The sequence below is a fragment of the Roseospirillum parvum genome (assembly GCF_900100455.1).
Taxonomy (GTDB): domain Bacteria; phylum Pseudomonadota; class Alphaproteobacteria; order Rhodospirillales; family Rhodospirillaceae; genus Roseospirillum; species Roseospirillum parvum.
On the sequence record NZ_FNCV01000008.1, the window covers coordinates 55,641 to 110,532 of the forward strand.

General features: G+C 69.3%; 58 protein-coding genes (2 of these 58 only partly in view). 20 read left to right on the top strand and 38 right to left on the bottom strand.

Features of this window, described 5'->3' with window-relative positions:
- From nth to BLR95_RS12200, 13 genes are all read right to left on the bottom strand, one after another.
- Positions 1-306 carry the beginning of an endonuclease III gene (nth, locus tag BLR95_RS12140; RefSeq protein ID WP_092620474.1) on the bottom strand. Its footprint begins 327 nt before the window's first position, so 306 of the gene's 633 nt are visible here — the first part of the coding sequence; its start codon is at positions 304-306; the stop codon falls past the left edge of the window.
- Positions 303-1,070: a tRNA (guanine(46)-N(7))-methyltransferase TrmB gene (gene trmB / locus BLR95_RS12145; RefSeq protein WP_092620477.1), complete on the bottom strand. Its 768-nt coding sequence runs from the start codon at positions 1,068-1,070 to the stop codon at positions 303-305. The genes nth and trmB overlap by 4 nt, the downstream gene beginning before the upstream one ends.
- A 328-nt stretch (positions 1,071-1,398) precedes the next feature.
- Complete coding sequence (metK, locus tag BLR95_RS12150; RefSeq protein ID WP_092620480.1) at positions 1,399-2,571, bottom strand: methionine adenosyltransferase; 1,173 nt, start codon at positions 2,569-2,571, stop codon at positions 1,399-1,401.
- A 210-nt stretch (positions 2,572-2,781) separates the two neighbouring features.
- Complete coding sequence (locus tag BLR95_RS12155; protein ID WP_092620483.1) at positions 2,782-3,273, bottom strand: helix-turn-helix domain-containing protein; 492 nt, start codon at positions 3,271-3,273, stop codon at positions 2,782-2,784.
- A 107-nt stretch (positions 3,274-3,380) separates the two neighbouring features.
- A complete protein-coding gene (gene lnt / locus BLR95_RS12160; RefSeq protein ID WP_092620486.1) occupies positions 3,381-5,000 on the bottom strand; it encodes an apolipoprotein N-acyltransferase in 1,620 nt (539 codons plus the stop codon).
- Entirely contained in the window at positions 4,997-5,998 is a 1,002-nt protein-coding gene (locus BLR95_RS12165) for a hemolysin family protein (RefSeq protein ID WP_092620489.1), read from the bottom strand. The genes lnt and BLR95_RS12165 overlap by 4 nt, the downstream gene beginning before the upstream one ends.
- Positions 5,995-6,612 carry an rRNA maturation RNase YbeY gene (gene ybeY / locus BLR95_RS12170; protein WP_092620492.1) on the bottom strand — a complete coding sequence of 206 codons (618 nt, stop codon included), beginning with the start codon at positions 6,610-6,612 and terminating at the stop codon, positions 5,995-5,997. Before ybeY ends, BLR95_RS12165 begins: the two co-directional genes overlap by 4 nt.
- Positions 6,609-7,637, bottom strand: coding sequence for a PhoH family protein (locus tag BLR95_RS12175; protein ID WP_245689493.1), 1,029 nt, complete (start codon positions 7,635-7,637; stop codon positions 6,609-6,611). The genes ybeY and BLR95_RS12175 overlap by 4 nt, the downstream gene beginning before the upstream one ends.
- Positions 7,634-9,034 (bottom strand): tRNA (N6-isopentenyl adenosine(37)-C2)-methylthiotransferase MiaB, encoded by a 1,401-nt coding sequence (gene miaB / locus BLR95_RS12180; protein ID WP_281241299.1) that lies wholly within the window; start codon positions 9,032-9,034, stop codon positions 7,634-7,636. Before miaB ends, BLR95_RS12175 begins: the two co-directional genes overlap by 4 nt.
- A 111-nt stretch (positions 9,035-9,145) precedes the next feature.
- Positions 9,146-10,099 carry a lysophospholipid acyltransferase family protein gene (locus BLR95_RS12185; RefSeq protein WP_092620498.1) on the bottom strand — a complete coding sequence of 318 codons (954 nt, stop codon included), beginning with the start codon at positions 10,097-10,099 and terminating at the stop codon, positions 9,146-9,148.
- 119 nt (positions 10,100-10,218) lie between these two features.
- Positions 10,219-11,055, bottom strand: a complete 837-nt coding sequence (locus BLR95_RS12190; RefSeq protein ID WP_092620501.1) for a GNAT family N-acetyltransferase — start codon at positions 11,053-11,055, stop codon at positions 10,219-10,221.
- Between the two features lie 170 nt (positions 11,056-11,225).
- Positions 11,226-11,687 (bottom strand): Fur family transcriptional regulator, encoded by a 462-nt coding sequence (locus tag BLR95_RS12195; protein ID WP_092620504.1) that lies wholly within the window; start codon positions 11,685-11,687, stop codon positions 11,226-11,228.
- 250 nt (positions 11,688-11,937) lie between these two features.
- The gene (locus BLR95_RS12200; protein ID WP_092620507.1) at positions 11,938-12,357 is read right to left on the bottom strand and encodes a Ros/MucR family transcriptional regulator; all 420 of its coding nucleotides are present in this window, start codon (positions 12,355-12,357) and stop codon (positions 11,938-11,940) included.
- Between the two features lie 94 nt (positions 12,358-12,451).
- Between BLR95_RS12200 and BLR95_RS12205 the strand changes: the two genes are divergently transcribed.
- Complete coding sequence (locus BLR95_RS12205; protein ID WP_092620510.1) at positions 12,452-12,727, top strand: sulfurtransferase TusA family protein; 276 nt, start codon at positions 12,452-12,454, stop codon at positions 12,725-12,727.
- Positions 12,728-12,753: 26 nt separating this feature from the next.
- Here BLR95_RS12205 and BLR95_RS12210 read toward each other — a convergent pair whose 3' ends face one another.
- Genes BLR95_RS12210 through BLR95_RS12220 form a run of 3 tightly spaced genes read right to left on the bottom strand, consistent with a single transcriptional unit; the run spans position 12,754 to position 14,493 of the window.
- Positions 12,754-13,224: a GNAT family N-acetyltransferase gene (locus BLR95_RS12210; protein WP_218119549.1), complete on the bottom strand. Its 471-nt coding sequence runs from the start codon at positions 13,222-13,224 to the stop codon at positions 12,754-12,756.
- Positions 13,221-13,910: a tRNA (adenosine(37)-N6)-threonylcarbamoyltransferase complex dimerization subunit type 1 TsaB gene (gene tsaB / locus BLR95_RS12215; RefSeq protein WP_176787827.1), complete on the bottom strand. Its 690-nt coding sequence runs from the start codon at positions 13,908-13,910 to the stop codon at positions 13,221-13,223. The genes BLR95_RS12210 and tsaB overlap by 4 nt, the downstream gene beginning before the upstream one ends.
- Entirely contained in the window at positions 13,903-14,493 is a 591-nt protein-coding gene (locus tag BLR95_RS12220) for a malonic semialdehyde reductase (protein WP_092620516.1), read from the bottom strand. Before BLR95_RS12220 ends, tsaB begins: the two co-directional genes overlap by 8 nt.
- Positions 14,494-14,901: 408 nt before the next feature.
- Here BLR95_RS12220 and BLR95_RS12225 point away from each other — a divergent pair, with 408 nt between their 5' ends.
- From BLR95_RS12225 to BLR95_RS12240, 4 genes are all read left to right on the top strand, one after another.
- Positions 14,902-15,843: a polysaccharide deacetylase family protein gene (locus tag BLR95_RS12225; RefSeq protein WP_143130994.1), complete on the top strand. Its 942-nt coding sequence runs from the start codon at positions 14,902-14,904 to the stop codon at positions 15,841-15,843.
- A gap of 149 nt (positions 15,844-15,992) precedes the next feature.
- Positions 15,993-16,466, top strand: a complete 474-nt coding sequence (locus tag BLR95_RS12230) for a tellurite resistance TerB family protein (protein ID WP_176787829.1) — start codon at positions 15,993-15,995, stop codon at positions 16,464-16,466.
- 195 nt (positions 16,467-16,661) lie between these two features.
- A complete protein-coding gene (locus BLR95_RS12235) occupies positions 16,662-17,300 on the top strand; it encodes a biliverdin-producing heme oxygenase (protein ID WP_092620525.1) in 639 nt (212 codons plus the stop codon).
- A gap of 142 nt (positions 17,301-17,442) precedes the next feature.
- On the top strand, positions 17,443-20,271 hold the full coding sequence (locus BLR95_RS12240) for an ATP-binding protein (protein WP_176787837.1): 2,829 nt from the start codon (positions 17,443-17,445) through the stop codon (positions 20,269-20,271).
- Here the strand turns inward: BLR95_RS12240 and BLR95_RS12245 are convergent.
- Entirely contained in the window at positions 20,252-20,863 is a 612-nt protein-coding gene (locus BLR95_RS12245) for a PAS domain-containing protein (RefSeq protein WP_143130995.1), read from the bottom strand. The genes BLR95_RS12240 and BLR95_RS12245 overlap by 20 nt on opposite strands.
- Positions 20,864-21,013: 150 nt before the next feature.
- Between BLR95_RS12245 and BLR95_RS12250 the strand changes: the two genes are divergently transcribed.
- The gene (locus BLR95_RS12250) at positions 21,014-21,400 is read left to right on the top strand and encodes an RNA-binding S4 domain-containing protein (protein WP_092620534.1); all 387 of its coding nucleotides are present in this window, start codon (positions 21,014-21,016) and stop codon (positions 21,398-21,400) included.
- Between the two features lie 16 nt (positions 21,401-21,416).
- Here the strand turns inward: BLR95_RS12250 and hemJ are convergent, their stop codons facing one another.
- Genes hemJ through hemE form a run of 3 tightly spaced genes read right to left on the bottom strand, consistent with a single transcriptional unit; the run spans position 21,417 to position 24,054 of the window.
- Entirely contained in the window at positions 21,417-21,872 is a 456-nt protein-coding gene (gene hemJ / locus BLR95_RS12255) for a protoporphyrinogen oxidase HemJ (protein WP_092620537.1), read from the bottom strand.
- 25 nt (positions 21,873-21,897) lie between these two features.
- Positions 21,898-22,977, bottom strand: coding sequence for a ferrochelatase (gene hemH, locus BLR95_RS12260; protein WP_092620540.1), 1,080 nt, complete (start codon positions 22,975-22,977; stop codon positions 21,898-21,900).
- A gap of 18 nt (positions 22,978-22,995) precedes the next feature.
- Positions 22,996-24,054, bottom strand: a complete 1,059-nt coding sequence (hemE, locus tag BLR95_RS12265; RefSeq protein ID WP_092620543.1) for a uroporphyrinogen decarboxylase — start codon at positions 24,052-24,054, stop codon at positions 22,996-22,998.
- Positions 24,055-24,475: 421 nt separating this feature from the next.
- On the opposite strand from hemE, the gene BLR95_RS12270 reads away from it, so the two are divergent.
- Positions 24,476-25,297: a pyruvate, water dikinase regulatory protein gene (locus BLR95_RS12270; protein ID WP_092620546.1), complete on the top strand. Its 822-nt coding sequence runs from the start codon at positions 24,476-24,478 to the stop codon at positions 25,295-25,297.
- Positions 25,294-25,887, top strand: a complete 594-nt coding sequence (locus tag BLR95_RS12275; protein ID WP_092620549.1) for a Maf family protein — start codon at positions 25,294-25,296, stop codon at positions 25,885-25,887. The genes BLR95_RS12270 and BLR95_RS12275 overlap by 4 nt, the downstream gene beginning before the upstream one ends.
- On the opposite strand, the gene BLR95_RS12280 is transcribed toward BLR95_RS12275, so the two are convergent.
- The 10 genes from BLR95_RS12280 to BLR95_RS12320 all read right to left on the bottom strand — a co-directional run bounded on the left by BLR95_RS12280 (position 25,875) and on the right by BLR95_RS12320 (position 35,169).
- Complete coding sequence (locus BLR95_RS12280) at positions 25,875-26,438, bottom strand: Smr/MutS family protein (RefSeq protein WP_092620552.1); 564 nt, start codon at positions 26,436-26,438, stop codon at positions 25,875-25,877. The two genes, BLR95_RS12275 and BLR95_RS12280, sit on opposite strands and share 13 nt — an antisense overlap.
- Positions 26,439-26,446: 8 nt before the next feature.
- Complete coding sequence (locus tag BLR95_RS12285) at positions 26,447-27,106, bottom strand: LutC/YkgG family protein (protein WP_245689496.1); 660 nt, start codon at positions 27,104-27,106, stop codon at positions 26,447-26,449.
- Positions 27,090-27,698, bottom strand: coding sequence for a hypothetical protein (locus tag BLR95_RS16135; protein ID WP_245689497.1), 609 nt, complete (start codon positions 27,696-27,698; stop codon positions 27,090-27,092). The genes BLR95_RS12285 and BLR95_RS16135 overlap by 17 nt, the downstream gene beginning before the upstream one ends.
- Before the next feature lie 123 nt (positions 27,699-27,821).
- Positions 27,822-29,243 carry a lactate utilization protein B gene (locus tag BLR95_RS12290; RefSeq protein ID WP_092620558.1) on the bottom strand — a complete coding sequence of 474 codons (1,422 nt, stop codon included), beginning with the start codon at positions 29,241-29,243 and terminating at the stop codon, positions 27,822-27,824.
- On the bottom strand, positions 29,240-30,022 hold the full coding sequence (locus tag BLR95_RS12295) for a (Fe-S)-binding protein (protein ID WP_092620561.1): 783 nt from the start codon (positions 30,020-30,022) through the stop codon (positions 29,240-29,242). The genes BLR95_RS12290 and BLR95_RS12295 overlap by 4 nt, the downstream gene beginning before the upstream one ends.
- Positions 30,023-30,891: 869 nt before the next feature.
- Complete coding sequence (gene hemW, locus BLR95_RS12300; protein WP_092620564.1) at positions 30,892-32,022, bottom strand: radical SAM family heme chaperone HemW; 1,131 nt, start codon at positions 32,020-32,022, stop codon at positions 30,892-30,894.
- A gap of 5 nt (positions 32,023-32,027) precedes the next feature.
- Positions 32,028-32,645: an RdgB/HAM1 family non-canonical purine NTP pyrophosphatase gene (gene rdgB, locus BLR95_RS12305; RefSeq protein WP_092620567.1), complete on the bottom strand. Its 618-nt coding sequence runs from the start codon at positions 32,643-32,645 to the stop codon at positions 32,028-32,030.
- A gap of 29 nt (positions 32,646-32,674) precedes the next feature.
- Entirely contained in the window at positions 32,675-33,994 is a 1,320-nt protein-coding gene (gene hslU, locus BLR95_RS12310) for an ATP-dependent protease ATPase subunit HslU (RefSeq protein WP_092620570.1), read from the bottom strand.
- Positions 33,991-34,563, bottom strand: coding sequence for an ATP-dependent protease subunit HslV (gene hslV / locus BLR95_RS12315; protein WP_092620573.1), 573 nt, complete (start codon positions 34,561-34,563; stop codon positions 33,991-33,993). The genes hslU and hslV overlap by 4 nt, the downstream gene beginning before the upstream one ends.
- Positions 34,564-34,815: 252 nt before the next feature.
- Complete coding sequence (locus BLR95_RS12320) at positions 34,816-35,169, bottom strand: helix-turn-helix domain-containing protein (RefSeq protein WP_342719986.1); 354 nt, start codon at positions 35,167-35,169, stop codon at positions 34,816-34,818.
- 334 nt (positions 35,170-35,503) lie between these two features.
- Here BLR95_RS12320 and hisB point away from each other — a divergent pair, with 334 nt between their 5' ends.
- From hisB to BLR95_RS12350, 6 genes are all read left to right on the top strand, one after another.
- A complete protein-coding gene (hisB, locus tag BLR95_RS12325; RefSeq protein ID WP_092620579.1) occupies positions 35,504-36,091 on the top strand; it encodes an imidazoleglycerol-phosphate dehydratase HisB in 588 nt (195 codons plus the stop codon).
- Positions 36,092-36,213: 122 nt separating this feature from the next.
- Positions 36,214-36,861 (top strand): imidazole glycerol phosphate synthase subunit HisH, encoded by a 648-nt coding sequence (hisH, locus tag BLR95_RS12330; protein ID WP_092620582.1) that lies wholly within the window; start codon positions 36,214-36,216, stop codon positions 36,859-36,861.
- Between the two features lie 51 nt (positions 36,862-36,912).
- A complete protein-coding gene (gene hisA / locus BLR95_RS12335; protein WP_092620585.1) occupies positions 36,913-37,653 on the top strand; it encodes a 1-(5-phosphoribosyl)-5-[(5-phosphoribosylamino)methylideneamino]imidazole-4-carboxamide isomerase in 741 nt (246 codons plus the stop codon).
- 6 nt (positions 37,654-37,659) lie between these two features.
- Positions 37,660-38,448, top strand: coding sequence for an imidazole glycerol phosphate synthase subunit HisF (gene hisF / locus BLR95_RS12340; RefSeq protein ID WP_092620588.1), 789 nt, complete (start codon positions 37,660-37,662; stop codon positions 38,446-38,448).
- Positions 38,445-38,789 carry a phosphoribosyl-ATP diphosphatase gene (locus BLR95_RS12345; protein ID WP_092620591.1) on the top strand — a complete coding sequence of 115 codons (345 nt, stop codon included), beginning with the start codon at positions 38,445-38,447 and terminating at the stop codon, positions 38,787-38,789. The genes hisF and BLR95_RS12345 overlap by 4 nt, the downstream gene beginning before the upstream one ends.
- A 33-nt stretch (positions 38,790-38,822) precedes the next feature.
- On the top strand, positions 38,823-39,200 hold the full coding sequence (locus BLR95_RS12350) for a histidine triad nucleotide-binding protein (protein ID WP_092620594.1): 378 nt from the start codon (positions 38,823-38,825) through the stop codon (positions 39,198-39,200).
- A gap of 207 nt (positions 39,201-39,407) precedes the next feature.
- Here BLR95_RS12350 and BLR95_RS12355 read toward each other — a convergent pair whose 3' ends face one another.
- The 5 genes from BLR95_RS12355 to hrcA all read right to left on the bottom strand — a co-directional run bounded on the left by BLR95_RS12355 (position 39,408) and on the right by hrcA (position 45,382).
- Positions 39,408-39,995, bottom strand: a complete 588-nt coding sequence (locus BLR95_RS12355) for a hypothetical protein (RefSeq protein ID WP_092620597.1) — start codon at positions 39,993-39,995, stop codon at positions 39,408-39,410.
- Between the two features lie 103 nt (positions 39,996-40,098).
- The gene (locus tag BLR95_RS12360) at positions 40,099-41,619 is read right to left on the bottom strand and encodes a YifB family Mg chelatase-like AAA ATPase (RefSeq protein WP_092620600.1); all 1,521 of its coding nucleotides are present in this window, start codon (positions 41,617-41,619) and stop codon (positions 40,099-40,101) included.
- 633 nt (positions 41,620-42,252) lie between these two features.
- Positions 42,253-43,506, bottom strand: a complete 1,254-nt coding sequence (locus tag BLR95_RS12365) for a PQQ-dependent sugar dehydrogenase (RefSeq protein WP_092620603.1) — start codon at positions 43,504-43,506, stop codon at positions 42,253-42,255.
- 59 nt (positions 43,507-43,565) lie between these two features.
- The gene (gene grpE, locus BLR95_RS12370; RefSeq protein ID WP_092620606.1) at positions 43,566-44,279 is read right to left on the bottom strand and encodes a nucleotide exchange factor GrpE; all 714 of its coding nucleotides are present in this window, start codon (positions 44,277-44,279) and stop codon (positions 43,566-43,568) included.
- 41 nt (positions 44,280-44,320) lie between these two features.
- Positions 44,321-45,382, bottom strand: coding sequence for a heat-inducible transcriptional repressor HrcA (gene hrcA, locus BLR95_RS12375; protein WP_092620609.1), 1,062 nt, complete (start codon positions 45,380-45,382; stop codon positions 44,321-44,323).
- Between the two features lie 154 nt (positions 45,383-45,536).
- Between hrcA and rph the strand changes: the two genes are divergently transcribed.
- Both rph and rho read left to right on the top strand, forming a co-directional pair.
- The gene (gene rph, locus BLR95_RS12380; protein ID WP_092620612.1) at positions 45,537-46,262 is read left to right on the top strand and encodes a ribonuclease PH; all 726 of its coding nucleotides are present in this window, start codon (positions 45,537-45,539) and stop codon (positions 46,260-46,262) included.
- Positions 46,263-46,634: 372 nt separating this feature from the next.
- Positions 46,635-47,891 (top strand): transcription termination factor Rho, encoded by a 1,257-nt coding sequence (gene rho, locus BLR95_RS12385; protein WP_092620615.1) that lies wholly within the window; start codon positions 46,635-46,637, stop codon positions 47,889-47,891.
- Positions 47,892-48,032: 141 nt separating this feature from the next.
- Here rho and BLR95_RS12390 read toward each other — a convergent pair whose 3' ends face one another.
- From BLR95_RS12390 to BLR95_RS12400, 3 genes are read right to left on the bottom strand one after another with little or no spacing between them, the layout of a single operon-like run.
- Positions 48,033-49,010, bottom strand: a complete 978-nt coding sequence (locus BLR95_RS12390) for a quinone oxidoreductase family protein (RefSeq protein ID WP_092620618.1) — start codon at positions 49,008-49,010, stop codon at positions 48,033-48,035.
- A 30-nt stretch (positions 49,011-49,040) separates the two neighbouring features.
- Positions 49,041-49,511, bottom strand: a complete 471-nt coding sequence (locus tag BLR95_RS12395; RefSeq protein ID WP_092620620.1) for a methylated-DNA--[protein]-cysteine S-methyltransferase — start codon at positions 49,509-49,511, stop codon at positions 49,041-49,043.
- A gap of 30 nt (positions 49,512-49,541) precedes the next feature.
- Positions 49,542-51,572, bottom strand: a complete 2,031-nt coding sequence (locus BLR95_RS12400; RefSeq protein ID WP_092620623.1) for a thioredoxin domain-containing protein — start codon at positions 51,570-51,572, stop codon at positions 49,542-49,544.
- 160 nt (positions 51,573-51,732) lie between these two features.
- On the opposite strand from BLR95_RS12400, the gene BLR95_RS12405 reads away from it, so the two are divergent.
- The 4 genes in view from BLR95_RS12405 to mnmG are tightly spaced (at most 14 nt apart) and all read left to right on the top strand, a layout consistent with a single transcriptional unit that may run on beyond the window.
- Positions 51,733-51,993 carry a DUF6489 family protein gene (locus BLR95_RS12405; RefSeq protein WP_092620626.1) on the top strand — a complete coding sequence of 87 codons (261 nt, stop codon included), beginning with the start codon at positions 51,733-51,735 and terminating at the stop codon, positions 51,991-51,993.
- Between the two features lie 7 nt (positions 51,994-52,000).
- On the top strand, positions 52,001-52,354 hold the full coding sequence (locus BLR95_RS12410) for a (2Fe-2S) ferredoxin domain-containing protein (RefSeq protein WP_092620629.1): 354 nt from the start codon (positions 52,001-52,003) through the stop codon (positions 52,352-52,354).
- On the top strand, positions 52,351-53,691 hold the full coding sequence (mnmE, locus tag BLR95_RS12415) for a tRNA uridine-5-carboxymethylaminomethyl(34) synthesis GTPase MnmE (RefSeq protein ID WP_092620632.1): 1,341 nt from the start codon (positions 52,351-52,353) through the stop codon (positions 53,689-53,691). Before BLR95_RS12410 ends, mnmE begins: the two co-directional genes overlap by 4 nt.
- A gap of 14 nt (positions 53,692-53,705) precedes the next feature.
- A protein-coding gene (mnmG, locus tag BLR95_RS12420) for a tRNA uridine-5-carboxymethylaminomethyl(34) synthesis enzyme MnmG (RefSeq protein ID WP_092620635.1) crosses the window boundary here: on the top strand, positions 53,706-54,892 show its 5' portion. It continues 676 nt past the right edge of the window; the window shows 1,187 of its 1,863 coding nt (coding positions 1-1,187); the start codon lies at positions 53,706-53,708; the stop codon falls past the right edge of the window.

The following is a 54,892-nucleotide window of genomic DNA, read 5'->3' on the forward strand; positions in this document are numbered from 1 at the left end:
GCCGCCGTGGTCGCGAACCAGTTGTTCCGACAACGCAATGACATTGCGCGCCTTGCTGTTGAACAGGCCGATGGTCTTGATGTGCTCTTTCAGGCCGTCCTCGCCCAGCTCCAGCATGGCCTGGGGCGTGGTGACCTGCTCGAACAGCGCCCTGGTCGCCTTGTTCACCCCCTTGTCGGTGGCCTGGGCCGAGAGCACCACGGCAACCAGCAGGGTGAAGGCGTTGACATGCTCAAGCTCGCTCTTGGGCTCGGGATTGGCGGCGGCGAGGCGGGCGAAGAAGCTTTCGATCTGGACGGGGGTCATGGCGCGGCGGGCTCCGGGCGGCGACGGAAGACCAGATAGCGCGGCACCCGGCCCTCGGCCAGGGCCTTTTCCTCGTAGCGGGTTCGGGCGTGGTCGGCCGGCGGGGCGCGCCAGTCGCCGGGCACCCGGGCCGTCCACTGCCACTCGGCATGCTCGGTGCCATGGCGCAGGGCCCAGCGGACATAGGTCGGATCGTCGCTGAACACCCGAAGCTCGCCGCCCGGCGCGGTGATCCGGGCCAGCGCCGACAGGGTGCGCGGCGAGATCAGCCGGCGCTTGGCGTGGCGGGTCTTGGGCCAGGGATCGGGGAAGAGCACGAAGACCCGCTCCAGGCAGCCCTCGGGCAGGGCGGCCAGCAGCGGCCGGGCGTCGTCGGGCAGGAGGCGCACGTTGCCCAGCCCCTTGTCCTCGATGAGGGCACACAGGCTGCCCAGACCGTTGAGAAAGGGCTCGCAGCCGATCAGCCCCACCCCGGGGTTGGCCTCGGCCTGGGCCGCCAGATGCTCGCCGCCGCCAAAGCCGATTTCCAGCCACAGAGCGGCCGGCCGGGCGTCGAACAGGGCCCAGGGATCAAGCCCGCCCGCCTCGGGCACCTGGAAGGACAGACGCGGCAGCACCACCTCGAGCGCCCGCTGCCGCCCCGGCTTCAGATGCTTGCCCCTGCGCCGACCATGAAAGCGACCGTCCCGCCCGTCATCCGGCTCGGCCGCCAAGGCCAGCAACGGATCGCGAACCAGACGCCCCTCATCCACCCGCCGTGCCATGGGCCACCAACCTCGCGAACTGGCGAAAAACAAAACAAAGGGGCGCTGCCCCTTTGTATCCCCGCCGGGGGGACGGGGTCCCCCCGGACCCCGCCAATTCGTTGGTGCGAAACGCCAAGTCTTCGTGGAACGCCCATGTGGTGTTTGGTTGCAGGCCAGCTTCGCTGGCCTGCGAAAACAACATACGGGCATTTGGCGAAACCGGCGGGGCTTGGCACCAATGAAAGGAGGGGGTCCGGGGGATCGCCTTCGATCCCCCGGTGGGGGCTTGGGGGCAAAGCCCCCAACTCAGCGGTGCCGCACGCGCCGGCGCCGCCAGGGTTGGCCGTCAAGCGCCGAAGCGGGTTTTCAGTTTCTCGGTCAGGTCGGTGCGTTCCCACGAGAAGCCGCCGTCGGCTTCCGGCTCGCGGCCGAAGTGGCCGTAGGCGGCGGTGCGGGCGTAGATCGGGCGCGACAGGCCGAGGTGTTCGCGAATGCCGCGCGGCGACAGGTCGACCAGTTCGCACAGCACCTGGGACAACTGGTTCAGGTCGACCTGATTGGTGCCGTCGCAGTTGAGGTACACCGACAGCGGCTTGGAGACGCCGATGGCGTAGGAAAGCTGGATGGTGCAGCGGCTGGCCAGCCCGGCGGCGACCACGTTCTTGGCCAGATAGCGGGCGGCATAGGCGGCCGAGCGGTCGACCTTGGTCGGATCCTTGCCGGAGAAGGCGCCACCGCCGTGGGGCGCCGCGCCGCCGTAGGTGTCGACGATGATCTTGCGCCCGGTCAGGCCGCAGTCGCCGTCCGGGCCGCCGATCACGAAGCGGCCGGTGGGGTTGACGTAGAACTCCTCCTCCGGCGGCATCCAGCCGGCGGGCAGGACCTTTTCCACGTAGGGGCGGACGATCTCGCGCACCTCGGCCTGCGACAGACTGGCGTCGTGCTGGGTGGAGACGACGACGCTGGTCGCCCGCACCGGCTTGCCGCCTTCGTATTTCAGGGTGACCTGGCTCTTCGAGTCCGGGCCGAAGCCGGGCTGGACGCCGGACTTGCGGTCCTCGGCCATGGCTTTCAGGATCTGGTGCGAATACTGGATCGGGGCCGGCATCAGCTGCGGGGTTTCATCGCAGGCGAAGCCGAACATGATGCCCTGGTCGCCGGCGCCTTCGTCCTTGTTGTCGGCGCTGTCCACGCCCTGGGCGATGTCGGCCGACTGGCTGTGGATGTGCGAGGTGATCTCGGCGTCGCGCCAGTGGAAGCCGTGCTGTTCGTAGCCGATGTCCTTGATGGCCTCGCGGGCGGCCTTCTTGAAGGCCTCGTGATCGAGGGTGTCGGGGCCGCGCACCTCGCCGGCGAGGACCACGAAGTTGGTGGTGGCCAGGGTTTCCACGGCGACGCGCGACAGCGGGTCGGCGGCCAGGAAGAGGTCGACCACGGTGTCCGAGACCCGGTCACAGACCTTGTCGGGATGGCCTTCGGAGACGGACTCGCTGGTGAACAGGTAATCGGACAGGCTCAAGGGACTTCCTCCACCGCTGGGCCGCACCGCCGATGGATCACGGCGGCGGGGCATGTTCTGTTGTGCTCCGAAGAGGCCCGAACGGCGGGACTGAAGCGCAAGAACCGGCGCGCAGACAGGGCGACCTTCCGGACCCGGAGGTGGGAAGGCCGCACTATATCCAAGGGCGTGGGTATTTCAAGTCCGCGACAGCGGACCCGACCGGGAGGCTCAGCCGTCGCCGTTGGCGGCGTCGCTCAGGGTCCGCGTCAGGTCGTACAGGCGGCGGCGCACCCGGGGTTCCGGAATGCGGCGGTAGGCGCGCACCAACTCCAGGGTTTCGCGCTGGGTGGTGGAGTCCTCGTCCTCGCCGGTTTCGGGATCGGCGCTGTCCGGGCGCACGTGGCGCGGGCTGAGGTCGGCCACGTCGGGGTCCATGTCCTCGAAGAAATAGGCCACCGGCACGTCGAGCACGCGGCTCAGGTCCCACAGCCGGCTGGCCCCGATGCGGTTGGCCCCCCGTTCGTATTTCTGCACCTGCTGGAAGGTCAGGCCCAGCGCGGCGCCCAGGCGCTCCTGGCTCATGCCGAGCAGGGTGCGGCGCAACCGCAGGCGGGCACCCACATGCACATCCACCGGGTTGGGCTGGCCGGAGGGCAACCGGCCCCGGGGTGAACGGGCATTTTCGGTACGGTCGGGCTGGGAATTCGCGGCGTGCGCCATGGAGGGAGGTCCCTCTTCAACGGTTATTTGAAGATCAAATACTAGTGCCCCGGGGAGGATAGCGTCAATCAAAAGCTTAAAGGCTTGAAAATTTTATAGTTTATTATTCACTCATGGGCCGTTTTCTTGGACTTGCTGCGAAGTGCCACAACGACAACGATAATCCCCAACGCCAAACCTCCCATCACCGGATTGCGCCACCCGGCCAGGACGGGGGTGGCGGCGGGGCGCGGCAGGTCGGCGTCGAGCACCCCGCGCTCGAACAGGTCGAGTCGGCCGCGCACCCGGCCATGGGAGTCGATCACCGCCGAGATGCCGGTGTTGGCCACCCGGACCACCGGCAGGGCGCTTTCCACGGCGCGCAGGCGGGCCAGGGCGAAATGCTGGCGCGGCCCCGGCCCGCTGCCGAACCAGCCATCGTTGGTCAGGTTGAGCAGCCACTGGGGCCGGGGCACCAGGGCGCGGTCGACCACCGCCTCGGGGAAGATGATCTCGTAGCAGACCAGCGGGCTGGCCGGCGGCAGGCCGGGCAGGATCAGGCGCCGGGGTCCCTGGCCGGGCGAGAAGTCGGTGCCGCCCTCGGTCAGCTTGGGCAGCGGCAGGAGGTCGCTGAACGGCACGTACTCGCCGAAGGGCACCAGATGCTGCTTGTCGTAAAGGGCGAGCTGGCGGCCCTGATCGTCCAGCGCCACGACGCTGTTCCACATCCGCCTGATCGGCGCGCCAGGCGGCGTCAGGCGTGGCGCCCCGGTGATCACGGCGCCCCCCGGCGGGGCGGCGGCGGCGACGGCGGCGAACACCGCGTCCTGCCGGCCCAGGGCGAAGGGCACCGCCGTCTCGGCCCAGATGACCAGCGAGAAATCCTCGAATCCGGGGGCGCGCGACAGGGCGATCTGGCGTTCCACGTGGCCGACCCGCAACTCCGGCTTCCACTTGTCGGCCTGCGGGATGGCCGGCTGGACCAGCCTCAGGCGCACCCCGGGCACCACGGCGGCCGGATCGTCGAGCCCCGGGGCGGCGGACAGGCGCAGCGCCCCGGCCCCGCCGGCCAGCAGCAGGGGGGTGAGCAGGGCGACGCTCATCCAGGCACGGCGCCGCCCGGGGGCCAGCCAGGGGGCCGGGGCCAGCGCCGCCAGGGCGGTGAGCAGCGACAGGCCGGCCACGCCGACCCACGCCACCGGCTGGAGCAGGGCGTCGACCGGCATCCACACGGCGGCCAGCGGGTTCCACGGAAAGCCGGTGAACAGCCAGCCGCGCAGCAGCTCGGCCAGCACCCACAGGGCGGCCAGCAGCAGGGCGCCGGTGAGCGGTCGGGCGGCGCCCTGTGCCCCGCCGGCCAGCCGCCACAGCAGCCCGCCGACCAGGGCGTGATAAAGCGCCAGACCGCCGGCGAAGGCTGGCATGGCGATCGGCAGCAGCCAAGCGAAGCGCTCGGCGTCGACCAGGAAGGCCTCGCCCACCCAGTACAGGCCAAGGGCGAAGAACCCGGTTCCGAAGGCCCAGCCGGTGAGCGCCGCGCGCCCCGTCGAGCCGGCGGTCAGGGTCAGCCCCAGCAGCGCCGTCAGACCGAGCGGCAACAGCGGCAACAGATGCCACGGCGGCAGGGCCAGGGCGCTCAGGGCGCCGGCCAGCAGGGCCAACCCGGCCCGCCGGACTCGGCTCATCCCGGCCCAACGCCCCGGGCTCATCCCGGACAGCCGGCCGACCAGCCGGCCGGACGGGCTCATGGCTGCCAGTCCACCGTCGGGATGTTGCGCAGGCGCAGGCGGCGCACCCGGCGCGGGTCGCCGTCCAGGATCTCGAAGGTCAGGCCGCTGGGGTGGGCAATCAGCTCGCCGCGCGCCGGCACCCGCCCGGCGGCCAGGAAGACCAGACCGCCCAGGGTGTCGGCCTCTTCCTTCTCGTCGTCCGAGAACAGGGCGCCGAAGCGTTCCTCGAAGTCCTCCAGCGGCACCCGGGCGTCGGCGATCACGCTGCCATCGGGGCGGGGCAGGATTTCCGGCTCCACCTCGATGTCGTGCTCGTCCTCGATCTCGCCGACGATCTGCTCGACCAGATCCTCGATGGTGATCAGGCCGTCGATGCCGCCGTACTCGTCGACCACCATGGCCATGTGCAGACGCTTCAGGCGCATTTCCAGCAACAGGTCGAGGACCCGGGCGGTGGGCGCCACGAACAGCACCGGGCGGACCAGGGCGCCCAGGCCGGGCGGCTCGCCCTGCCCGTCCTGGGGCTTGGGGCAGCCCGGGGTGTCGCAGCCGAAGGCGTTCTCGGTCAGCGCCGGCAGCAGATCCTTGATGTGGATCATGCCGATCACGTCGTCCAGGTTGTCGCGGTAGATGGGCAGCCGCGAATGGCCCCGCCCGGCGCCCAGGCGCACCGCCTCGATCAGCGGCATGTCGACCTCGACGGCGACGATGTCGGCCCGCGGGATCATCACGTCGTAGGCGGTCTGGTCGCGCAGGTGCAGGATGTTGCCGAGAAGCTGGCGCTCCTGGCCATCGAGCGCCGTCTCGGCGTGTTCGCCGTGCTGTTCCAGGAAGTCTTCCAGGGTGTGGCCGGTCTCGCCGTTGCGGCCGCGCCAGCCTTTCAGCAGGCCGAACAGGCGACGCCGCCTGGGCTTGCCGTCGTCGCCGTCGCGCGCCGCCGGATCAGGGGGTCCGATGGGGTCGACGGCCGGGCTACTGCGCGGGTCCGGATCGTCGGGGTCGTTTGAGTCGGTCATGGTCGTTTCGTAAGTGGAACGGGATCGGAATCGGCATAGGGGTCGGGCCGGCCGAGGGTGGCCATGGCCCGGCTTTCCAGGGCTTCCATCTCGGCCGCCTCGTCGTCTTCCAGATGGTCGTGGCCGAGCAGGTGCAACACCCCGTGGATGACCAGATGGGCCAGATGGTCGGCCAGCGGCTTGCCGGCCGCCTCGGCCTCGTCGGCGCAGGTGTCGTAGGACAACACCACGTCGCCCAGCAACAGCGGCTGACCCTCCACCGGCTCCGGCGCCTCGGGATCGTCCAGGGTGGCGAAGGAGAGCACGTTGGTCGGCTTGTCCTGGCCGCGATGGGCCCGGTTGAGCTCCCACACGGTGCGCTCGTCGGTCAGCACCACGCTGACCTCCAGGGCGCCGGTGATCGGCTCGCCGGCACCATCCTCCAGGGCACCATCCTCCAGATGCTGGGCGCGATCCGCCAGACCGACCCTGAGCGCCGCCAGGGTGGCCGCCTGGACCAGCGCCTCGGCCTCGGGCAGGGCGCCCAGCCATTCTGGCTCGTCAATGCTGACGGCCATCGCCACGTCGAGATCAAGACGGGGTTCGGTCGCCGCCACGGCCGGGTCGGCTGTCATGGCTCGGCGTCTCCTTGCTGCGGGCCCGGGGTCACCGCCAGGGCCCCTTCATGCTGATCGTAGGCACGCACGATGCGGGTCACCAGATCGTGGCGCACCACGTCGCGCGCCGTGAAGCGCACCGCCGCCATGCCGTCCAACCCCTCGAGCACGCCCAGGGCGTCCTTCAAGCCCGAACGGGCGCCCAGCGGCAGGTCGACCTGCGACAGGTCGCCGGTCACCACCATGCGCGAGTTCTCGCCGAGGCGGGTCAGGAACATCTTCATCTGGGTCGGCGTGGTGTTCTGCGCCTCGTCCAGGATGACGAAGGCGTTGGACAGGGTGCGGCCGCGCATGAAGGCCAGCGGCGCCACCTCGATGTCGCCCGACTCCAGGGCCCGGGCCACCTTGTCGCCGGGCAGGCAGACGTGCAGGGCGTCGTACAGCGGGCGCAGGTAGGGATCGACCTTGTCGCGCATGTCGCCGGGCAGAAAGCCGATCTTCTCGCCCGCCTCGACCGCCGGGCGCGACAGGATCAGCCGCTCGACCCGGCCCTGGCGCAGCATCCCCACCGCCATCGCCACGGCCAGGAAGGTCTTGCCGGTGCCGGCCGGGCCCAGGCCGAAGACCAGCTCGTGGTCCTGCATGGCCTTGACGTAGGTCCCCTGGGTCGGCGAGCGCGGGGCGATCGGGCGCTTGTAGGTGTGGATGGTCAGCGCCTCCAGCGCCGCCGGGTCGAGCCGCTGGGCGGGATCGGCCACGGCGCTGTGGCGCACCGCCGCGTCGACCTCGGCGGCGGCCACCTCGCGGCCCCGGACGGCCTCGCCATAGAGCCGCTCCAGGGCCTCGCCGGCCGCCTCGGCGCCGGGCCGCGGGCCGCTGATGGCAACCCCGTTGCCGCGGCTGACCACCGCCACCCCGAGCCGCGATTCAAGGCGCGTCAGGTTGGCGTTGTCCGGCCCGAACAGCACCTGGACGGCGCGGTTGTCCTCGAAGGACAGGGCCAGGGTGATCGGGTCATCCGGCGGGGCGGGCTGGGGGCTCACGCGCAGGCTCGTTCAGGGTCTTGGCGGGGCGGAGCCTCGAGGATCACGCCGGCCAGACTGTGCGGATGGGCGGCCTCGATCTCGACCTCGACCAGCTCGCCGAGGCGGGCCGTTTCGGTCATCACGTGCACCGGCTGCATGTACGGCGAGCGCCCCACGAGCTGACCCGGACGGCGCCCCGGGCGGTCCAGCAGAACCGGGAAGCGGCGCCCCACCGAGGCCTGGTTGAAGGCCATCTGGCGGGCATCGAGGCGGGCCATCAGGCGGGCCAGACGCTCTTCCTTGACCGCTTCCGGCACCTGATCGGGCAGGCTGGCGGCCGGCGTGCCGGGGCGCGGCGAGTACTTGAAGGCGAAGGCCTGGATGACGTCGGCCCGCTCGACCACCTCCAGCGTCGCCGCGAAATCGGCCTCGCTCTCGCCGGGGAAGCCGACGATGAAATCGCTCGACACCATCAGCCCCGGCCGGGCGGCCTTCAGGCGGGCCACCAGATCCAGGTAGTGGGCCGCCGTGTGGCCCCGGTTCATGGCCTTGAGGATGCGGTCCGAGCCCGACTGCACCGGCAGATGCAGGAAGGGCACCAGCACCTGAAGCTCGCCATGGGCGGCGATCAGGGCGTCATCGACCTCGCGCGGGTGCGAGGTGGTGTAGCGCAGCGCCTTGAGGCCGGGCAGCCCGGCCAGCCGGCGCAGCAGGTCGCCGAAGCGGGTGCCGTCGGCGTCCCGCCAGCCGTTGACGTTCTGGCCCAACAGGGTGATCTCGACCGCCCCGCCGGCGATCAGCGCTTCGGCCTCGGCAATGATGTCGGCCGCCGGGCGGCAGTACTCGGCGCCCCGGGTGTAGGGCACCACGCAGAAGGTGCAGAAGCGGTCGCAGCCCTCCTGGATCGACAGGAAGGCGCTCGGGCCCTGCACCCCGGGGGCCGGCAGATGGTCGAACTTGGGCTCGGCCGGGAAGTCGGTGTCGATCAGCCCCAGGCCCTTGCGGCCGCCGTCGGCAGCCACCGGGCAGGCCCCGGCGGCCAGGGCACGGTGGGCCTGGGCGACGAACTCGGGCAGGCGGAACAGGGTCAGCGGCCCCAGCACCAGATCGACGAAGGGGGCGCGGGCCAGAAGCTCCGGCCCCTCGGCCTGGGCCACGCAGCCGGCCACGGCGAGCAGGGTCTCGCCCCCGGCGCGGCGCCGCGCCTCGATGCGGCGGCGCAGGCGGCCCAGTTCGGAATAGACCTTCTCGGCCGCCTTCTCGCGGATGTGGCAGGTGTTGAGCAGCACGATGTCGGCGGCGCCGGCATCCTCCGTCAGGGCATAGCCCAGGGGCGCCATGACATCGGCCATGCGGGCCGAATCATGGACGTTCATCTGACATCCGAAGGTCTTGATGAAAAGCTGTTTGGCCACGTCTCTTGCCAGGAGCCGATTGTCGCGAGGGAGGGCGGACCGCCACGGCCTCTCCCCCAAAGGGACGATGTACATCAGGCGGCGTTCAATTGCCAGTCCTGCCGGGGACCCTCAGCCGCGTGGCCGGTGGTGGAAGACCACCGGCGGCAGGCCACCCTGGGTTGCCCCCACCTCGGCCCCGGCACTTTCGGCCACCGGGTCGAGGCGCCCGGCCAGGGCGGCCGACACGCCGCTCGCCACGCGGGCCCGGCAGGCCTCGGCCAGGGCCTTGCGGTTGGCGAAGTCACTCACCTCGACCGGCGGATGGAAGACCACCTCGGCCCGCTTGCGGCCCAGCCCGAGCAGGGCCCACAGATGGGGCGCCAGATCCATGTCGCCATACCACGCCACGAACGGCCGCCAGGCCAGCCCCAGGGGCAGGCCATCGAGCCGGGTATAGGCCAGACTGACCGGCTGCACGCTGACCGGCTGGCCGTCGTGCGGCGCCTCGGCCACGGCGAACAGGGCGCTCTTGAAGGGCAGCACCCGGTTGCCATCGCTCGAGGTGCCCTCCGGGAACAGGATCAGCGGCTCGCCATCGGCGAAGCGGCGCCGGATTTCCGCCATCTGATCGCCGGTCCGGGTGCGCTTGCGCTCGACGAACACGGTGCGGCCCAGCTTGGCGATCAGCCCGAAGCCGGGCCAGCCGGCCACCTCGGCCTTGCTGACGAAGGCCCCCGGGATCAGCGAGCCAAGAACCACGATGTCGGCATAGCTGGTGTGGTTGGCGACGCACAGCAAGGGCCGCTTGCCGCACACCTCGCCGTGCACCTTGATCTCAAGCTGGATGATCCGCCCCACCGCCTGCCAGTAGAAGCGGGCCAGGGAACGGTAGGGCCCGCCCAGGCGCATCACCGCCCAGTAGGGGGGAATGAACAGCACGGTGAAGGCGGCAAAGGCCAACAGCCGCGCCGCCGCGCCCAGGGTGGAGCCCAGGCGGGGCGCGAACAGGCGCCTCTGGCCGGTTGCCTCCCACCCGGAGTCGGCCGTTTCGGAAACCGCGGAGCGCGCGCGCGCGTCGTCCATCACCACAACCCTGACCCGGGGAACGTGAAGGGATCGAAACCCCGGCTACTGTAACAGCACATGGTCCAACCCTGAAACATCCGATGCGACGTTTCGGGCCGGGCGGAGGGGCGAAACGTTCAGCCGGTGGTGTCGCGGGCGGTGCGGTCATAGTGGCGGAGGTACTTTTCCGTCACCTGATCGGTTTTCACCACGATGCACACGTCGGTGGTGTTGAACTGATAATCAATCACCGCGCCGTCACCGACCCAGCCCCCCAGCCTCAGGTACCCCTTGACCAGCGGGGCGAGGCTGGCCAGGGCGCGCTTGGGGTCATAGTCCTCGCGGGCCAGCCGGCGCATCTCGGTGCAGCGCTCGGCCAGGGCCACCGGGCGCAGCGCCTCCGGGGCCAGATGGTTGTGGACCAGGTAGCTGAGCTGGGGCGCCAACTGGTCCGGGTCGGTGCCGTGCAGGCTGGCGCAGCCGAACATGATGTCGATGTCGTGGCGGAACACGTAGGCCGCGATGCCGCGCCACAGAAGCTGCATGATGGCCCGGTCGCGGTAGCGGTTGTCGACGCACGAGCGGCCCAGCTCGAGGATCTCGCCGGAAAAGGCTTCCAGGCGGCTGATGTCGTACTCGTCGGCGGTATAGAAGCGGCCGGCCCGGGCGGCGTGGGCGCGCCGCGCCAGCCGGTAGCAGGCAACAATGGCCTCGGCCCCCCGGCCCAGGTTGTGGTCGAGCACCAGCAGATGGTCGCAGGTTTCGTCGAAGGCGTCGAAATCGCGCTCGGCGGCGGCCATCTCGGGCGTCGGGTGGGCGCCCATCTCCTGATAGAAGACGCGGTAGCGCAGGTTCTGGGCGGCGCGCACCTCGCTTTCGTCCCGGGCCAGCCGGACTTCCAGGTTGCCGGCGGTCACGCGGTCGTCGGCCCCGGGCGGGGCGGCGGGCTGATCGGAACGGGAAGCTTGACTCATGAGCGGGGTCGCGTCTCGCTGGCTCGGGGAGTGGGAGGTAAGCCGAAGGACCGGCGCCGGTCAACAGCCGATTGGCCGACTGGCATCCCGGTTGGGCCCCAGTTTGGACTCCGGCTTGGACTCCGGTTTGGACTCCGGCTTGGACTCCGGCTTGGACTCCGGTTGGATTTTCAAGGCGTCCCAGATTCGGTCGGCGCGTCGGTTGGCGCGTCGGCCGCCTCATCGTCGAGCGGCACCCCGAACAGCTCCAGCCGATGGCCGACCAGCCGGAAGCCGTGCTGGCGGGCGATGCGGTGCTGCAGCTCCTCGATCTCGGTGCTGTGGAACTCGACCACCTTGCCGCAGGTCACATCGATCAGGTGATCGTGATGTTCCTCCGGCACCTCCTCATAGCGGGCCCGGCCGTCGCCGAAATCGTGGCGGGTCAGGATGCCGGCATCCTCGAACAGGCGCACCGTGCGGTAGACGGTGGCGATGCTGATCCGGGGATCCTCGGCGGTGGCCCGGTGGTGCAACGCCTCGACATCCGGATGGTCGGCGGCCTCCGACAACACGCGGGCAATGATCCGCCGCTGACCGGTCATTTTCATGCCCCGGTCGATGCACATCTGCTCGATACGCGAAACCGTCATACTGGCCCGCTTCATGCTGCAAGCGATTGCGTTGACGGCGCGACCCCCGGGATCACCCGTCGGGCCAACCGTGGGTGGCCCATCACCCTAACTTTTCCCCGTTCCGGCGGCGAGGTCAAGCCGCGCCGCCGGTGGCGCCGGTTTCGCGGGGAACTCAGCCCCGGCCGCGCCCGCTGCGCGGCCTGTTCAACCCCGGCCGCGCCCGCTGCGCGACCTGTTCAACCCCGGCCGCGCCCGCTGCGCGACCTGTTCAACCCCGGCCGCGCCCGCCGCGCGGCTTGGTGCCCAGGCCGATCTGCTTGGCCAGGTTGGAGCGGTGCAGGGCATAGTTGGGGGCGACCATGGGATAGTCGGCCGGCAGGCCCCAGCGCTCCCGATACTCCTCAGGGGTCATGTTGTAGGCGGTTTTCAGATGCCGCTTCAGCATCTTCAGCTTCTTGCCGTCTTCCAGGCAAATGATGTAGTCCGGCGTGACCGACTTCTTGATCGGGACGGCGGGCTGCGGACGCTCCGGCTCGGCCTCGGCCCGGCCCAGGCCGGCCAGGGTGCCATGAACCTCCTTGATCAGGCCGGGGAGATCACCCACCTGGACGGTGTTATTGGAAACATGGGCGGCAACGATTTCCGTTGTCAGCTCCATAAGCTCTTTTTCGTTGATGGTGTCGGTCATTTTTCTCCGGCATCCTTTGGCAGTGAACCATGGGTTGCTATATGCCAAATCCTGGTTTCTTGCAAGCGCAGTCGTCGCGTTGGAGCCAAGAAATATGAACCATGATAAGCCTGACCAAAGCCAGGCCGACTATTTCCTGGACATCACCAGTGACGTGTGCCCGATGACCTATGTCCGGACACGCCTGCTTCTTGAGCAAATGATTCCCGGCCAGATCGCCGAAATTCGCCTTATGGGCGCCGAACCGCTGGCAAACGTACCTATTGCGGTACATGACGCCGGCCACGAGGTGCTCGACCTCGCGCCCGAACCCGACAGCGGCGCCGACGGTCCGCACCGGCTGACCGTGCGCCGGGGCAACAGCGCCTGATCGACACCGCCAGAGTAACCGGCGCCTCAGACCAGCCGCAGGGCCAGCACCAGGGCATCGACCGCGCCAGCCGGCCGCTGGTAATAGCGCCGGCGGCGGCCCAGCGGGGCAAAACCCAGGGCGTGGTACAGGTAAAGCGCCGGCTGGTTGTCCTCGGCCACCTCCAGGACCATCTCCCCGGCCCCCAGGCGCGCCGCCTCGGCCAGCCCCGCCGCGACCAGACGCCGCCCCAGCCCCCGGCCCTGGTGCGCCGGATCGACGGCCAGGGTCAAAAGCTCGGCCTGATCGCCGGCCACGCGGCACAGGATGAAGCCCAGCGGCTGCCCCGTCGCGTCCACCGCCAGATGACCGAAGCTGCCCGGCAGAACGATCAGATCGCCCAGCTCGCCGGGCGTCCAGGGTCGTTCCTGACGCGGAACGAATGCCGCCGCGTGCAGGGCGGCGGCCACCTCGGCATGAACGAAGGCCAGGACAGGCAGGTCGATGGGCGGCCTCACGGGCGCAGGCGTCCCCCGTGGGCCGGCAGAACGGCATCCGGCGGCCTGAGGTAAAGCGCTCCCGGCGGCGACTGGGCCGATGCCTGGGACGGCGGCGCGGCGGCGGCCAGCCGGGCCAGCGCCGCGATCGGCGGCCACGGCAGATCAGCCGCCACCACGCCCGGCGGCACCTCGCCCAACCGGGCCAGCCCATCGCCGGCGGCCAGACACGGCGCCTCGGCCAGCACCGCCCGGGCGGCGGCCGGGTTCAGCGCCCGGGGACCATCGCCACCCGCCCCGGAATGGAATACTTCCAAGTAAAAATCGCCGCGCCGGGCGTCCAACACCACCACCCGAGGAAGCCCCTCCGCTGCCGCCGGATGATCCTCAAGCGCGGCGGCCAGGGCGGCGGTCACCGTCACCCCGACCAGCGGCACGCCGGTCGACGCGGCCAGCCCCCGGGCCATCGCCAGCCCCACCCGAAGCCCGGTGAACGAGCCCGGGCCGACACTCACCCCCAGGCGCTCCAGGTCCTTCAGGGCCACCCCGGCGGTGCCGGCAACGCGCTCGATCAGAGGCGCCAGGGCCTCGGCATGGCCCCGGGACAGGGTCAGGCTTTCCGCCGCCATCACCGCGCCCCGGTGAACCACGGCGGCGGCACACCTCGGGCCGGCGGTGTCCAGGGCCAGGGTCAGGGGGTCACTCAATCCGCGAGGTCTCCGAAAAGGTGAAGCGGGGCGCACGGGCCTGAAGTCCCTCGGGGTCGCCGTAGCCCAGATTGCACAGGAAATTGCTCTTCACCCGGCCATCGGGGAAGAACTCGGCATCCACCGCCGCCTTATCAAAGCCGCTCATCGGCCCGCAGTCCAGCCCCAGGGCACGCGCCGCCAGGATCAGATAGGCCCCCTGCAAGGTGCCGTTGCGAAACGCCGTCTCGGCGATCAGCTCATCATTGCCGGCAAACCACGACCGCGCGTCGGTGTGCGGAAACAGCTTGGGCAGATGCTCGTGAAAGGCCATGTCATGCCCGATGATCACGGTCACCGGCGCGGCCATGGTCTTGTCCACGTTGCCGGCCATCAGACACGGCTTCAGACGCGCCTTGGCCCGCGGGGAAACCACAAACACAAACCGCGCCGGCGAACAATTGGCACTGGTCGGACCCATGCGCAGCAAATCATGCAAACGAACCAGATCCTCCTCGGAAACCGGATGATTCCGCCACGTGTTGAACGTCCGCGCCTCGGTGAACAACCGCGCCATCACTTCCGACGACAATGCCTCAACCATCACTCCACCTCCGTCATCATTCCGATTGGTACCGGCCGATGCCGACCCAGACCAAGGGGGCGCCGCCCCCTTGGAACCCCCGCCGTGACTTAAAACCCCACCCAGGGGGGCAAGCCCCCCTGGGTGGGGTTTTGATTCATGGTGGGGTCTGGGGAGGCCTCCCGGCCTCCCCAGCGGGGTTAAAAGGGGCAGCGCCCCTTTGCTTTGGCTCGGTATCGGCGGGCGTCATTTGGCATGATGTCGGGGGTGGATCGGTCGGTGACAAGGGGGGTGGGATGGGTTCAGAATTGGTTTTCCGTTTTGGGGGCGAGGTTTCTGGTGATGCGTTGGTTTTTTGTATCAATTCTGTTTTGGCTTGTGGGTGTGGGCTCGGCGGGGGCGGTTGCGACGCCGGAGGCGGTGATTCTGATGTATCACCGCTTTGGCGAGGGGGCTTATCCCTCGACCAACATCCGGCTGGAGCAGTTCGAGGCGCATCTGGCCGAGTTGCAGTCGGGGCCGTACACGGTTCTGCCGCTGCCGGAGATCGTGTCGGCCCTGGTCGAGGGGCGTCCGCTGCCGCCGCGCACGGTGGGCATCACCATCGACGATGCGCATGCCTCGTTGCTGCGCGAGGGTTGGCCGCGTTTGAAGGCGGCCGGTCTGCCGTTCACCCTGTTCGTGGCCAGCGAGCCGGTTGAGAAGGGCCTGCCCGATTACATGAGCTGGGCCGAGATCGCCGCCCTGGCCGATGAGCCCGGAGTGGACATCGGCAGCCAGAGCCACAGCCATCCGCACATGGCCGATCTGTCGGCGGCCCAGGTGGCGGACGAGATCGCGCGCTCCCAGGCCCTGTTCACGGAACATCTGGGGCGGGCGCCGAGCCTGTTCGCCTACCCTTACGGCGAGGCTTCCTCGGCGACCATGGCGGCCATCGAGGCGGCCGGTTTCGAGGTGGCGTTCGGTCAGCATTCGGGGGTGGTCGGGGTGACCGAGCCACGGTTCTACCTGCCCCGGTTCGCGCTGAACGAGTCCTATGGTGATCCGGAGCGGGTCCGTCTGGCGCTCAGTGCCCGGGCCCTGGCGGTCGGCGAGCTGACCCCGGAGGACCCCTACCTGGGTCCGGGGGCCGACAATCCGCCGCTGTTCGGCTTCACGGTGCTGGAGCAGGCCGGCCCGGCGCTGGCGCGGCTGGAGCACATGGCCTGTTATGCCTCGCACCTGGGGCAGGTCGAGCGCCAGTTGATCGGGCCCCGGGTCGAGGTGCGGCTGGCCACGCCGTTTCCCTCGGGTCGGGGGCGGATCAACTGCACCCTGCCTGATGGTCGGGGCGGCTGGTACTGGCTGGGGCGCCAGTTCGTAATTCCCTAGAGTTCGTGATTCCCTGAGGTGGTGATCCCTGATTCGGGAGTCCTCGAAGGGCGCCCGGCCCGGTTGACGGCACCCGGACGGCAACGGATACTCGGGGCCTGACGTGAAACTGCCACCGGTCGAAGCGCCGGGCGATGGGGAGCGGGTCCATGGGGGGGTTCCTGTCGTCGCTGCTGGAAGGGTGGCAGCGACACCTTGAGCAACAGCACAACCGGCCCTTTCTGGAGGGCTGCATGGCGGCCTGTGCGATGGTCGCCAGCACCGATGGCATGGTCGACTTCGCCGAACGGGTGCGGGTCGATCAGGTGCTGGAAACCCTGGACCGCCTGAAGGTGTTCGATCCGCATGTCGGGGTCGATCTGTTCAACGACTACATCGAGGCCATCCTGGCCAACCCGGAAGAGGGCCACAACCGCGCCCTGAACGACATGCGGGCCGCCGCCGACACCCCGGAAGCGGCCGAGCTGCTGGTTCGGGTGTGCTGCGCGGTCAGCGAGGCGGGGGCCGGCGAGGACGGCGTGATGCCGCTGGTCGATCAGATCGAGATCGTCACCCTGTGCGCCTATCTGGGTCTGGACCCCCGGCGTTTCGGGCTGTATCGGGAAGGAACCCTGCCCACTTGAGGTTGCGCTTTCAACCCGGGTTATAAGAAACCTCTTCAAGAGCTTGATTATAAAGCCTTCAAAAACACCGTTCTGGATTGCGTGGCCGGGGGCTGGCGGCACTGTGTATAGGCTTTTCAAGGTCTTGTGATCGTTTCCTCGCCCAGATATCCAGGCTTCCCTGCCCACCGTTTCACGCCTCGAGCCCACGCCCCCATGACCGTTTCCCCGCCGCTTGCCCGCCTGCGCGACGCCACCCGCCCGGCCCATCACCGCCTGGACAGCCATCCGCTGCTCGCCGCGCTGTCGGACGGCCCGCCGACGCCCGAGGCCTATCGCCGCGCCCTGGCCCACCTGCATCTGGCCCTGGCGCCGCTCGAGGCCCGCCTGCTGGCGCCCGGCGCCACCCGCCCGGCCGGCTTCATGCTGCTGCCCCGGGCCGGCGATCTGGCGGCCGACGTGATCGCCAGCGGCGGCGGCCTGCTGGCCGCGCCGACGACTCCCGACGCTGCCCTGGCGACGGCGCTGGACCATCTGGACGCCCATCTCGAGGGCGGCGGGCTGGCGGCCTGGCTGGGCGCCGCCTACGTGGTCGAGGGGGCACGCCTGGGCGGGCGCACCATCGCCCGCGCGCTGGCCGCCCGCGACCCCGCGCTGGCCGTCGCGGCAAGCCGCTTCTTTGCCTCGCCGGGCCTGGACGTGGGGCGGCGGTGGACCCATTTCGGGCAGGTCGTGGGCCAGCATCTGGCCGACGACGTGGCCTTTGCGACGGCCCGCGACGCCGCGCTGGCCACCTTCGAGGTCTTCCTCGCCGGCCTGGCCACGGGCACCGCCCTCCCGGACGGGGGTGCGTGAAAGCGAGTTATGCTCAAACGCCGTTGGTGGTATCGTGGCCGGGGCGCGGCCGACCCGGCGGAGGTTCCCCGGCGCACAAGGCACGTGGATCGTGCCCCGGCGCGCAAGGCGCGCGGATCATAATTGTGGAGGCCAGCCCGAGGTGAGCGACAGCGGCGCAGACCCTATTGAAGAATGGAGCACCCCGCAGGCCGCGGCGCCGGCGGAGCTTGATCTCTCCGAATGCGAACGCGAGCCCATCCAGTTCCTGGGCAGTGTACAGCCGCATGGTTGTCTGCTCGTGGTCGCCGGGCCCGAGCACCGGATCACCCACGCCAGCGCCAACACCGACCGCCTGTTGGCCGAACCGGCGGCCGATCTGCTCGGCCAGCCGCTGCTCGGCCACTTCGACAAGGCCACCGGCCAGCGCCTGACACCGCTGCTGACCCGCCAAGCGGACGAAGACGAGGCAGAGACCGTGCTCGGCCACCTCTGCGGTCCCGGACATCCGGAAACCCTGGCCATCAGCGTGCATCGCACGGGGGGCCGCTCGGTGGTCGAGATCGAGCCGCTGGCCGCCAACCCGGCCCAGCCGACCCGATCCCCCGGGCATCTGGTCGAGCAGGGCACGCCGTTGATCGGCGAGTTGGAGAACACCTTTCGGCTGGCCGACCGGGCGGCGCGCCAGGTGGCCGAGCGCACCGGCTATGATCGGGTGATGGTCTACATGTTCCACCCGGACTGGAGCGGCGAGGTGATCGCCGAGGTTCGGCGCCCGGACATGGTGCCCTATGTCGGCCTGCGCTATCCGGCCAGCGACATTCCCAGCCAGGCGCGGGCCCTTTACACCATCAACCTGGTGCGGGCCATCGTCGACGTGAACGCCGTGCCGGTGCCCATCCTGGCCGACGAGGCGGCGCTGGGCCGCGATCCGCCGCCGCTCGACCTGACCCGCTCGCAGTTGCGCGCCGTCTCGCCCTATCACATCGAGTACATGCGCAACATGGAGGTGGCGGCCAGCCTGACCGGCTCGGTGATGGTCAATGGCGAGCTGTGGGGCATGATCGCCTGTCACCACCGCCATCCCCGCCCCGCGCCGCCGGAGGACCGGGCGCTGATCTGCCAGCAGGCCAGCGAGCTGGCCCAGGGGATCGAGGCCCAACTGCGTCTGGAGCGTTTCCGCCGCGATCAGATCTGCGAGTTGTTCATCGGCCAGCTGCAACGCCGGCTGGCCAACGACGACGACCCGGTGAGCGCCCTTCTGATGGGCAACACCCGGCTGCTCGACAGCCTGGAGGCGCAGGGCGGGGCGGTCGCCGTCGACCGCTCGCTGGCCCTGGTCGGCCGCTGCCCGCCGGTGCCGGTGGTGCAACGGGCCCTGGATGCGGCGGCCTCGCTGGCCAAGGGCAGCCTGTTCGTCACCGATGATCTGGGCGGGTTGGTCAGGTGGGCCGGCGGCGACAGCGGCGAGCAGGACGCCGCCACCCCTTACGCCGGCTTTGCCGTGCTGCTGTTCTCGCGCAACCCGGTGACCGCCATCGCGGTTTTCCGGCCGCCGGAAACGCGCGATGTGTTCTGGGCCGGCGATCCCTCCAAACCAGCCACCCAGACCGCCGGGCAGACCCGCATCAGTCCGCGCCAGTCGTTCGCCGCCTGGAAGGAATCGGTGCGCGGCCGAGCCCGCCCCTGGGAGCCCTGGGCCGGTCACCTGATGCTCCGCCTGGGCGAAACCCTGCGCGGTTTTTTCGGCAACCGGGGTCTGGCCGCGGCGCTGGGCCGGTCGGTGCGCGGGCTGGGGTTGCGCTTCAGCGACCTGCACGCCCTGCCCAGCGGCTACATGGATGCCTCGGGCGAGGGCGTGATGCTGACCATTCGCCAGGAGTCAGGCGGCCTTTCGGGCGATATCCGGCTGGCCGGGGTGAACCAAGCCTTTCTGCGCATGTTCGATGCCGCCGCCTCGGCGATCAACGCCCACGACTTCGAAACCCTGCGCGAACGCATCGGCCTGCCGGCCAATCTGCACGAACGGGCCAAGGGCGGCCCGGTGGCCTGCGAATGCTGGTCGCGTCTGCTCGGACGGCGGGCCCTGGAGATCAGCGCCTGGAACCTGCTGACCGTCCACGACAACAACGAGACGCGGTGTTGGGACGTGCTGTCGTTCCGCGACGTCACCGCCTTCCAGCGCACCGCCGAGGCACTGACCGCGGCGCGCGACCAGGCGCTGATGGCCTCGCGCGCCAAAAGCGAGTTCCTGGCCAACGTCAGCCACGAACTGAGAACCCCGCTGAATGCCATCATCGGGTTTTCCGACATGATCCAGGGGGGCATGGCCGGCGAGGTCAACGACAAGGTCCGCGAATACAGCCAGACCATCGGCGAAGCGGGCCGGCATCTGTTGTCGATGATCAACGATCTGCTCGACCTCTCACAAATCGAGGCGGGCCGGCGCACCCTCAACGAGGAAATGTTCGATCTGGCCGCCCTGGCGCGGGACTGCCGTGACTGGATGCAGGCCCAGCCACGCAGCAACACCCTGTCCTGGGACTGGAACCTGCCGGCCGAGCCGCTGCCCATGTTTGGCGACCGTCGGGCGCTGCGACAGGTCATCGTCAACCTGTTGTCCAACGCCCTGAAGTTCACCGCCGACCAGGGCGAGGTGGGGTTGAGCCTGAGCCAGCGGGACGATGGCACGATCATCCTGACCGTGCGCGACACCGGCATCGGCATCGCCGAGGATCAACTGCTCGACATTTTCCTGCCCTTCCAGCGCGGCAACGCCGCCCAGGTGAGCATGCGCGAAGGTTCAGGGCTGGGTCTGGCCATGGTCAAGGCGCTGGTCGAGCTGCACGGCGGGCGGGTTGACGTGGCCAGCATCGTTGGCGTGGGGTCGAGCTTCCAGGTCAGCCTGCCGGGCAGCCGCGCCGCGCGCCCCGAAAAAGCCGCCGGCGTGATCGCCCTGCCGGTGGGCCATTCTACAGGCAGCGAAAGCTGAACACCCCGACCAGATGCGAAGGCAGCGACGGCATGCCCGGGCCTGATCGCCCGTCCGCGCCGTGGGCCGGGGGTGGGCCCTCGGGATCGGTGCGGAAGGGCAGCAGCAGGTTGCGGTAGTAGACCAGACGGCCCTCGTCGAGATCGGTGAACACCGCACAATCGGCCACCGGGCGGCCGTACTGGCGCGCCGCGTCCATGAAACCGCTGAGCTGGCGGGCAAACTCCCCGGGCAGAACCTCGGGCAGCGGCCGGCCGACCACCGCTTCCCCGAACGCCGCCTCCAGCGACGCGCCGCCGTGTTCGATGACATGATCCATGCCGCCGTCGGCCAGCCGGACCACATAACAGTCGTGGGACAGGGCGGCGTCCCGATCGTACAGGGCCTGAAGATCGCCGAGGCTGGGCAGGGCCGCCTGGAAGGCCTCGCGGGGCCGGATGCTGTGGGAAGGGTTGTTGCGGGAAATCGCCGTGGCGTCCACAGTGACCGTCGGCAGATGGGCGGTTTTCTGCCACCAGCTCAAGGCACGGCCGGCTGTCCGCCGGTCAGGCGTGTCGTCCCTGCCGATGGGCTGTTGAGCGCTGCCATCCATGCCAACGGGCTCCCCCTTGTCGCGCCGGCGAGGATGTAACTATAGGTCGAAATACCGCCCCAGGCCAAGGAAGAATCATCAACCCATGGTCACGTTTTCGTTCCCATCCACCCTGGCTGGCGACAGCCCCGCCCGGGCCGGCATCCGGCGATGAGCGACGCCGACCGACAGCGCCTGGACAAATGGCTGTGGATGGCGCGTTTCGCCAAGACGCGCGGCCGGGCCCAGGAGTTGTGCGCCGGTGGCCATGTGAAGCTGAACGGCCAGTCGGTCGACAAGCCGGCCACGGCCATCCGCCCGGGCGACACCTTGACCCTGACCCTCGGTCCGTGGCGCCGCCATCTGCGCGTCGAGGCGTTGCCGCACCGTCGCGGCCCGGCCAGCGAGGCGCGGACCCTGTACGGCGAAACGGCGCCGGCGGAACGTCTGGTCGGCCCGCCCAGCCTGAACGCCGACTCGCCCGGGGGCCGGCCGAACAAGAAAGAGCGCCGCCAACTGGCCCGTCTGAAGGACCCCCTGGCCGACCAGGGCGAATAGGGCGGGGTGGCCTGGATCAGAAGAACAGGTAGCCCTTGGCGCCAAAGATCACCAACGGAACGATCCCCAGCAGAAGCAGCGTCGGAACCTCGTTCATGACGCGGTAGAACTTGTGGGGATGAACATTGCGATCATTGGCAAAGGCGATCTGCCATTTCGTGTTGTAGACATGGCAGACCACCAGACCGGCCACCAGCAGCAGCTTCAGGTGCATCCAGCCGCTGGTCATCCACACCGGGAACATCCAGAAGCCGGTGGTCGCCACCACCACCAGCGACGGATGCATGATCGCCTTCAGCAGGCGGCGTTCCATCACCTTGAAGTTTTCGCTCATCTCCGAGCCCGGAGCGACCTGGGCGTGATAAACAAACAGGCGCGGCAGATAGAACAGACCGGCCATCCAGGTAATGACCGCGATGATATGAAGGGTCTTGATCCACAAGAACCCGGTGGAATCATAATCGGGGATCATGAAGCTCTCCGGCGCGGGAAATCGGTCAGGAAGCGGCGCGGGTCGGGGCCGACCGGCCCGGCGGGGTATTGGGGCAACGCTTGTTCTCGATCGGACAGTTGCGCGGGCCCCGGGTGCGGCAGGTGTGGCCGGCCCGGCGCACAATACGCCGGACCAGCCGTCCCAGGCCATCGATAAAGCGCTGGTCGATGCCCACCGCCGGCACCCGGTAGTAGGCCGGCACACCGGAGGCCTCGGCCAGCTCGCCGTATTCGATGTCCAGCTCGACCAGGGTTTCGGAATGTTCCGAAACAAAGGCGATGGGCACCACGATCAGGGCCACCTTATCGACCCCGGCACGGGCGATTTCCTCTTCCGTCGACGGGCCGATCCATTCCAGCGGCCCGACCCGGCTCTGATAGCACACCGTCCAGTCGAGGTCGGGGATGTCGAGCGCCCCCACCACGGCGCGGGCCGTCTCCTCGACCTGCCACTGATAGGGGTCGCCGCGTTCGATCACCTTCTTGGGCAGCCCATGGGCCGAGAACAGCACCCGGAAAGGCTTGTCGGTGCCATCGCGGCGCCGCATGTCCTCGATGGTGGTGGTGATCAGGCTGGCTTGCGCCTCCAGCCAGCCGTCATTGATCGGATAGCAGCAGATTTCCTGGGTCGGCGGCGCCAGCCCGGCGCGGCGGGCGTATTTGTGCCATGCCGCGAACGAGGATTCGGTGGTCGAGGTGGAATACTGCGGGTAGAGCGGCAGCAGCACCACGTGGTCGGGGTCGAATGCCTGCACCGCCCGCACCGCCTCCGGCACCAGCGGGTGCCAATAGCGCATGGCGACGAACACCCGCACCTCGTCGGCCAGATCGGCCAGGCTTTCCTCGAGGGCCTCGGCCTGGGCCTGGGTCTGGTCCACCAGCGGCGAGCGCCCACCGATCTTGCTGTAGATCTCGCGGGCGATGGGGGCGCGCTTGCGGGCGATGTACCAGGCCAGCGGCTTGCGGATGATCAGCGGCAGATTGATGATCGCCGGATCGCTGAACAGGTTGAACAGGAAAGGCTCGATGGCATCGAGCCCATCCGGTCCCCCCAGGTTGAACACCACCACCGCAAGGCGCTTCATGACCCGTACCGTCGTCCCTTACTGGGCCGCCTGACCCCGAGTCTGACCCCGAACCTGGGCGATCAGCGCGGCGACGTTTTCCGGCGGCGTCTGCGGCACGATGCCATGCCCCAGGTTGAACACAAACGGACCCTTGCCGAGGGTCTCCAGGATGTGGGCGACCGATTTTTCCATCGCCGCCCCGCCCTGAACCACCAGCAACGGGTCAAGATTGCCCTGCACGGTGCACAGGGGCTGCAACCGCTCGGCCGCCCAGGCCACCGGCACCGTGGTGTCGAGGCTGACCGCGTCGACGCCGGTTTCCTTCACGAAGGCCTCGTACATCGGCCCGGCCATGCGCGGGAAGCCGATCACCGGCAGGTCGGGATGGACCGCCTTCAGGCCTTCCACGATACGCCGGTTGGGCTCGATCACCCACTGGCGGAAGGCGTCCTCGGGCAGCACGCCGGCCCAGCTGTCGAAAATCTGCACCGCCTCGGCGCCGGCCTCCACCTGAGCCAGCAGATAGGCCGTGCTGGCCTCGACCACAAGGTCGATCAGGCGCCCGAAACCGTCCGGGTCACCATAGGCCCAGGCCTTGGTCTCGGCATAGTCCTTCGAGCTGCCGCCCTCGACCATGTAGGTGGCGATGGTCCACGGGGCGCCGCAGAAGCCGATCAGCGCCGTGGTTTCGGGGATCGAGCGGGCCAGCCCGCGCACCGTCTCGAAGACCGGCGCCAGATGGTCGATCACCTGCCCGGGGTTGAGCTTGTCCAGCCCGGCGGTGTCGCGGATCGGCGCCAGCACCGGCCCTTCGCCGGCCCGGAACTCCACCGTCTGGCCCAGGGCGTGGGGGATGACCAGGATGTCGGAAAACAGGATCGCCGCATCGAAGTCATAGCGCCGCAGCGGCTGCAAGGTGACCTCGACCGCCTTTTCCGGGGTGTAGCACAGATCCAGGAAGCCCTTGGTGTCGGCCCGCACCTCCCGGTACTCGGGCAGATAACGCCCGGCCTGCCGCATCAGCCAGACCGGCGGCGGGGTCAGGGTCTCGCCTTTCAGGGCACGGATGAAACGCTTGTTGGCTGGGTCGGTCATGAATGGGGCGATCCGCTCTGGAGGGAAGGGAGATGGGCGGCGGCCAACCTATTACAAAACCATTCTGGAAGAAAAAGGGTTTTGTGGTTGTAGGAGGGCTTGTGGATAACGGGGATTCCGGGAATTCTCAAGGTTTTCCAGAGGCCGCGCCAACCCCACATGGGCCTGGGGAAAAGCCTGTGGATCATGGGGATGAAAGGCCCGGCCGGGCAACGAGTCGCCGGGTTTCGGGCAAAGCCGGGACAACCCCCGGGCCGACCCCGAGTCCTCCCCAGGCTCGGCGGGGGCTCTTTCGGTTATCCCCGGCTTGAAAACCCGGCGGGCCGATCCTCGGCTTGGCGGGATGAAAAACGGGCCCTTCGGCCAGACCGGGAGTTGTCCACCGGTTCGCCGGAGTCGTCCACAGGGAGCTGTTGATGCCATGAAAACGCTGCACCTTCATCTGGTCTCCGACGCCAGCGGGGAAACCGTCAGCAGCCTGGCCCGGGCCTGTCTGGTGCAGTTCGAGGGCATCAACGTGATCCATCACCTGTGGTGGCTGGTGCGCACCAAGGGGCAGATCGAGCGGGTTGCCGAGGGGGTGCGCTCCAATCCCGGGGTGGTGCTCTATACGCTGGTCGATCCCGAGCTGCGCCGGCCCCTGGAGGTGGCCTGCGCCGAAACGCCCGGGGTGACCGGCATTCCGGTGCTCGACCCGATCATGCGTGCCCTGGGCGGTCATCTCGAGGTGCGGGCCAGCGAGAAGCCGGGCCGTCAGCACACCCTGGACGACAACTACTATGACCGCATCGACGCCATGCATTTCGCGATCGACCACGATGACGGCCAGTCGCTGGGCACCATCCATCAGGCCGATGTGATCCTGACCGGCGTTTCGCGGACCTCCAAGACGCCAACCTGCATGTATCTGGCCAACCGGGGCATCCGGGCCGCCAACGTGCCGCTGGTGCCCGGCGTGCCGGCCCCGGAGGAGCTGAAAAAGGCCACCAAAAGTCTAATCGTCGGGCTGACCCGGGATTCGCGCAGCCTGGCCGACATCCGGCGCAATCGGCTGCGGGTGATGAACGAGCACCGCGACACCAGCTATGCCGACCCCGACCATGTGCGCGAGGAAATCCTCGCCGCCCGCCGGCTGTGCCAACAGAACGGCTGGAAGGTGATCGACGTCACCCGGCGCAGCATCGAGGAAGTGGCCGCCACCATCCTGCAGATGCTGCCGGCCCGCGACGGGGGCGGCGAATGACCCGACCGCTGATCCTGGCCTCGGGCAGCGCCACCCGGCGCGCCATGCTGGCGGGGGTTGGGCTGGCGGTGGAGGTGGTTGCGCCGGGGGTCGACGAAGCGCCGATCAAGACGGCCGCGCGCCGCGACGGCTGCACCACCGCCGAGGCCGCCGCCCGACTGGCCGCCGCCAAGGCCGCCGCCGTCGCCGCCCGGCGCCCGGATGCCCTGGTCATCGCGGCCGATCAGATCCTCGACCTTGACGGCGAATGGCTCGACAAGCCGGCCGACCGGGCGGCGGCGCGGGCCCAGTTGCGGCGTCTGCGCGGCCGGACCCACAGGCTGGTCACGGCGGTCAGCCTGCACCAGGGGGCGGAGATCGTGTGGCGGCACACCGCCACCGCCGAGCTGGCCATGTGGGCCTTCGACGACGGGTTTCTGGAAGACTATCTCGATGCGGCGGGCGATCAGGTCAGCCAAAGTGTTGGCGGCTATCAGGTGGAAGGTCCCGGGGCCCGCCTCTTCGAGCGCATCAATGGCGACTGGTTCGCCATCCTCGGCCTGCCCCTGCTGCCGCTGCTCGGCGCCCTGCGGGCTCTTCAGATGCGCTGACGTTTCAACAGCACGTAGAAGGCGCCGCTGCCGCCATCCTGGGGTTTGGCCTGGGAGAAGGACAGCACCAACCCGCGCAATCCCGGTTGGTTCAGCCAGCGCGGCAACTCGCCGCGCAGCACCCCCGGGGCATGGTTCGACCACGGCTGGTGCCGCACTTCGGGGTCGCGGCTGCCGCGCCCGGTGATGACCAGCACGCAGCGCTGGCCGGCGGCGTGCGCCGTGTGCAGATGGCGGACCAGGGCGCGATGGGCCCGCTCGCGGGTCATGCCGTGCAGGTCCAGCCGGCTGTCGATCTCCATCCGCCCCTTGGTGAAGCGCTCGGCGGTGCGCTTGTCGATCCCCGCCGTGTGCCCGGCGGCCAGCGGCACCGCGCCCCGGCCGCGCGGCGCCGTCGAGGGGTCGAGGCTGCGCGGCCGGCCGAGCGTGGGATGGTCGGGCGTGGCGTGGCGCCGCCGGTGCGGCTGGCCGAGCGGAATGACCTCGGCGGTCACCCGCTGCCACAGTTCAAGGTCCTCGGGGTCGGGCTCGGGGCGGCGGCGGCGCGACATGACGGGCCCTACCGGCTTTCGACCAGCAGAATGTGCAGATGGCGCGGTCCGTGGGCACCCAACTGGATGGTCTGCTCAATGTCGCCGGTGCGCGACGGCCCGGCGACCAGATTGACGGTGCGCGGCCAACCGCCCGCATGATCCTGGCGCAGGCGCGCCCAGGCGTCCTCCAGGGTGGCGACCACGGCACTGGCGTCCAGCGCCACCAGATGGAAGTCGGGCAGGAAGTTGAGGCCGGTCGGCGTTTCCGGGCTCGAGGTCAACAACAGCGAGCCGGTCTCGGCGATGCCCAGGCGGGCCCGGGTCAGGGCGATCAGGTCGCCCGGCCCGGCGGTTCCCCGGCGCACCGTCAAAAGGCCATGGGCGGCCGCCGGATCAAGCGCCGGGTCGGGGGCCACGGCCAGCTCGCCGGGCAGGTTGCGGGCGGTCAGCCAGGCCGCCACCGCCGGCCCCAGAGCGTCCGGGCCGGCCACCCGCTCGACGCTGGCGGCGGCCGCCTCGGCGGCGGCGGTGAAGCGGGCGATCAGATCGCCATCGCCCCGGGCGGCGGCCGGGATCAGCGGCGGCTCGACCGGCCAGACGGGGGCCGCCGCCGGGCCGGTGCGCGCCAGGCCGCGCCGCACGGCGGCCAGCACGTTCTGGCGCTGGGGATCAGGCTTCGCGGTCACGGATGGTCTCGGTCTTGGGGGCAGAGGGCGGGCGCGGCGGGGCGTCGCTGGCCCGGGTGCGCGGCGGCGGGGTCGGCTTGGGCTCCTCGTAGGGCGCGCTGTCGCGCGGCGGGGTGCCGACAAAGCGCGGCATGGTCCGCTGCGGCACGCCGAACTTGGCGAAGCGCGCCCAGTCGCCGGTCGGCGCGGCGACCCCGGCATTGGGCCGGCCCTTCAGGTTCATGGCGATGCCGCCCACCGCCCACAGCCGCTTCAGGCCTTCCGGCGAGTTCATCGCCTGGGCGATGGCCCGCTGGCGCAGCCGATGGGCCAGCCACGGGCGGATCAGGAAGACAAAGACCAGGCTGTTGAAGATCAGCACCATGGTTCCGGCGGCCAGCCCCACGGCGAACAGCACCAGCAGCGCGATGGCCAGCAGAAGGACCAGCGGCGCGGCATTCTCCTGCACGCTGTAGACCGGCGAGCCGGCCCGGTTGAGGTGGTTGTAGTCGGCGTGGACCTCCAGGTGACCGTCGGTCCACGCCTCGGACAGGCGCAGATGAAGCTTGCGCTCCTCCGGCGTGACGTGGGGATAGGGTGGGGAGGTGGCCATGGTGGATTTGATCCTTAGAGCAAATCCCGAGCGATCCGGGACGGATCGCGACGACGATTTGCGGTAATATCAACAGATTAGCGCATGTTGCGTGATTCATAAAGCACGCAACATGCGCTAAGCTCAGGGCCGGCGGGCGCCGCGCCGGTAGCGGGCCTGGAAGGTGTCGCCCTCCGGGGCGGGCAGGTCGCGGCTTTTCGTCCAGCCGCCGGCCAGGGGCAGCCGGGCGAAGCCGCCCCGGCGCCGGCCGAGCCGCCCCAGGGCAACGGCGGCCAACCGGTTCAGCGGGTGATATAGGCGCGGCCGGGCGGCCAGCCAGCCCCAGGCGGCCAGACCGCGGCGCATCGCCGGCGGGCTCAGCCGTTGGTCGTGCGCCCGGGCCCGCCACTGGCGCAAGAGGCCGGGCAGCGGGATGCGCATCGGGCAGACCGCCTCGCAGCGGCCGCACAGGGTCGAGGCCTCGGGCAGCGGGGCGGCCTTGTCGATGCCGATCAGGGCCGGGGTCAGCACGCTGCCCATGGGTCCGGGATAGACCCAGCCATAGGCATGGCCGCCCACCGCGCCATAGACCGGACAATGGTTCATGCAGGCGGCGCAGCGGATACAGCGCAACATCTCGCGAAAGCCGTTGCCCAGCATCTCCGAACGCCCGTTGTCGAGCAGGATGACATGGAACGCCTGTGGCCCGTCGGCATCCTCCGGGCGGCGCGGACCAAGGGAAAAACTGGTGTAGCTGGAGGCCGTCTGCCCGGTCGCCGAGCGGGCCAGAAGGCGCAGGATCAGGCTGGCGTCGTCCAGCGTCGGCACCACCTTTTCCAGGCTGGCCAGCACGATGTGGACGCGCGGCAGAAGCTGGGTCAGATCGCCGTTGCCCTCGTTGGTGACGATCACCGTGGCCCCGGTCTCGGCGATCAGAAGGTTGGCCCCGGTGATGCCCACGTCGGCGGCGGTGAAGTCGTGGCGCAACACGGCCCGGGCCTCGTCGAGCAGGGCGCGCGGGGTGTCCAGCTCCCGTGCCGGGTCGAGGTCGCCGTGGGCGGCGCGGAAGGCGTCGGCCACCTGGGCCTTGGAGACATGGATGGCCGGGGCGATGATGTGGCTCGGCGGCTCGCGGCGAAGCTGGATGATGTACTCGCCAAGGTCGGTCTCCACCGGGCGCATGCCGGCGTCCTCCAGGGCCTCGTTCAGGCCCACTTCCTCGGCGATCATCGACTTGCCCTTGGTCACCGTGTGCGCCCCGTGGGCCCGGCAAATCTCCAGCACCTGTTGGCGGGCGGCCTCGGCATCGGTCGCCCAGTGGACGGTGCCGCCAGCCGCTTCCACCTTGTCGGCGAAGCTCTCCAGGTAGTGGTCCAGATGATCCAGGGTGTGGTTCTTCATGGCCACCGCGCGGTCGCGCAGGGCGTCGAACTCGGGCAGGGCGTCGACGGCGGCGGCCCGCTTCTGGCGGAAGCCGGTCTTCATGGTGCCGAGCGCCCGGACCAGCTCGGGATTGTCCAGGGCGGCCCGGCTGTTGGCCCGGAAGGTGGCGCTGCGCGGGATCATCGGCCGGCTCCTTCTCCTGGCGCGCCGATCGGCGGCACATGACGCGCCCCGGCCAGCACCTCGGCCACGTGGCGCACCTCCATCGGCCGACCGCCCCGGCGCCTGAGCCGCCCGGCGATGTTCAGAAGGCAACCCAGATCGCCGCCCAGCACCAGATCGGCCCCGGTGGCCTCAAGATCACTCGCCTTGGCCTCGACCATGCGCGTCGACACCTCCGGATACTTCACGGCAAAGGTGCCGCCGAAGCCGCAACACTCCTCGGGCTCGGCGGCATCGAGCACCGTCAACCCCTCGACCGCGGCCAGCAGGCGGCGCGGCTGCGCCTTGATGCCCAACTCGCGCAGGCCGGCACAGGAATCGTGATAGACCGCCACCCCGGGCCACGCCATCCCCGCCGGCACATGGTCCAGCACATCGGCCAGAAAACAGGTCAGCTCGTGGGTTTTGCCAGCCAGCGCCCGGGCCGGTTCGGCCAGCGCCGGATCGTCGGCCAGCAGCACCGGATACCGATGGCGCAGCGTCGAGGCACAGGACCCGGACGGCGCCACCACATAATCACAGTCCTCGAAAGCCCGGATCAGACCCCGCGCCACCGCCCGCGCCGTCGCCACATCGCCGCTGTTGTCGGCCGGCTGACCGCAACAGGTCTGCCCCTCAGGCACCACCACGGAACACCCCGCCGCCTCCAACACCTGAAGCGCCGACAAGCCAACGGATGGACGAAAGGTGTCCACCAGACAGGTCACGAACAATCCCACCCGAGGCACACTTTCAGCCACGTATTGAAGACCCTTATGCGAGGAAGCAGAAACCGCACCTTAATGTGACAGCCCACCGGAAGAGCGACAAGCGCAAAGGGGCGCTGCCCCTTTGAACCCCGCCGGGGGACACGGGGTGTCCCCCGGACCCCCGCCATGTCGTTGGTGCTCTGAAGTGGCGGCGGTGTGCATTGTTCTGGTTGTTTAAGCAGGCCAGCTTGCTGGCCTGCAACCAAACACCAATCGTGTTCGGCGCTGTCCCTTGGTTCTGCTCCCACGAACTGGCGGGGTCCGGGGAGGCCCGGCCTCCCCGGTGGGGGTTTGGGGTGGTTTGGTTTTGCGCAAACCGTCGTCGGGAACCTTCGGTCCCCTCGGGGCTTGCGCGGCCCCCAACATGCCGGCATCGGTGGAGGCTCTGAGGTGGCAGCGGTGTAAGTCATTCTGGTTGTTTAAGCAGGCCAGCTTTGCTGGCCTGCAACCAAACACCGATTGTGTTCAGCGCTGTCCCTTGGTCCTGCCCCCATGAAATGGCGGGGTCCGGGGAGGCCCAGCCTCCCCGGTGGGGGTTTGGGGTGGTTTGGTTTTGCGCAAACCGTCGTCGGGAACCTTCGGTCCCCTCGGGGCTTGCGCGGCCCCCAACATGCCGGCATCGGTGGAGGCTCTGAGGTGGCAGCGGTGTAAGTCATTCTGGTTGTTTAAGCAGGCCAGCTTTGCTGGCCTGCAACCAAACACCGATTGTGTTCAGCGCTGTCCCTTGGTCCTGCCCCCATGAAATGGCGGGGTCCGGGGAGGCCCAGCCTCCCCGGTGGGGGTTTGGGGTGGTTTGGTTTTGCGCAAACCGTCGTCGGGAACCTTCGGTCCTCTCGGGGTTTGCGCGGCCCCCAACGGGGTCATCTCAGCAGTCGCGGCAGCACGTGGTCGAGCAGCAGGCGGCCTTGGTCGGTGGTTTGCAGGTGGTTTGGGGTGTCGGCCAGCAATCCTTCGGCCACCAAGGATTGTTTCGCCTGTGGATCAATAATCGCGGGGTCGGGCAGGGCGGCCAGGGGCAGGCCCTGGGCGAGGCGCAGGCCCATCATCAGGCGTTCTTCTGAGTCTTCCTGGCGGCTGAGGATGGTGTGATCGGTGGTGGCGCCTTCTTCAAGGGCGGTGGCCAGCCAGGTGGCGGGGTCGCGATGCTGGCCGAGGGCGTGGCGCTGGTCCTCCAGGGTCAGGCGGCCGTGGGCGCCGGGGCCGAGGCCGAGCCAGTCGCCGCCCTGCCAGTAGAGCAGGTTGTGGCGGCTGGCGGCGCCGGGGCGGGCGAAGTTGGAGATTTCGTAGAGCGGCAGGCCGGCGTCGCGGCAGCGGGCGACGGTCTGGATGTAGAGCTGGTCGGCGTCGTCGGGCAGGGCGGGATTGGCGGCGTGGAGGGCCGTGCCCGGTTCCAGGGTGAGTTGGTAGAGGCTGATGTGCTCGGCCCCGGTGTCGGCGATCAGGGCGAACAGGCGGTCCAGTTCGTCGGCCAGGGTGGCGGCGGTCTGGCCGGGTCGGGCGATCATCAGGTCGAGCGACAGGCGCGGGAAGAGGTGGGCGGCCTGGCGGGCGGCGGCGATCCCCTGGGCGCTGTCGTGGATGCGGCCCAGCGCCTTCAGTGCCGCATCATCCAGTGCCTGAAGGCCGAGCGACAAGCGGTTGATCCCGCTGGCGGCAAAGCCCTTGAGGTTGGCGGTATCGACGGTGCCGGGATTGGCTTCCAGGGTGATTTCGCAGTCATCGGCCAGGGGCCACAGGCGGGCCGCGTGGTCGAGCAGGCGGCCGACCAGGGCGGGCGGCATCAGCGACGGGGTGCCGCCGCCGAGGAAAATGCTGCCCAGGGTCCGCCCGCCGGTCAGGGCGGCGGCGCGGTTCATCTCGGCCACGTAGGCCCGGGCCCACTGGTCGGGGTCGGGGGCGGCGGGGCCGAGGGGGTGGCTGTTGAAGTCACAGTAGGGGCACTTGGCCCGGCAGAAGGGCCAGTGCAGATAGAGCCCGAAACCGCCGGGCATGGGGCTCAGCCCGCGAAACAGGCGGCGGTGAGGCGGCGGAAGGCCTGGGCCCGGTGGCTCATGGCGTGCTTGGCGGCGGGGTCCATCTCGCCGAAGGTGATGGCGTGGCCGGTGGGTTGGAAGATGGGATCGTAGCCGAAGCCCTGGTCGCCGCGCGGCGGGAAGACCAGGGTGCCTTCCACGGTGCCCTCGAACGCTTCCACGTGGCCGTCGGGCCAGGCCAGGGCCAGGGCGCAGACGAAGCGGGCGGTGAAGGGGGCCTCGGCGGCGCGGGCTTCCAGCTCCTGGCGCACCTTGTCCATGGCCAGGGCGAAGTCCTTGTCCGGCCCGGCCCAGCGGGCGGAATAGAGGCCGGGGGCGCCCTCCAGGGCATCGACGGCGAGGCCGGAATCATCGGCCAGGGCGGGATGGCCGGCGGCGGTGGCGGCCCGCGCCTTGAGCACGGCGTTGGCGATGAAGGTGTCGCCGGTTTCCTCGGGCTCGGGCAGGTTCAATTCGCCAGCGGAACGAACCGTCTCGACGCGGCCTTTCAGCAGCTCGGCGATCTCGCGCACCTTGCCGGGGTTGTGGCTGGCGACGACCAGGGTGGTCTCGCGGAAGGGGCGGTGCGCAGGAGTCTGCATGGTGGACGTCGCCCTGGTGCGGCGTTGCCTTAAAGAATGAAGCGCGACAGATCGGCATCCTTGCCGGTCAGCCCGCCGACCCGTTCGGTGACCAGATCGGCGTCGATGCTCACCGTCTCCCCGCCCCGGTCGGAGGCGGTGAAGCTGATCTCGTCGAGCAGCCGTTCCATCACCGTGTGCAGGCGCCGGGCCCCGATGTTCTCCACCGTGCGGTTGATCTCGGCGGCCAGATCGGCCAGTGCGTCGATGGCCTCGGCGGTGAACTCGAGGGTCAGCCCCTCGGTGTCCATCAACGCCTTGTACTGGGTGATCAGGCTGGCCTCGGGCTCGGTCAGGATGCGCACGAAGTCGCCCTTGGACAGCGGCTGCAGCTCCACCCGGATGGGCAGGCGGCCCTGCAATTCGGGCAGCAGGTCGCTCGGCTTGGCCAGATGGAAGGCGCCGGAGGCGATGAACAGGATGTGGTCGGTCTTCACCGGGCCGTGCTTGGTGGTCACCGTGGTGCCTTCCATCAGCGGCAGCAGGTCGCGTTGCACGCCCTCGCGGCTGACGTCGCCGCTGCGGCCCTGTTCGTCGCTGCGCGCGGTGATCTTGTCGATCTCGTCGACGAAGACGATGCCGTGGTTTTCCACCGCGTCGATGGCCTCGCGGCGCACCGTGTCCTCGTCCAGCAGGTTGTCGCTTTCGTCGCGCACCAGCACCTCGTAGGACTCGGCCACGGTCAGGCGGCGCGGCGCGGTGCGCTTGCCCAGGGCGCCGCCGAAGATGTCGCCCAGGTTCAGCATGCCCATCTGGCCGCCCGGCATGCCGGGGATGTCGAAGGTGGGCAGGCCGGCGTTGCCGCGATCCGCCACCTCGACCTCGATCTCGCGCTCGGCCAGCTCGCCCTCGCGCAGCTTCTTGCGGAATTTCTGGCGCGTCTCGGCGGAGGCGTTCTTGCCGACCAGGGCGTCGAGCACCCGTTCCTCGGCATTCACCTCGGCCTTGGCCTTGACCTGCTTGCGCAGCCGCTCGCGGGTCTGGGTGAGGGAAGCCTCCACCAGGTCGCGCACGATGCTTTCCACGTCGCGGCCGACATAGCCGACCTCGGTGAACTTGGTCGCCTCCACCTTGAGGAAGGGGGCCTGGGCCAGCTTGGCCAGGCGGCGGGCGATCTCGGTCTTGCCGACGCCGGTCGGGCCGACCATCAGGATGTTCTTGGGCAGCACTTCCTCGCGCAGGGCCTCGGGCAACTGCTGGCGCCGCCAGCGGTTGCGCAGGGCGATGGCGACGGCGCGCTTGGCCTCGCCCTGGCCGATGATGAAGCGGTCCAGTTCGGAGACGATTTCGCGGGGGGAGAAGGCTCTCATGAGACCGCCAGACTTTCCACGGTGAGGGAATGGTTGGTGAAAACGCAGATCTCGCCGGCAATGGCCATGGCGCGCCGGGCGATGGCCTCGGCGTCCATGTCGTCGCGGTCGATCAGGGCGCGCGCCGCGGCCAGGGCATAGGTGCCGCCGGAGCCGATGCCGATCAGCCCGTCCTCGGGCTCCAGCACGTCGCCGGTGCCGGTCAGGATCAGGGAAACCTCGGGATCGACCACCGCCATCATGGCTTCCAGGCGGCGCAGGTAGCGGTCGGTGCGCCAGTCCTTGGCCAGCTCGACACAGGCCCGGGTGAGCTGGCCGGGGTGTTTCTCCAGCTTGCCTTCCAGGCGTTCGAACAGGGTGAAGGCGTCGGCGGTGGCCCCGGCGAAACCGGCGATGACGCTGCCTTCGCCGGCGCCGCGCCCGGTCAGGCGGCGCACCTTGCGGGCGTTGGACTTCATCACCGTGTTGCCCAGGCTGACCTGGCCGTCGCCGGCGATGACCACCCGATCGCCCTTGCGGACCGACAGGATGGTGGTGCCGTGCCAGACGGCGGCAGCGGAATCGGACATGGGGGGGGAGCCTTTTGGGGTGGGTCGGGATCGCGCCCTAGATAAAGGGCGCTTTCAGTCCCGGTCAACCGGGCCCCCAAAGGAAAAACCGGGAGAGCCCGGAACCAAAGCAGATCGAGCGAAATGTGAATCGCGGAGCGCGTCACATTTCGCACGATCTGCTCTTGATTTCAGATGTAGGGCTCCCCCGGCCAGTTGGAGCCGAGAGTCGCGGTTGGGCCGGGGCCGTGTGGCCCGGCCCAACATGCTGGATCAGTCGCGGCGCGACATGGTCTTCAACAGGTCGAGGATCTGGGTGCGCATTTCCTGGCTGGGCAGGCGCCAGAAGGCGCGCACCAGCTCCAGGGTTTCCGAGCGCGACATCTCGTCCTGTTCGAAGGCGGGGACCAGGGGCTCGCCGAGGCCGGCCTGCTCGGGCAGGTTCTGGGTCGGCCGGCCCTTGGTGGTCTCCTCGGTGATGTCCTCGAAGAAGAAGGCGATGGGAACGCCGAGAACCCGGGCGATGTCGAACAGCCGCGAGGCCGAGATGCGGTTCGAGCCGCGCTCGTACTTCTGCACCTGCTGGAAGGTCACGCCGATGGCGGCGGCCAGTTGCTCCTGGCTCATGCCAAGCAAGGTACGACGCAACCGAAGCCGCCGGCCGACGTGAACATCCACCGGGTCGGGCCCGTATTCCTTGGCGGTGAAGGGCTGGCGACGGCCCGATGCGCTGGTTGGTCTCTTTACCACATTCCCACCTTCGTTGAGCATTTGTTGGTTTCTCATAGTGTCCACCTTGGTCTAGATTAGCTCCAGCCGACGCTCGGCTCCAGTCAAAACAATACGTAAACGCAGAAAGTTAGCGTCGTGCTGCGGCCAAAGATTGCAGCTTGCCAAAAGACACACGCCGCGTTTTCTTGCCTTTATCACCGTGCGGTTGCGCCAACCAGGAGACCACAACATGCGGCAAGCCAACCTTGAAAGGGTGACCACCGAAACCAGGGTGAGCGTGTCTGTCGACCTGGAGGGCTCCGGTGCCTACGATGTCCGGACCGGCGTCGGCTTCCTCGACCACATGATCGAGCAACTTTCGCGCCACAGCCTGATCGACCTGACCGTATTATGCGAAGGCGACACCCACATCGACTTCCACCATACTACGGAAGACACCGCCCTGGCCATCGGCGCGGCCATCTCACAGGCTTTGGGCGACCGCAAGGGAATTCAACGCTTTGGAAGTGCCCTGGTGGCCATGGACGAGGCCCTGAGCCGGGCCGTGGTCGACCTCTCCAACCGGCCCTATCTGGTCTGGAAAGTGGACTTTTCGCGCGACAAGATCGGAGAGTTCGACACCGAGCTGTTCCGGGAGTTCTTCCAGGCCCTGTCGCAGACTGGGGGGATGACGTTGCATATTGAAAACCACTATGGCACGAACGCCCACCACATCGCCGAGTCCTGCTTCAAGGCCACCGCCCGAGCCCTGCGCCAGGCCTGCGAGATCGACGCACGCAAGGCCGATGCCGTGCCCTCGACCAAGGGGCGGCTGTAAGGGGCATCTTCCCCACACCGGCTTGAGCCGGCCCCCGGGTATGCTCTAGAAGGAAGGCGCGCCGGGCTCGCTCCGGCGCGCCGTGTTTTTCTTTAAAGGGCTGAGGGGTCCGGCGGGTCATCATGGGCGATGTCGTCATCATCGATTACGGGTCGGGCAACCTGCGCTCGGCCGCCAAGGCCCTGGAGCGGGCCGCCGCCGGAGTCGGCCAGGGTCAGAAGGTGCGCCTGACCGACCGCCCGGACGAGGTGCTGGCCGCCGAGCGGGTGGTGCTGCCGGGCGTCGGTGCCTTCGCCGATTGCCGGGCCGGACTGGCGGCGCTGGCGGGCATGGAACAGGCCCTGGCCGAGGCGGTGCTGGACCGGGGTCGCCCGTTCCTGGGCATCTGCGTCGGCATGCAGCTGCTGGCCACCCGCGGCCTGGAACACCGCACCACCGACGGCCTGGGCTGGATCGACGGCGAGGTGGTGGCGCTCGAGCCGGGCGACGCGGCGCTGAAGGTGCCGCACATGGGCTGGAACGACCTTCAGTTCACCCCCGGCTGCCACCCGTTGCTCGACGGCGTCGAGCCCGGGGCGCACGTCTACTTCGTGCACAGCTATCACTTCGCGGTGGCCGATCCGGCCCGGGTGCTGGCCCGGGTCGACTACGGCCAGCCGGTGGCCGCCCTGATCGGCCGCGACAATCTGGCCGGCACCCAGTTCCACCCGGAAAAAAGCCAGGCGGTGGGTCAGCGCATCCTGGCCAACTTCCTGACCTGGAAGCCCTGACCTGGAAGCCGTGACTCTTTTTCCCTTCCCGAACCCCCGGAACCCCGCGCGATGATTCTCTTCCCGGCCATCGACCTCAAGGACGGCCAGTGCGTGCGCCTCTACCAGGGCGACATGGACCAGGCGACCGTGTTCAACGACTCCCCGGCCGATCAGGCGGCGGCCTTCCGCGCCGCCGGCTGCGACTGGCTGCATGTGGTCGACCTCAATGGCGCCTTTGCCGGCCAGCCGGTGAACGGCGCGGCGGTGGACGGCATCCTGGGCGCCATGGACGGGCACCCGGTGCAGCTGGGCGGTGGCATCCGCGACCGGGCGACCATCGAGGCATGGCTTGAAAAGGGCATCCGCCGGGTCATCCTGGGCACCGTGGCGCTGCGCGACCCGGAGCTGGTGAAGGAAGCCTGCCGGGCCCATCCGGGGCACATCGCGGTGGGCATCGACGCCCGCGACGGCATGGTGGCGGTGGAAGGCTGGGCCGAGACCAGCCAGATCAGCGCCCGCGACCTGGGCCTGCGCTTCGAGGACGCCGGGGTGGCCGCCATCATCCACACCGACATCAGCCGCGACGGCGCCATGCGGGGCCCCAACACCGAGGCCACGGTGGAACTGGCCGAGGCCCTGACCACGCCGCTGATCGTCTCCGGCGGGGTTTCCGGGCTGGACGATCTGAAGGCCGTCAAGGCGGCTGCCCAGGGCCTGCCTCCGGGGCGCATCGAGGGCGTCATCTCGGGCCGCGCGCTGTACGACGGGCGGCTCGACCTGGCCGCCGCCCTGGCCGTGCTGAAAGGCTGAAGACCCATGCTGAAGATGCGCCTCATCCCCTGTCTCGACGTGAAGGACGGCCGGGTGGTCAAGGGGGTCAACTTCGTCGACCTGCGCGATGCCGGCGATCCGGTGGAGCAGGCCCGGGTCTATGACGCCGCCGGGGCCGACGAGCTGTGCTTCCTCGACATCACCGCCAGCCACGAGAACCGCGACACCCTCTATGACGTGGTCAAGGGTACCGCCGAGCAGTGCTTCATGCCGCTCACCGTGGGCGGCGGGGTGCGCACCATCGAGGACATCCGCAAGCTGCTGCTGGCCGGGGCCGACAAGGTGTCCATCAACACCGCCGCCGTGCACCGCCCGGAGTTCGTCGGCGAGGCGGCGGAGAAGTTCGGCAGCCAGTGCATCGTGGTGGCCATCGACGCCAAGGCCACCGGGCCGGACCGCTTCGAGATCTTCACCCACGGCGGCCGCAAGCCGACCGGCATCGACGCCGTCGAATGGGCCAAACGCATGGTCGAGTTGGGCGCCGGGGAGATCCTGCTCACCTCCATGGACCGCGACGGCACCAAGGTCGGCTTCGATCTGCCGCTGACCCGCGCCGTGGCCGATGCGGTGGGGGTGCCGGTGATCGCCTCCGGCGGCGCCGGGACCCTCGACCATCTGGTCGACGGCATCCGCGAGGGCCATGCCACGGCGGTGCTGGCCGCCTCCATCTTCCACTTCGGCACCTACACCATCGCCGAGGCCAAGGCCCACATGCGGGCCGCCGGCCTGCCCATGCGCGATGCCAGCGAAACCGGCGGGGAGGTCAGCCCATGAATGATGAACCGCTCGGCGCCGGGCGGATCAACCTGGACGCCCTCTATCAGGTCATCCAAAGCCGCCGCGAGGCCGACCCGGAAGAGTCCTACACCGCCCGCCTGCTGGCCAAGGGAACCAAGAAGCTGGCCCAGAAGGTGGGCGAGGAAGGTGTCGAGACGGCGCTGGCCGCCGTGGCCGAGGACCGCGCCGCGGTGATCGCCGAAAGCGCCGACCTGCTCTATCATCTGGCCGTGCTGTGGAGTGCGCGCGAGATTGCTCCGGACGATGTCTGGGCCGAACTGGGCCGGCGCTTCGGAACCTCTGGCCTGACCGAAAAAGCCAGCCGCAAGAAGCCCTGACCGCTTAACCGCCCTTGGGGGAGACCCGTCGCCATGAGCTACGACGACAGCAACATCTTTGCCCGCATCCTGCGCGGCGAAATTCCGGCCAAGAAGGTCTACGAGGACGACCACGTCCTGGCCTTCGAGGACATCAGCCCGAAAGCCCCGGTCCACACCCTGGTCATCCCCAAGGGGCCCTACAAGGACCTCGCCGCGCTGGCCGCCCAGGGCACCGACGCCGAGCTGGCCGCCCTGGTCCGCGCCCTGGCCAAGGTGGCCGAGGAGAAGCAGACCGCCGACAGCGGCTATCGCGTCATCTGCAACACCGGCGAGGACGGCGGCCAGGAGGTGGACCACGTTCACTTCCACGTGCTGGGCGGCAAACCGGTGGGCCGCATGATCAGCCGCGCCGTGATGGCCGAGGGGTAACCGCCAAGGGGGCGCCGCCCCCTTGGAACCCCCGCCGGGGGGACCAGGGGCCCCCCCGGACCCCCGCCGTGACTTAAAACCCCACAGAGGGGGGCAAGCCCCCCTCTGTGGGGTTTTGATTCATGGTGGGGTCTGGGGAGGCCCCTCGGCCTCCCCAGCGGGGATTTCAAAGGGGCGGCGCCCCTTTGACAGTTACTCCCCCGACCGTCACGGGCACGGATGGCGCGGCTCGCCGGGCAGGCAGACGCTCATGCTTTGCAAAAGGTGGACGGCGCTTGTCCGCTCGGCCTGAGGGATCGGCGGGCCCTGGATGTCGTAGGGCGCGGTGCGCCAGGCCCGCTGCACCAGATACAGCGCCTGATAGCCCTGGATCAGCCGGAAGAAGGTGGTCTCGCCATGCCCTTCCTGGCGGTGGCGGTGGCAGCCCAGGACGAAAAAGGCGGAAGGATAGCCGTTGCTGCGCGCCACCTGCAGGTTGCCGGCGGTGACCTTCTCGCAGGCCCGCTCGAAACCGGCCTTGGCGTTGGCCTGGAACTGGGCGGCGGCGACGTTGGTGGCGCCCTCGAAAACCTGCACGGTCAGCCGGTCGCGCCACGCCGTGGGCTCCTGGCCCTGGGGCACGAACTCGACCATCTCCATGTCGCCGCGCCGCTCGGTGGTCACCTGCACCCAGCCCTCGGGCACCGAAAGCAGGAACCGCTCGCGCGCCTCGCCCACGCTGCCGGTCTGGGCCACCGCCGCAAGCGGGGCGAGCAGGCAGGCAAGCAGGCAGGGCAGGATCAGGCGAAACGGCACGGCAAGGGTCCTTCGGTCGCGGAAAGGCGATTGTAGCAGCGCCGGCGCGGCAACGACACCGGGCCAAGGACGACACCGGGCCAAGGAGGCACGAGGGGCCGCCTCACCGCCCCGGCACCAGCCGGCGATAGGACAACGCCTCGGCGATATGGGCCCGGCCCACCGTCTCGGCCCCTTCCAGGTCGGCCAGGGTGCGCGCCACCCGCAACATGCGGTGCCAGCCCCGGCCGCTGAGGCGCAGCTTCTCGGTCGCCTCCACCAGCAGGGCGCGGCCGGCGGCGTCGGGCCGGGCCACCCGGTCGAGCACCTCGCCATCGGCCTGGGCGTTGCAGGTGATCCGCGCCTCGGGCGCCAGGGCGTGATAGCGCTCGGCCTGCACGGCGCGCACAGCGGCCACCCGTTCGGCGACGGTGGCGGTGGACTCGGCGGCGCGCGGCTGGTCGAGCTCGAAGGGGCTCAGGGCCGGCACCTCCACATGCAAATCGATGCGGTCCAGCAGCGGCCCGGACAGCCGGTTCTGATACTCCTGGGCACAGCGCGGGGCCTGATTGCAGGCCAGCGCCGGGTCGTTCAGATGGCCGCAACGGCAGGGGTTCATGGCCGCCACCAACTGGAAGCGCGCCGGGTAGCTGACATGGGCGTTGGCCCGCGCCACCGAGACCTGCCCGGTCTCCAGCGGCTGGCGCAGGGCCTCCAGCGCCGGGCGCGAGAACTCGGGCAGCTCGTCGAGAAACAGCACGCCGCAATGGGCCAGCGTGATCTCACCCGGCCGAGCCCGAAGCCCGCCGCCGACCAGGGCCGGCATGGAAGCCGAATGGTGCGGCTCGCGAAACGGGCGGCGACGGATCAGGCGCCCTTCCTCCAGCAGCCCGGCGAGGCTGTGGACCATCGACACCTCCAACGCCTCGGCGGCGGAAAGCGGCGGCAGGATGCCCGGCAGACGCGCCGCCAGCAGCGACTTGCCAGACCCCGGCGGGCCGATCATCAGCAGGTTATGGCCGCCCGCCGCCGCCACCTCCAGGGCCCGCTTGGCCGTCTCCTGGCCCTTCACGTCGGCCAGATCAAGCGCCGGGCCGGCCGCCTCGGCCGCCCGCGCCTCCGGGCGCGACAGCACCTGATCGCCCTTGAAGTGGTTGAGCAGGGCAACCAGCGTCTGCGGCGCCACCACATCGGCCCCGCCGGCCCAGGCCGCCTCACCACCCTGGCCGGCCGGGCAGATCAGCCCGCGATCACCGGCATTGGCATGGATCGCCGCCGGCAACACCCCGGCCACCGGGCGGATCGAGCCATCCAGCCCCAACTCGCCCAGAATGGTGTAGCCGGCCATGTCCTCCATCGGCAAAAGCCCCATGGCGGTGAGCAGACCGCAGCCGATGGCCAGATCGAAATGCGAGCCCTCCTTGGGCAGATCGGCCGGAGCCAGATTGACCGTCACCCGCTGGGCCGGCAGCGACAACCCAATGGCCGCCAACGCCGAACGCACCCGGTCGCGACTCTCCGCCACCGCCTTGTTGGCCAACCCGACAATGGAAAAGGACGGCAGACCCGGAGTGATCGATACCTGAACCTCGATGTCGATCACCTCGACACCCTGAAACGCCACCGTCCCAACCCGCGCCACCATCGCGACCCCGCCCCCGGAAACACTACCCGCGCCAGGATCATAACCGGCACCGCACGGTTTGGACAGAACACGCCCGCGCGACGGCGGCGTGCGCCTCGGACAGTCGGGGGCGCCGCCCCCGAACCCCCGCCGGGGGACCGAAGGCGGTCCCCCGGACCCCCGCCAGGACGGTGTCAGGCAAGGGTCGGCCGTGGAGCGCGGGGGGAGAGGGGGTTTTCAGCACGCCAGCTTCGCTGGCGCGCACCAAGACCCTTTGCGACTCGCGATCCCGCCGGCGAGCGTCTCGGACAGTCGGGGGCGCCGCCCCCGAGCCCCCGCCGGGGGACCGAAGGCGGTCCCCCGGACCCCCGCCAGGACGGTGTCGGGCAAGGGTCGGCCATGGAGTGCGGGGGGAGAGGGGGTTTTCAGCACGCCAGCTTCGCTGGCGTGCAAACAACAAGGGGTCCGCGTTTGTCGAGGCTGATCAGGGTAAGGCCCTGGTTGTTTTCGCAGGCCGGCCTTGGCCGGTCTGCACCAAGACCGTGTGCGACTCGCGATCCCGCCGGCGTATTACGCCAACGAATTGGCGGGGGTCCGGGGGGCCGCCTTCGGCCCCCCGGCGGGGTTCAAGGGGCGGAGCCCCTTTCTTTTCCTTTACCGAGTCCCCACCCAAGCAATGCGCCACACCGTCTGTCCGGCGTCGTCGCTGACCAGCAGGCTGCCGTCGGGGTGGACGGCGAGGCCCACCGGGCGGCCCCAGACGCGGGCCCGGTTGCGGTCGGCGCGGGTGGTTTCGGGCAGCCGGAAGCCGGTGGCGAACACTTCGTAGGCGTTTTCCGCCGGGCCGGTGGTAGTGAAGCGCACCCGGGCGACCAGGTAGCCGCGCGGCTGTTCGGCGTTCCAGGAGCCATGCAGGGCGACGAAGGCGTCGCCGTGGTAGTCGGCGGGGAACTGGTCGCCGTCATAGAAGGCCAGTCCCAGGGGCGCCGAGTGGCTGCGGAACAGCACCTGGGGCATGCGGGTGGCCTCGACCAGATCGGGCCGGCGCTCGGCGAAGCCGGGCTGCGGGCGGCCATCCAGGTAGGCGTAGGGCCAGCCGAAGAAGGCGTTCGGTTCGAGGCGGGTCAGGTAGTCGGGGACCAGCGGGTCGCCCAGGCCGTCGCGCTCGTTGACCACGGTGTAGAGGTGGTCGGTGCCGGGTTGGAAGGCGAGGCCGACCGGGTTGCGCAGGCCGCTGGCCAAGGTGGTCTGTTCGCTGCCGTCGATGGCGAAGCGCTGGACCGAGGCGCGGACCTCGGGTTCCTCGGCGATGTTGCCCAGCGAGCCGATGCCGACGAAGAACGAGCCTCCGTCCGGGTGGATGGCCAGGGTGCGGGTCCAGTGGCCGCCCGGGCGGCCCAGGGCGCCGGGCGGGGTGAGGCGCATGAAGGGGCCGTCCGGGTGATCGGCGCCGGTGGTGTAGGGGGCGGTCCACACGCCGGCCAGATCGGCCACCCAGAAGCGGCCGTCGTGGAGGGCCATGCCGGTCGGCGAGTGGAAGCCGTCGGCGAAGGGGGCGATGGTGTCGGCCCGGCCGTCGCCGGTGGTGTCGCGCAGCAGGGTGATCTCGCCGAGCCGCGACTGGGCCAGGAAGACGTCGCCGTTGTCGGCGGCGAGCAGCCAGCGGGCGTGGTCCAGGCCCTCGGCGAACAGCTCGGCGGTGAAGCCCTGCGGCACCCGGGGCCGGCGGCTGCCCCGCTCGACCCGGCGCGGCCCGGCGGCGGTGCTCGGCTCGGCGTAGGGGGCTGGCAGGGCGGCGGGGTCGACGCGGACGGTGGTGCCCGGCTCGAACTCGTCCGGAAAGGCCAGGGCCGGCGCCGAGGCAACGGCGCCGGGCAGCAGGAGCAGGGCGAACAACAGGCGGCGCATGGGTGTTCTCCTCCCGGGGCGGCTGGAGGCGTGTGGTCCCGGGGAGATGCGCCCCCGGGCTACACCTGGCGGTCGACGCCCTCCGCGGCCTCGGCCTCGGTGTTGGCCTCGCGCTTCGGTCCACCGCGCGAGACCACCACCATGGCCGGGCGCAGCAGGCGGTCGTTCAGCAGGTAGCCTTCCTGCATCACCTGGACCACGGTGCCGTGCGGCTTTTCGGGCTGCTCGATCTCCTGGATCGCCTGATGCAGGTTGGGATCGAACGGCTGCTCCAGGCTTTCCAGGCGGCTGACGCCGTGGCGCGACAGGACCTGTTGCAGCTCGCTGGCGGTCATCTCGACACCGACCGCCAGATTCTTGACGTCCTGGTTGGCCTCGCGCACCGCCGGCGGGGCGGCGAGCAGGGCGCGCTCCAGATTGTCGGCCACCCCGAGCAGCGCCTTGGCGAAGTTGGAGATGGCGTACTTGGCGTTGTCCTCGATGCGCTTGTCGGCCCGGCGCTGGACGTTCTGGGCTTCGGCCAGGGCGGCCAGACGCTCGGCCTTGGCCTGATCGAGGGCGGCCTCGACGGCGGCCAGACGCTCGCTCAGGGCGCCGAGGCGGCTTTCCGGGTCTTCGGGCGCGGTGGCCTCGGCGGGCGCTTCGGCGGAAGCGGCCGCGCCCGGCGTCTGCGGAGCGGTTTCGGGGGCCGTCTCGGCGGCGGGGGCCTCGGCGTCCTCGGGAGCCTTGTGGCTGGCGGGGTCGGGGGTCGGCGTGTCGCTGGGATGGGCCATGGTTGGACTGGGGTCTCTCTTGGGTTCGGGGGGTGGCGGGGTCAGCCGATCAGGCGGCCGATGACCTTGGCGGTGTAGTCGACCAGGGGAATGATGCGGGCGTAGTTGAGGCGGGTCGGGCCGATCACGCCGATGGCGCCGATCACCTCGTGGTTGGTGTTCTGATAGGGAGCCACGATCATGCTGCATCCGGCCGAGGCGAACAACTGGTTCTCCGAGCCGATGAAGATCTGCACGCCTTCGCCCTGGTGGGCCAGATCGAGCAGCTTCAGCATGTGCTCGCGGGTTTCCAGGGCCTCGAACAGGCCGCGGATGCGCTCCAGGTCCTCGCCGGCCTGGATGTCGTTCAGAAGGTGGGCCTGGCCGCGCACGATCAGGGCGCCGTCGTTGCCTTCGCTGCTCCAGGTGGCGAGGCCGGCCTCGACCACCCGGCGGGTCAGGGCGTCGAGCTGGGCCTGGCGGCTTTCCAGCTCGTCCAGCACCTGTTGGCGGGCCTCGGCCAGGGTCCGGTTGCCGAGTCTGGCGGCCAGGTAGTTGCTGGCCTCGCGCAGGGCCGAGGGGGGCAGGTCGGGGGGCAGCTCGATCAGCCGGTTTTCCACCACCCCGGTGTCGGAGACCAGCACGACCAGGGCGCGGCCCGGGCCGAGGTGGACGAACTCGATGTGTTTCAGGCCGGATTCGCGCTTCGGCGCCACCACCAGACCGGCGCAGCGGGCCAGCCCGGACAGGGTGGCGATGGCCTGGGTCAGGGCGTCCTCGACGCTTTTGCCGGCGGTGCGGCACATCTCGTCCAGGCGCTGGCGCTCCGGCTCGTCCAGCTTGCCGCCGATCTCGAGCAGGCCGGAGACGAACATCTTCAGGCCCTTCTCGGTGGGCAGGCGGCCGGCCGAGGTGTGCGGCGAAAAGAGCAGGCCGGCATCCTCCAGGTCGGCCATCACGTTGCGGATGGTGGCCGGCGACAGATGGGTTTCCAGCCGCCGCGACACGGTGCGCGAGCCGACCGGTTCGCCGGACTCCACGTAGGCGTCGACGATCAGTTGGAAGATCTCGGCCGATCGGCTGTTCAGCTCGACCAGCGGGGGCGGCGGCGTGGGGATGGTCATGGCGGCGTGGCTGGGATGGAAAACGGCGTCCCGAGAGTTAGGGCGCGGCGGCCGTTCCGTCAATCTGTCGGCCTGGGCGGTTACCCTGGACGCCAGCGCCCGGACGCGCTATACGCCGCCCGCACCCCCCACCTTCCTGCCAGCGAGCCCCGCCATGAGACCGTCCGGCCGTGCCGTCGACCAACTGCGCCCCGTCAGCCTGGAAACCGGCGTCAACCGCCATGCCGAGGGATCGTGCCTGATCGGCTTCGGGGAGACCCGGGTGCTCTGCCTGGCCAGCGTGGAAGAGCGCGTGCCCCCGTGGCTGCGGGGCCAGGGGCGCGGCTGGGTGACCGCCGAATACGGCATGTTGCCGCGCTCCACCGGCAGCCGCACCCCGCGCGAGGCGGCGCGCGGCAAGCAGAGCGGTCGGACCCAGGAAATCCAGCGTCTGATCGGGCGCAGCCTGCGCGCCGTGGTCGACCTCCAGGCGCTGGGCGAGGTGCAGATCACCGTCGATTGCGACGTGCTGCAGGCCGATGGCGGCACCCGCACCGCCTCGGTGACCGGGGGGTATGTGGCTTTGGCCCTGGCCATAGACCACCTGCGCGCCGCCGGCACCCTGAGCGTCGATCCGCTGCGCGATCATGTGGCCGCCGTGTCCTGCGGGCTGTATCAGGGGCAGGCGGTGCTCGACCTGGATTACGCCGAGGATTCCAACGCCGAGGCCGATGCCAATTTCGTGCTCGCCGGGCAGGGCGGGATTGTCGAGATCCAGGGCACGGCCGAGGACAGCCCGTTCGCGCCCGACGCCTTCGACGCCATGTTTGCCCTGGCCCGCAAAGGCATCACCGAGCTGGTGGCGGCCCAGGCCGAGGCGCTGGCCAAGGCGCGGGCCTGAGCCGGAAACGGCGCGCCATGCTGTCCGGGGGTTGACGGACCCCGGGGGCTTGGGTAACTGTTGAGCCGTGGCGCCCCGCGTGAACGGGCGCGCCGGCCTGTCTTCCCTGATCAGCGACACTCCGCGACCACCCCCCCTCCGATCCCGGTCCACCAGGGCGACCGGCCGTGGCGCCATTCCAAGGCGCGGCGGAGATTCCAGGTCCGGATCCGCTTCTCCCCCCTTTCGGGGCGCTCCGCCCCACCTCCCGGTTGTTTTTCCACGCCGAGTTGGCCGTTCGACAAGGCCTGTTCCGGATCGGCGCCGGGATTCCTTCCCGCCACCCTCTCCCGGGCCTTTTGGGGCCCATTTCGTTCACGGACTCCCTCTCCCATGCAGTTGCAGCAGTTGAAGCAGAAGTCGCCGGCGGACCTGTTGGCCTTCGCCGAGGAACTCGAGGTCGAAAACGCCAGCAGCCTGCGCAAGCAGGACATGATGTTCGCCATCCTGAAAGCCCTGGCGGAACGCGACACCGCGATCTATGGCGGCGGGGTGCTGGAGATCCTTCAGGATGGCTTCGGCTTCCTGCGCTCGCCCGAGGCCAACTACCTGCCCGGGCCAGACGACATCTACGTGTCGCCAAGCCAGGTGCGACGCTTCGGCCTGCGCACCGGTGACACCGTGGAAGGGGAAATCCGCGCTCCCAAGGACGGCGAGCGCTACTTCGCCCTGCTCAAGCTGAACACGGTGAACTTCGAGGCGCCGGAGGCGGTGCGCCACCGCATCAACTTCGACAACCTGACCCCGCTGTATCCCGATCAGCGGCTGCGTCTGGAGCTGGACGACCCGACGACCAGGGATCGCACCGGCCGGGTGATCGACCTCATCACCCCCATCGGCAAGGGGCAGCGCGCTCTGATCACCGCCCCGCCGCGTACCGGCAAGACGATGATTCTCCAGAACATCGCCCACTCCATCGCGACCAACCACCCGGAGTGCTACCTGATCGTCCTGCTCATCGACGAGCGGCCGGAAGAGGTGACCGACATGGCCCGCTCGGTGCGCGGCGAGGTGGTTTCCTCGACCTTCGACGAGCCGGCGGCGCGCCACGTGCAGGTGGCCGAAATGGTGATCGAAAAGGCCAAGCGGCTGGTCGAGCACAAGCGGGACGTGGTGATCCTGCTCGACTCCATCACCCGTCTGGCCCGGGCCTACAACACCGTGGTCCCGAGCTCGGGCAAGGTGCTGACCGGTGGCGTGGATGCCAACGCCCTGCAGCGGCCGAAGCGCTTCTTCGGCGCGGCGCGGAACATCGAGGAAGGCGGCTCGCTGACCATCTGTGCCACCGCCCTGGTCGATACCGGGTCGCGCATGGACGAGGTGATCTTCGAGGAGTTCAAGGGCACCGGCAACTCGGAGCTGATCCTGGATCGCAAGCTGTCGGACAAGCGGACCTTCCCGGCCATCGACATCACCCGTTCTGGCACCCGCAAGGAAGAACTGCTGGTCCGCAAGGATGTGCTCTCTAAGATGTGGGTTCTGCGGCGGATTCTCATGCCCATGGGCGTGCAGGATGCCATGGAGTTCTTGCTCGATAAGATGAAGCACACGAAGAATAACGAAGATTTCTTCGAAAGCATGAATACATAAGAGAAAAGGCCGCCCGGAGAGGCGGCCTTTTACTTTCAGGGAGTGAGGGTGCCGAGGGAGCACGCCGATGTTTCACGTGGAACACTCGGGCGCGATCCATCCCCGTGGGAGGCGTGGTTCACCACAGCAGGGGCGGCGGTGTCAGGGTAGCAGAATCGTGGAGCCGGTTGTCCGGCGGCCCTCCAGGTCGGCATGGGCGCGCGCCGCCTCGGCCAGCGGGTAGGTCTGACCCACCTCGATCCGCACGGCGCCCGATTCGACCACCTGGAACAGGGCCTGCGCCAGGCCTTCCAGTTCGGCCCGGGTGGCGGTGTAGTCCATCAGCTTGGGACGGGTGAGGAACAGCGAGCCCTTGTTGGTCAGGGTCAGCGGGTCAAGCGGAGGAACGGCGCCAGACGCGTTGCCGAAGGTGACCATGGTGCCAAGGCGGGCCAGGCAGTCCAGGGAATCCTCGAACAAGGCCTTGCCGACGCCGTCGTAGACCACCGGGACACCGGCGCCGTCGGTGATCTCATGGACGCGGGCCTTGAGGTCTTCCTGGCTGAGGTCGATGACATGGGCATAGCCGTGGGCGGCGGCCAGCGGCACCTTGGCGGCGCTGCCCACGGTGCCGATGGGTGTGGCGCCAAGGTGGCGCAGCCATTGCCCGGCGATCAGCCCGACACCCCCGGCGGCGGCATGGACGAGAACCGGCATCCCGGCTTCGACCCGGAAGGTGCGGGTGAGCAGATAGGCCACGGTCATGCCGCGCAGCATCATGCCGGCGGCCTGGGTGTGGTTGATGCGCGGCGGCAGTTTGACCAGCTTGGCGGCGGGTACCACCACCTCGTCGGCATAGGCGCCAAGCGGGCCGGTGCCGTAGGCCACCCGGTCGCCGGGGGCAAGGTCGCTCACCGCGGCGCCGACCGCGACCACCTCGCCGGCTCCCTCCAGCCCCAGGCCGCTGGGCAGACCGGGGAGTGGGTAGAGGCCGCTGCGATGATAGGTGTCGATGTAATTGACGCCGATGGCCCGGTGACGCAGGTGGACATCCTCGGGCCCGATGGGCGGCAGCGGGGTGTCTTCCAGCGCAAGAACCTCGGGGCCACCGGTCTGGTGGAAGCGAATGGCACGGGGCATGGGTGCAATCCTTACTGAAAACGGCGGGCCTTACTGAAAACGGCTGGGGTCGAGGCCGGGGACTCCTTCCCGGCGCAGCAGTTCGTATTTGGTGGCCAGACCCCAACCGCCGGAGTAGCCCCCTGCCTGGCCGTCTCGGGCCAGGACGCGGTGGCAGGGGATCAGGATCGGCAAGGGGTTGCGTCCGCAGGCGCCCCCGACCGCGCGGGGCGAGCTTTGCAGGGTGGCGGCCAGATCGCCATAGGTTTGGGTCTGGCCCCAGGGGATCTCGCTCATGGCCGCCCAGACGCGCCGCTGAAAGGCTGTGCCGCCTGGATCCAGGGGCAGGTCGAAGGCCGTGAGGCGACCGTCGAAGTAGGCCTCCAATTGGGCGCGGGCTTCTGTCAGCAGGGGTGTTTCGGTGCCGTCGGGAACCCAGCCCCAGTCAAGCGAGACAAGGCGGCCGCCTTCTTCATGCAGGGTCAGATGATCGACGGGAGAGAACACACTGAGGTGGGGCATGTCCTTGCTGGCTCCGAGGAGGCGGGGGGGTCAGGCGCCGGCGAGGGCGGCGTCCAGAGCTTCCACGGAGTGTAGCGGTGGTTGGCAGGTGCCGCCACGGCACAGGTGAACGGTCACGCCGTGGCCGTTGCCGGTGCGACCGGCGGCGGGGTGGCTCGGGGGGACGGGGGCCTGGTCGGTGCCGCTCAGAATCAGGGCTTCCGGCACCCGGGTGAGCACGCGGCGGTGCAGGTGTGCCCGATCTTCCGGGGTGCCGCCGATGAGAATGGCCTCGACCGGGGCGTTCAGCGCCAACACCCCTGTGAGGAAGGTAACCGAGAAGGGGAACTGCTTCAGGGCCGCCGTGCCCATGGCATCGACCAGTCGGCGGGCACGGTCCTCGTGGACCGCGTTGCCGGTCAGATGCGCCAGGGCGGCAAGGACGTGAAGCAGGGTTCCGTTGCCGCATGGCACGGGGTTGTCGGCAATGGTCTTGGTCCGGGCGATCAGGTCGTCGGCGCCGGCGGCGGTGAAGAAGTATCCACCGTCCAGCGGGTCCCAGAACTCCGCGTTGGCAACCTCGACCCATGCCTCGGCGGCATTCAGATAGCGGGCCTCGCCAGTGGCCTGATGGAGCATCAGCGCGGCGCGCGCCATGTTGGCGTAGTCATCGAGCGTGGCCGTGGCGGAGGCCCGCCCGGCCCGGTAGCTGTGGGCCAGGCGGTTGTCCGGGCGGCCACAAAGCTGAACGACGCCGTCGAAGGCCCGTGTCGCCAGGGCGATCCACTCGGGCCGCTCGAAGATCAGACCGGCCCGGGTGAGGGCGGCGATCATCAGGCCGTTCCAGTCGGCCAGGACCTTGTCGTCGCGGGCCGGCGGTGTCCGCCCGTTCCGGATTTCCAGCAGGCGTGCCCGGTCGGCGGCGTAGGGGTCGACTCCCCCCGGGCGAAGTCCTTCCGAAAGGGGCCCGTGGTTGCGCCGCAGGATGTTGCGGCCCTCCCAGTTGCCGCGGCTGGAGACATCATAGGCCGTCTTGAAGGCGCCGGCCCGGGGACCGAGCGCCCGGTCGATCTCGGCGGCGTTCCAGACGTAGAAACGTCCCTCCTCGCCCTCGCTGTCGGCGTCGAGGGCGGCGGCGAAGGTGCCGGAGTCGGTGAGCATCTCGCGGGTCAGCCAGTCGACGGTTTCGGCAACCCGGGCGGCATACAGGGGGCTGCCGGTGGTTGCCCAGACGGTTCCCAGCACCTCGATCATCAGGGCGTTGTCGTAGAGCATTTTCTCGAAATGGGGGACGAGCCAGATCTCGTCGGTGGCGTAGCGCGCGAACCCGCCGCCGAGGTGATCGTAGATGCCGCCCTGGCAGATGTTGTCCAGGGTGGTCAGCACGGCACGGGCCAGGTCAGCATTGCCCTGGCGCAGATACATCCGCCACAGGAAGCCGAAGACATGGGGCATGGGGAACTTGGGGGCGCCGGCCAGGCCGCCGTGGATCGGGTCGATATGGGGCAGCAGGCCGTCCGCGGCCTGGCGCAACAGGTCGGGGCAGAGGTTCAATTCCTCGGCCGAGTTGCCGACTTCGTGGGCCCGCCTGGTCAGGGCGTCGGTCAGCGCCGCGGCATTGTGCGCCACCTTGTCTGGCGAGTCCCGATAGATGCGGGCGATCTCCCGCAGCACCGAGGCGAAGCCCGGGCGCCCGAAGCGGGCCTGCCGGGGAAAGTAGGTGCCACCCCAGAAGGGCCGCCCATCCGGCGTCAGGAACATGGTCAGGGGCCAGCCTCCGGGTTGCTCCATCATGGCCAGGGCGCGTTGGTAGATGGCGTCGAGATCGGGTCGTTCCTCCCGATCAACCTTGATGTTGACGAACAGATCATTCATCAGCCCGGCGATCTGGGAATCCTCGAAGCTCTCATGGGCCATTACGTGGCACCAGTGGCAGGCGGCATAGCCGACCGACAGCAGGATTGGCCGGTTTAGGCGCCGGGCTTCGGCCAGGGCGGTGGCATCCCAGGGGTGCCAGTGGACCGGGTTGTCCCGATGCTGAAGCAGGTAAGGGCTGGTCTCTGCGGCCAGACGATTGGACATGGGGTGCCGGGTCCTCGGGAGCGGGCGGATTGGCTTGGCAGCGCCGCGCCGGATGGCGGACCAGGCCCGGGCGAACGTTGCCTCGGCGGCGAACCTGACTTACTTTGGAGCCCCGCTCGGCCCCCGCAAGGGGCGGCGATGGCTTGGAAAATGGGCCGCCATGAAGTTCACCATCGACATCGACTGCACGCCGGAAGAGGCGCGCACCTTCCTGGGTCTGCCGGACGTGCAACCCATGCAGACAGCGCTCATGGACGAGGTTCAGGCGCGGCTGATGCATAGCCTGTCAGCGATGGATCCCGAAACCTTGTTCAAGACCTGGCTGCCGACCCAGGTTCATAGCCTGGACCAGTTTCAGAAGCTGTTCTGGTCGCAGATGTCGGCCCAATTCGGTGGGCAGACTCGGCGCGACGAGGAGTGAGAGCGCAGTGTCCCGGCACCCGGACGATCCGCCCCTTTACTACGATCTGCATATCTTCTGCTGCACCAATGTCCGGCCGGAAGGTCACAGCCGGCCCTCTTGCGGGGCGGCGGGCTCGGCTGCCCTGCGGGACCACATGAAGGCAAGAGTGAAAGAACTCGGCCTGACCGGAGTGCGGGTCAACTCCTCGGCCTGTCTGGATCGTTGCGAATCCGGTCCGGTTCTGGTGGTGTATCCGGAGGGGATCTGGTACCGCTGCACGTCGCCGGCCGAGATGGATGCGATTATCGAGCAGCACCTGGTTGCCAAGGGCCGGGCACGGTCGCTGATGCTCGATCAGGGCGATCCGGGGACGGAGTGACCCGGGCGGCCACCATATTTGCCGAGGCCACGCCATCCGGGGCCGGGGCCCTGGCGGTGATCCGCATCTCCGGCCCACAGGCGCGGCAGACGCTGGGTCGTCTGGGCGCTTCGGTACCAGAACCGCGAAAAGCGGCCCTGCGCCATCTGAAGGGCGAGGATGGGCAGACGCTGGATCATGCTCTGGTGCTGTTTTTTCCCGGTCCGAACAGCTACACCGGCGAGGATGTCGTGGAGTTGCACGTCCATGGTGGGCGGGCGGTTCGGCGGGCGGTCCTTGGTGCCTTGGCCAGCATGCCCGGCGTTACCCCGGCCGAGCCGGGCGCCTTTACGCGACGCGCCTTCGAGGCCGGGCGGTTGGACCTCACCCAGGCCGAGGCGGTGGCCGATCTGGTCGCCGCCGAGACCGAGGCCCAGCGACGACAAGCCTTGCGTCAATTGGACGGCGGCCTGTCGGCGCGCAGCGAAGCGTGGCGGGAGGTCGTCCTCGGTGTGTTGGCCGACATGGAGGCTCACCTCGACTTTTCGGACGAGGCCGAGGTTGAGGCGTCGTCGCCGGCGGTTGCTGATCCGCTGACCAGGCTGCTCGGCGAAATCACGGAAGAGTTGGCTGCCGGGCACCGTGGCGAGCGGATTCGGGAGGGGATCGAGGTGGCGGTGGTTGGTCCGCCGAACGCCGGCAAGTCGTCCCTGGTCAACGCCTTGGCTCGCCGCGAGGTGGCCATCGTTGCCGACTCGCCGGGCACGACGCGGGATGTAATCGAGGTCAGCCTGGATCTGGGCGGGTTCGCCATCACCCTGTGCGACACGGCGGGTCTGCGCGAGACGACGGACACGGTCGAGAAAGAGGGCGTGCGCCGAGCGTTGGACCGTGCGGCGGCGGCGGACCTGTCGGTCATGGTGCTCTCCGGCCCGGAGATTGGCGAACTGTCGGCAGACCTTGAACGACATGCGGCGGCGGCTGATCTGGTGCTTGTGAACAAAGTGGACCTTCTGGAAAGGGTGCCGGCGGTCGTTGCCGGGCAACCGGCCATCCCGGTGTCGGTGCGAAGCGGGAAGGGCCTCGACCGTTTCGAGGAGGTGCTGGCGCAAACGGTCGCCGCGCGTTATGCCGACACCGTTGTCGCGGCCCCGGTGACACGCCTGCGACACCGGGATGCCCTGGAGCAAGCCGCGTCGGCTCTGGCGCGGGCATTGGGCGGAGACATGGCGACAGCTCCGGAACTGGTGACCGAGGATGTTCGCTTGGCGGCCCGCCATCTTGGGCGGATCGCAGGCCGGGTTGATGTGGAAGATGTTCTGGACCGCATCTTCAGCGGGTTTTGTATTGGGAAGTAGGGCAAGGCAGTCCGATGGCTGTTCTGTGGGATGTGATCGTGATCGGCGGCGGGCATGCGGGCTGCGAAGCCGGCGCGGCGGCGGCGCGCCATGGTGCCCGGACACTTCTGATCACCCATTCCTGGAACGACGTGGGGGCGCTGTCCTGCAACCCGGCCATTGGAGGGCTGGGGAAAGGCCACCTGGTGCGGGAAGTGGATGCCCTGGATGGTTTGATGGGGCGCGCCATCGACCAGGCGGGCATCCAGTTCCGGGTGCTCAATCGCTCGAAGGGGCCCGCGGTACAGGGGCCACGGGCCCAGGCCGACCGGGGGCTCTACCGCTCGGCGATGCGGCGCCTGTTGGCCGAACAGTCAAATCTCACGGTGATGGAGGAAGCGGTTGTTGGGCTTCGACGCTCGGGCGAGGGGGCGATCACAGGGGTCTGTCTGAGCGATGGCCGGGAACTGAAAGCCGGTGCGGTGGTCCTGACGGCCGGCACCTTTCTGCGCGGAGTCATGCATGTTGGTGACAAGGCGGAGCCGGGTGGCCGATTGGGCGACCCGGCGGCCGATCATCTGGGGCGGTCACTGGCGGCACTGAAGCTTCCCATGGGGCGGCTGAAGACCGGTACGCCCGCGCGGCTGGATGGGCGAACCATCGACTATCGGGGCCTCGCCGCGCAGTCTGGTGACGAACCATCGGAGCCCTTTTCCTACCTTCCGGGAACGCTGGGCGGGCAGGCTCAAGTGGCCTGCCACATCACCCATACCACACCGTCAACCCACGCCTTGATCCGCGCCAATCTGGTGCGCAGCGCACTGTATGGCGGCGCAATCTCCGGCATCGGCCCGCGGTACTGCCCGAGCATCGAGGACAAGGTGGTGAAATTCCCGGACCGGGAGCGCCATCAGGTCTTTCTTGAGCCGGAGGGTCTGGATGACCCCACGGTCTATCCGAATGGGGTCTCCACATCGCTGCCGGCGGATGTCCAGACGGCGTTCCTGCGAACCCTGCCGGGTTTGGAGAAGGTTGAGGTGCTTCGCCCCGGGTACGCGATTGAATACGATATGGTCGATCCGCGCGCCCTAAGGCCGTCCCTGGAGGTTCGTCAAGTGCCGGGTCTGTTCCTGGCCGGGCAGGTGATCGGCACGACGGGGTACGAGGAGGCTGCGGGGCTCGGGCTGGTGGCTGGGCTCAATGCGGCGCGGCGGGTTGGTGA

Bases quoted from the DNA above. Each gene is read 5' to 3' on its own strand.
- trmB (WP_092620477.1), bottom strand. From the start codon at position 1,070: ATGGCACGGCGGGTGGATGAGGGGCGTCTGGTTCGCGATCCGTTGCTG.
- BLR95_RS12155 (WP_092620483.1), bottom strand. From the start codon at position 3,273: ATGGCGCACGCCGCGAATTCCCAGCCCGACCGTACCGAAAATGCCCGT.
- lnt (WP_092620486.1), bottom strand. From the start codon at position 5,000: ATGAGCCCGTCCGGCCGGCTGGTCGGCCGGCTGTCCGGGATGAGCCCG.
- BLR95_RS12165 (WP_092620489.1), bottom strand. From the start codon at position 5,998: ATGACCGACTCAAACGACCCCGACGATCCGGACCCGCGCAGTAGCCCG.
- ybeY (WP_092620492.1), bottom strand. From the start codon at position 6,612: ATGACAGCCGACCCGGCCGTGGCGGCGACCGAACCCCGTCTTGATCTC.
- BLR95_RS12185 (WP_092620498.1), bottom strand. From the start codon at position 10,099: ATGGACGACGCGCGCGCGCGCTCCGCGGTTTCCGAAACGGCCGACTCC.
- BLR95_RS12190 (WP_092620501.1), bottom strand. From the start codon at position 11,055: ATGAGTCAAGCTTCCCGTTCCGATCAGCCCGCCGCCCCGCCCGGGGCC.
- BLR95_RS12195 (WP_092620504.1), bottom strand. From the start codon at position 11,687: ATGACGGTTTCGCGTATCGAGCAGATGTGCATCGACCGGGGCATGAAA.
- BLR95_RS12200 (WP_092620507.1), bottom strand. From the start codon at position 12,357: ATGACCGACACCATCAACGAAAAAGAGCTTATGGAGCTGACAACGGAA.
- BLR95_RS12205 (WP_092620510.1), top strand. From the start codon at position 12,452: ATGAACCATGATAAGCCTGACCAAAGCCAGGCCGACTATTTCCTGGAC.
- BLR95_RS12220 (WP_092620516.1), bottom strand. From the start codon at position 14,493: ATGGTTGAGGCATTGTCGTCGGAAGTGATGGCGCGGTTGTTCACCGAG.
- BLR95_RS12225 (WP_143130994.1), top strand. From the start codon at position 14,902: ATGTATCACCGCTTTGGCGAGGGGGCTTATCCCTCGACCAACATCCGG.
- BLR95_RS12230 (WP_176787829.1), top strand. From the start codon at position 15,993: ATGGGGGGGTTCCTGTCGTCGCTGCTGGAAGGGTGGCAGCGACACCTT.
- BLR95_RS12235 (WP_092620525.1), top strand. From the start codon at position 16,662: ATGACCGTTTCCCCGCCGCTTGCCCGCCTGCGCGACGCCACCCGCCCG.
- BLR95_RS12245 (WP_143130995.1), bottom strand. From the start codon at position 20,863: ATGGATGGCAGCGCTCAACAGCCCATCGGCAGGGACGACACGCCTGAC.
- BLR95_RS12250 (WP_092620534.1), top strand. From the start codon at position 21,014: ATGAGCGACGCCGACCGACAGCGCCTGGACAAATGGCTGTGGATGGCG.
- hemJ (WP_092620537.1), bottom strand. From the start codon at position 21,872: ATGATCCCCGATTATGATTCCACCGGGTTCTTGTGGATCAAGACCCTT.
- hemH (WP_092620540.1), bottom strand. From the start codon at position 22,977: ATGAAGCGCCTTGCGGTGGTGGTGTTCAACCTGGGGGGACCGGATGGG.
- hemE (WP_092620543.1), bottom strand. From the start codon at position 24,054: ATGACCGACCCAGCCAACAAGCGTTTCATCCGTGCCCTGAAAGGCGAG.
- BLR95_RS12270 (WP_092620546.1), top strand. From the start codon at position 24,476: ATGAAAACGCTGCACCTTCATCTGGTCTCCGACGCCAGCGGGGAAACC.
- BLR95_RS12275 (WP_092620549.1), top strand. From the start codon at position 25,294: ATGACCCGACCGCTGATCCTGGCCTCGGGCAGCGCCACCCGGCGCGCC.
- BLR95_RS12280 (WP_092620552.1), bottom strand. From the start codon at position 26,438: ATGTCGCGCCGCCGCCGCCCCGAGCCCGACCCCGAGGACCTTGAACTG.
- BLR95_RS16135 (WP_245689497.1), bottom strand. From the start codon at position 27,698: ATGGCCACCTCCCCACCCTATCCCCACGTCACGCCGGAGGAGCGCAAG.
- BLR95_RS12290 (WP_092620558.1), bottom strand. From the start codon at position 29,243: ATGATCCCGCGCAGCGCCACCTTCCGGGCCAACAGCCGGGCCGCCCTG.
- hemW (WP_092620564.1), bottom strand. From the start codon at position 32,022: ATGCCCGGCGGTTTCGGGCTCTATCTGCACTGGCCCTTCTGCCGGGCC.
- rdgB (WP_092620567.1), bottom strand. From the start codon at position 32,645: ATGCAGACTCCTGCGCACCGCCCCTTCCGCGAGACCACCCTGGTCGTC.
- hslU (WP_092620570.1), bottom strand. From the start codon at position 33,994: ATGAGAGCCTTCTCCCCCCGCGAAATCGTCTCCGAACTGGACCGCTTC.
- hslV (WP_092620573.1), bottom strand. From the start codon at position 34,563: ATGTCCGATTCCGCTGCCGCCGTCTGGCACGGCACCACCATCCTGTCG.
- BLR95_RS12320 (WP_342719986.1), bottom strand. From the start codon at position 35,169: ATGAGCCAGGAGCAACTGGCCGCCGCCATCGGCGTGACCTTCCAGCAG.
- hisB (WP_092620579.1), top strand. From the start codon at position 35,504: ATGCGGCAAGCCAACCTTGAAAGGGTGACCACCGAAACCAGGGTGAGC.
- hisH (WP_092620582.1), top strand. From the start codon at position 36,214: ATGGGCGATGTCGTCATCATCGATTACGGGTCGGGCAACCTGCGCTCG.
- hisA (WP_092620585.1), top strand. From the start codon at position 36,913: ATGATTCTCTTCCCGGCCATCGACCTCAAGGACGGCCAGTGCGTGCGC.
- hisF (WP_092620588.1), top strand. From the start codon at position 37,660: ATGCTGAAGATGCGCCTCATCCCCTGTCTCGACGTGAAGGACGGCCGG.
- BLR95_RS12345 (WP_092620591.1), top strand. From the start codon at position 38,445: ATGAATGATGAACCGCTCGGCGCCGGGCGGATCAACCTGGACGCCCTC.
- BLR95_RS12350 (WP_092620594.1), top strand. From the start codon at position 38,823: ATGAGCTACGACGACAGCAACATCTTTGCCCGCATCCTGCGCGGCGAA.
- BLR95_RS12360 (WP_092620600.1), bottom strand. From the start codon at position 41,619: ATGGTGGCGCGGGTTGGGACGGTGGCGTTTCAGGGTGTCGAGGTGATC.
- BLR95_RS12365 (WP_092620603.1), bottom strand. From the start codon at position 43,506: ATGCGCCGCCTGTTGTTCGCCCTGCTCCTGCTGCCCGGCGCCGTTGCC.
- grpE (WP_092620606.1), bottom strand. From the start codon at position 44,279: ATGGCCCATCCCAGCGACACGCCGACCCCCGACCCCGCCAGCCACAAG.
- hrcA (WP_092620609.1), bottom strand. From the start codon at position 45,382: ATGACCATCCCCACGCCGCCGCCCCCGCTGGTCGAGCTGAACAGCCGA.
- rph (WP_092620612.1), top strand. From the start codon at position 45,537: ATGAGACCGTCCGGCCGTGCCGTCGACCAACTGCGCCCCGTCAGCCTG.
- rho (WP_092620615.1), top strand. From the start codon at position 46,635: ATGCAGTTGCAGCAGTTGAAGCAGAAGTCGCCGGCGGACCTGTTGGCC.
- BLR95_RS12390 (WP_092620618.1), bottom strand. From the start codon at position 49,010: ATGCCCCGTGCCATTCGCTTCCACCAGACCGGTGGCCCCGAGGTTCTT.
- BLR95_RS12395 (WP_092620620.1), bottom strand. From the start codon at position 49,511: ATGCCCCACCTCAGTGTGTTCTCTCCCGTCGATCATCTGACCCTGCAT.
- BLR95_RS12400 (WP_092620623.1), bottom strand. From the start codon at position 51,572: ATGTCCAATCGTCTGGCCGCAGAGACCAGCCCTTACCTGCTTCAGCAT.
- BLR95_RS12405 (WP_092620626.1), top strand. From the start codon at position 51,733: ATGAAGTTCACCATCGACATCGACTGCACGCCGGAAGAGGCGCGCACC.